Origin of the sequence: uncultured Rhodospira sp., from assembly GCF_937138205.1 — a bacterium.
GTDB lineage: Bacteria > Pseudomonadota > Alphaproteobacteria > Rhodospirillales > Rhodospirillaceae > Rhodospira.
Genome location: NZ_CAKZOT010000112.1, coordinates 112,688 through 154,267, shown reverse-complemented (window position 1 = coordinate 154,267; position 41,580 = coordinate 112,688). Strand labels below are relative to the sequence as shown.

The following is a 41,580-nucleotide window of genomic DNA, read 5'->3' as shown; positions in this document are numbered from 1 at the left end:
TCTGTTGCGACGCCCCCATCCCTGTTTAGTCGCGTCGCGGCGCCCTGTCGAGCCCTGCCGGCCGCCGTGTTACGGGGTCGAGGGGCTGGGCTGCGTCTTGTGATGCGTGACCGACGGTTCCGGGCGGTGCCCGTAGAGCTGTTCCGCCCGTTTGTCGAACGCGGCGACCATGCGGCGCACGGCCTCGTTGAACAAGCTTCCCATGATCCGTTGCAGGAAGGCCGAGCGGAACTCGAAATCGACATAGAAGTCGATGGTGCAGCCCTTTTCGGCGGGTTCGAAAATCCAGTGGTTGTTCAGATAGTGGAACGGCCCCTCGGTATAGGCGACGTCGATGCGTTCGCCGGACGTCAGGGTCACCCGAGACGTGAATCGCTCGCGGATCATCTTGAAGCCGACCACCAGGTCCGCATGAAAAACGTTCCCCTCCCGCTTCTTGATGCGCGAGGCAAGGCACCAGGGCAGGAACTGCGGGTAGCGTTCCACATCGGCCACAAGATCATACATCTCTTGCGGCGTGTACGGGACGAATCGCTTTTCGGCGTGTGTCGGCATGGGGTCAGGGTGTCCTCGACTGGTCCAGACGGGCGCGGCGCAGGGCCTCGAAATCACGGTCGGCGTGATAGGATGATCGGGTCAGCGGCGTCGCCGAGACCAGCAGGAACCCCTTGGCCCGGGCCGTGCGGGCGTGGGCCTCGAACTCCTCCGGCGTGACGTACCGGTCGACCGGGGCGTGCTTGCGGGTCGGCTGGAGATACTGGCCGATGGTCAGGAAATCCACGCCGGCGGAGCGCAGGTCGTCCATCACCTGCGCGACCTCCTCCGGGGTCTCGCCGAGCCCGAGCATGATGCCGGACTTGGTGAACAGCGTCGGCGTTCGCTCCTTGGCCCGCTGCAGCAGGCGCAAACTGGTGAAATACCGCGCGCCCGGGCGGATCGACGGATACAGGCGCGGGACCGTCTCAAGGTTGTGGTTGAACACCTCGGGCGGTGTCTCAAGAACGATCTCCAGGGCGCCTGATTTATCGCGGAAATCCGGCGTCAGGATTTCAACGGTCGTGGCCGGGGCCAGGGCGCGGATGGCGGCGGTGGTGCGTTGGAACTGGCGCGCGCCGCCGTCCGGCAGGTCGTCCCGGTCCACCGAGGTCACCACCACATGCGTCAACCCCATGGCGGCCACGGACTCGGCCAGGCGCTCGGGCTCGTCGGCATCGGGCGGCGCCGGGCGGCCGGTGCGGACGTTGCAGAAGGCGCAGGCCCGGGTGCAGGTGTCGCCCAGGATCATGAAGGACGCATGGCGGCGCTTCCAGCATTCGCCCAGGTTGGGGCAGGCGGCTTCCTCGCACACCGTCGCCAGCTTCTTGTCCCGCATCAGGCGGCGCACCTCGGCCGCCTCGCGCGAGGTCGGCGCCTTGGCGCGGATCCAGTCCGGCTTGCGGGGGGACTCCTGGTCGGGCCGATGGGCCTTTTCCGGGTGGCGCGGCCGGGGGGCGGGCGCCTCCGCGTCCGGGAGTGTCACGGTCACGTCATTCATGAAGTTAGAAATGGACGGCCCGTCCATAGGCGTCAAGGACGGACTCGTGCATCATCTCCGACAGGGTCGGATGCGGGAAGACGGTGTGCATCAGCTCGGCCTCGGTGGTTTCCAGCGTCATGGCCACCGCATACCCCTGGATCAGCTCCGTGACCTCGGCGCCGATCATGTGGGCGCCCAGCAGTTCGCCGGTGTCGGCGTCGAATACGGTCTTCACCAGGCCCTCGGAGTCGCCCAGGGCGATGGCCTTGCCGTTGCCGATGAAGGGAAAGCGGCCGACCCGCACCTCGTGGCCGGCCTCCTTGGCCTGCTCCTCGGTCAGGCCGACACTGGCGATCTGCGGGTGGCAGTAGGTGCAGGCCGGGATGCGCCGGGTGTCGAGCGGATGGACGCCCTCGACACCGGCAATGGCCTCGACGCAGGCCACGCCCTCGTGGCTGGCCTTGTGCGCCAGCCAGGGCGGCCCGGTCAGATCGCCGATGGCGTAGACGCCGGGCTCGGCCGTGCGGCACCAGTCGTCGGTCGTCACGTGGGTTCGGTCCACCTCGACCTTGGTGTTCTCCAGGCCGATGTCCTCGACGTTGCCGACGATGCCCACGGCGACGATCACCCGATCCACCGTGATCTGGCGGGTCTTGCCGTCCTTGCCCTCCAGGGTGCAGGTGACGGAGTCCTCGCCCTTCTCCAGGGCCGTGACCTGGGTGGACGTGTGCAGGGTCAGGCCCTGCTTCTCGAAGCTCTTGCGGGCGAACGTCGAGATCTCCGGGTCCTCGACCGGCAGGATCCGGTCCATCACCTCAACCACGGTGGTGTCGGCGCCCATCTCGTGGAAGAAGCTGGCGAACTCGATACCGATGGCGCCGGAGCCGATGACCAGGAGCGACTTCGGCATGGACGCGGGCACCATGGCCTCCTTGTAGGTCCAGACCAGTTTGCCGTCCGGTTCCATGCCGGGCAGGATACGGGCGCGCGCGCCGGTGGCCAGGATGATGTGTTCGGCGGTCAGGTCGGCGACCGGTTTGTCGTCCTTTGTGACCGACAGTTTTCCGCCGCCCTGCAGCCGGGCGTGGCCGTCGAAGACCGTCACCTTGTTCTTCTTCAGCAGGTGGGCGACGCCCTTGGAAAGCTGGCCAGCGACCGCGCGCGAACGCTTGACGACCTTATCGATGTCAAAGCGGACATTGTCGGCGGCCAGGCCCAAGTCGCTCGCATGGCGCATCATCCGGTAGCCGTCGGCGGTGCGCAGCAGGGCCTTGGTGGGGATGCAGCCCCAGTTGAGGCAGATTCCGCCCAGGTGCTCGCGTTCGACGACGGCGGTCTTCAGGCCGAGTTGGGCGGCGCGGATGGCGGCGACATAGCCGCCGGGGCCGCCGCCGACGACCACGATGTCAAAGGCGGTCTCGCTCAAGGGGGAGTCTCCGGGTGGGTGATGGGACGGCGGGCGACCCGCCTAACATTGTGCCGTAAGGCCCGCGCGTCCAGGGCAGGCGCCCCTGTCAGGCGCCCAAGAACCGTCCGGCGCCAAGGTCGGACACCTCGATGCCCGGCGCGCGGCCGGCGATCAGGTCGGCCGTGACCTGGGCCGAGCCGGCGGCCATGGCCCAGCCCATGGTGCCGTGCCCGGTGTTCAGCCACAAATTCTCGAAGCGGGGCGCCAGCCCCAGGATGGGCACGGAATCCGGCGTCGACGGCCGCAGCCCACACCAGGAGTTCGGGTCGTCGTAGTTGCCGCCGCGTGGAAACAGGGCCTGAGCCGTGCGCAGGGTCAGGGCAACGCGAGCCGGGTTGAGCGCCGTATTCCAGCCCTCCAGCGCCGCCGTGCCGGCACAGCGGAGCCGGTCGCCCAGGCGCGAGAACACCATGCGGTGCTCGTCATCGGTGAGGCTGACCTGCGGGGCGCGGTCGCCCTCCCGAACGTCCAGGGTGATGGAATACCCCTTGGCCGGATAGATCGGCAGGCGCAGACCAACCGTGCGGGCCAGCGGCCGCGAGAAGCTTCCCAGGGCCAGGACCACCGCGTCGGCCTCGATCGGGCCGGTGTCGGTCATGACGCCGGTCAGGCGGTGCCTGTTGACGGCACTGCGGAGCAGCCGCCGCACCCCGGTCCCGTACAGCATCCGCGCGCCGTGCCGGGCGGCGTCCTCGGCCATCAACTCGGTGAACCGCAGCGCGTCACCGCTTTCGTCGCCGGGGCTGAAGAACGCGCCGGCCAGGGAGGGGGCGGCGTCGGCCAAAGCCGGTTCGCGGTCCACGGCCTCGTCGATGCTGATGTGGTGGCGCTCCAGCCCGGCGGCGGTCATGATCTCGGCCGCCGCGCCGGCGGGGCGCAGGCTGTGCGGGTTACGGTAGACGTGCAGGATGCCGTCGGTGCGGGCGTCGTACCGGAGCCCCAGGTCGGACCGCAGCGACCGCAGGCGGTCGCGGCTGTACAGGGCGAGCCGGACCGCGCGTTCCATGTTGCGGGCATGGGCGCTGGACCGGCAGTTGAGCAGAAAGCGCGCGCCCCAGCCCCACAGGGCCGGGTCCAGCCGCAGCCAGCGGAACTGCAACGGCGCGTCGTCGCGGCCCAGCCAGCGGACGAGTTGCGGCAGCACATGCGGGCTGGCCCAGGGCTCGGCATGGCTGGCGGCGATCTGGCCGCCGTTGGCGAAACTGGTTTCGAGGCCGGGGCCGGGCTGGCGGTCGACCACCGTCACGGCGTGGCCGTCGCGCGCCAGCAGGCAGGCCGTGGTGGCGCCGATGACCCCGGCGCCGAGGACCAGCACCCTCACAAACCGTCTCCAGATCTTTTGGCAAGCGATTGAAAACAAAGGACCGGCCGTTCCGCCCCCTGCACGGGACTTTCGGGCCGGTCCAGGTGTTTGTCAAACCGCAAGGCCGGCCGCCGCTCAGTCCCGCAGCGCGGCCACGCCGGGCAGGGTCTTGCCTTCCAGCCACTCCAGGAAGGCGCCGCCGGCGGTGGAGACGTAGGAGAACTTGTCCCCGACACCGGCGTTGCTGAGCGCGGAGACGGTGTCGCCGCCGCCAGCCACGGTCAACAGCTTGCCCTCGGTGGTCAGTTTGGCGGCCTCCTGGGCGACCATGTTGGTCGCGGCGTCGAACGGCTTGATCTCGAACGCGCCCATCGGGCCGTTCCAGACCAGCGTCTTGCAGCCGGCCAGCTTGTCCACGACCATGCGGGCGGAGGCCGAGCCGACGTCCAGGATCATCTTGTCGGCCGGCACCGCCTTGATGTCGACGGTCTCGTTGGCCGCGCCTTCCTTGAACTCGCCGGCGACGACGGCGTCGACCGGCAGCACGATCTCGCAGCCCTCGGCCTTGGCCTTTTCCAGCACCGCGCGGGCGGTGTCGGCCATGTCCTTCTCGCACAGGCTGGATCCGATCTCGATGCCCTGGGCGAACAGGAACGTGTTGGCCATGCCGCCGCCGATGATCAGCATGTCGACCTTGGCCACCATGTTGCTGAGCAGGTCCAGCTTGGTCGAGACCTTGGCGCCGCCGACGATGGCGGCGACCGGCCGCGTCGGGTTTTCCAACGCCTTTCCAAGGGCCTCCAGTTCGGCCTGCATCAGGCGGCCGGCGGCCGACGGCAGAAGCTGGGCCAGGTATTCGGTCGAGGCGTGGGCGCGGTGCGCCGACGAAAAGGCGTCGTTGACGTAGATGTCGCCCAGCTCGGCCAACTGGCGGGCCAGATCCGGGTCGTTCTTTTCCTCGCCGGCGTGGAAGCGGACGTTCTCCAGCAGGGCGACATCGCCGGGTGCCAGGCCGTTGACCAGCGTTTCGGCGCCCGGGCCGATGCAGTCATCGGCGAAGGCGACCGGCACGCCGCCCAGGGCCTTGGACAGCGGCTCGACGATGGGGCGCAGCGACATCTCCGGCACGCGCTGTCCCTTGGGCCGGCCGAAGTGCGACATGACGACGACGCACGCGCCCTTGTCCATCAGGTCCTTGATGGTCTCGGCCGAGCGGTCGATGCGGGTGGTGTCGGTGACGACGCCGTCGCGGACGGGAACGTTCAGGTCGGCGCGCACCAGCACGCGCTTGCCGTTGACGTCCAGGTCGTCGATGGTCTTGAAATCGGGCATTTCGGGCATCTCCGAATCGGTGGGAGCGGGGCCGGCCGTGTCATGCTTCACACCATGGCCCACACGGGCACATCGCCACGCCGGGGGCCGGCGTGGCGACGGTGCAAGCGGTTCAGGCCGGCAACGATGGGCCGCGTCCCGGCTGGACTACAGGGTCTTGGCCATCGCGACGGCGGTGTCGAGCATCCGCGTCGAGAAGCCCCACTCGTTGTCGTACCAGCTCACCACGCGGGCGAAATTGCCGTCGATGACCTTCGTGCCCGTGGCATCGAAGACCGAACTGAAGCTGTTGTGGTTGAAGTCGCTGGAGACCAGCGGCGCCGTGTTGACGTCCAGCACACCTTTCAGCGCGCCCTTGGCGGCCTCGGTCATGGCGGCGTTGATGGCGTCGGCGTCGGTGCTCTTGCCCAGTTCGGCCTTCAGGTCCACCAGCGAGACGTTCGGGGTCGGCACGCGCAGGGCGACGCCGTCCAGCTTGCCCGACAGTTCCGGCAGCACCAAGCCCACGGCCTTGGCGGCGCCGGTGGAGGTCGGGATGATATTGTCGGCGGCGCCGCGCGCCCGGCGCAGGTCCTTGTGCAGGGTGTCGACGGTGCGCTGGTCGCCGGTGTAGCTGTGGATGGTGGTCATGAAGCCGCGCGTCAGGCCGAACGTGTCGTTCAGCACCTTGGCCACCGGGGCCAGGCAGTTGGTGGTGCACGACGCGTTGGAAACGACCATGTGCTCGCCGGACAGCTTGTCGTGGTTGACGCCGTAGACGACCGTCAGGTCGGCGCCGCCGGCCGGGGCGGAGACCAGCACGCGCTTGGCGCCGGCCGTCAGGTGCATGGCGGCCTTGTCACGGTCGGTGAAGATGCCGGTGCATTCCATGACGATGTCGATGCCGAGATCGCCCCAGGGCAGCTTCGTCGGATCGCGTTCGGACAGGACCTTGATCGGCTTGCCGCTGACGACGATCGAATCGTCGGTCGACGACACGTCCATCGGCAGGGTGCCGTGCACGGTATCGTACTTGAGCAGGTGGGCGTTGGCGGCCGGCGACCCCAGGTCGTTCACCGCCACCACCTCGACATCGGTCCGCCCGGTCTCGAGCAGCGCGCGGAGAACCAAGCGTCCAATGCGGCCGAAGCCGTTGATCGCGACACGAACAGCCATTCAGACTTCCTCCTCAGAACCAGGGACCATGAATATGGTCGTGACTTGTTGTCGATGGGAGGGAGACGCGGCGCACCCGAACCCTCGTCGGCGGTTTCGGCGCCGCCAACGGCATCGTTCTGTGCCGGGTGAGACGATCCGTCCTGCGCAGACGTACGGAATCGCTCGGGGGGGCCTGCCCTCCTGAGTGACGACACCCTAACAGACGGTCTCGCGTTTTCACACCCCCTTGGTCGGTTTCAAGGAAACCGTTCCGTCTGTGCGACGCGGCATGACAAGCCGCGTCGCCCGGCGCTAGGGTAGCAGGGCCGGCACTGGCGCCGCGGGTGGCGCGATCCAACCGGACGGGCAAGGGAGACGGGCATGTTCCGGACGGCTGAACTGGGGCGCAAGGTCAGCAAGGAGGATTTCGAGGCGCTGGAACCGGCGCTGCGCATCGAGATGCTGGAACTCCAACAGACCCTGCGGGCGGCGGACTTCCCGGTCATCCTGGTGTTCGCCGGGGTCGAGGGCGCCGGCAAGAGCGAAAGCATGAACCTGCTGAACGAGTGGTTGGACCCGCGCTGGATCGTCACGCGCGCCTACGGCCCGCCCTCGGACGAGGAACGGGAGCGTCCCGAGTACTGGCGCTTCTGGCGCGACCTGCCGCCGAAGGGACGGATCGGTCAGTTCCTGTCGTGCTGGTACTCGACTCCGTTCATGGACTTTGCCACCGGTGCCATCGACGAGGTGGTGTTCGACGAACGCATGAACCGGGTGATCGCGTTCGAAAAGACACTGGCGGACGATGGCGCGCTGATCCTCAAGTTCTGGATGCACCTGGGCAAGCAGGCACAGAAAAAGCGGCTGAAGGCGCTGGAGAAGGATCCGAACGAAAGCTGGCGGGTCACGGCCCAGGACTGGAAACACTGGGAGATGTACGATTCGTTCATTCACGCCGCCGAACGCCTGCTCGCGCGGACCTCGGTGGCCGAGGCGCGCTGGACCATCGTCGAGGGCCAGGACCACCGCTATCGCTCGCTGACGGTGCTTCAGGGGGTGCGCGACGCCCTGTCACGCCACCTAAAGGACCGAAAGGCGTTGGCGGAGGCGCGTGCACACACGGGGCCGGGGCCGGAGACCGGCCCCGATCGCGCCGCCGCCGACCCTGTCGTGACAGCCCGCTTGCCGACCGTGCTGGACACCCTGGACATGACCCAGGCGATCGCGAAGAAGGAGTACCGAACCAGCCTCGGCCGCCAGCAGGGCCGTCTGGCCATTTTGCAGCGCAAGGCGCGGGCGAAAGGCATTTCCACAGTGTTGGTGTTCGAGGGGTGGGACGCCGCCGGCAAGGGCGGCGCCATCCGCCGCCTGACCCGCGCGCTGGATGCCCGGCAGCTCCAGGTCATCCCGGTGGCCGCGCCGACGGACGAGGAAATGGCGCACCATTACCTCTGGCGGTTCTGGCGGCAACTCGGGCGGGCCGGGCGCGTGACCGTGTTTGACCGTTCCTGGTACGGCCGCGTTCTCGTGGAGCGGATCGAAGGCTTCGCCAGCGAGGAGGAATGCCGTCGCGCCTACGCCGAGATTCGCGACTTCGAGGAACAACTCGTCCAGCACGGCATGGTCCTGTGCAAATTCTGGCTGCACATCACCAAGGAGGAGCAACTGGCGCGGTTCCAGTCGCGCCAGGAAACCCCGTACAAGAGCTGGAAACTGACCGACGAAGACTGGCGCAACCGGGAAAAATGGGACGACTATGAACGGGCGGTCAACGAGATGGTCGAGCGCACCAGTACCCATATCGCCCCCTGGACCCTGGTGGAGGCCAACGACAAGCGACACGCCCGCGTCAAGGTGATCCAGACCGTGGCCGATGCCATGGAGAGGGTGGTGGGGTAGGCGTGCTGCTGGTTGGTTTCGCGACACACCGTCAGACCGATCATCGTTGATGTCATGGTGCAGTCTCTTGAAACGCTGGCAAGTTATTTGCACAGTCGAACCCATTCATGGTTGATGAAAGGGGCGGCGCCATGAGGCGGACGACGGGATTCGCGTTGCTGGGTGTTCTCTGTGTGCTGATCGGGCTAGGCGCGGCGCCTGTCCGGCCGGACTTGATCCGAGGGGCCCACGCACAAGATCTGACGGAGCACAGGCTGGTTCATGGTGGGATGGAGCGGCGCTATTTGCTGGATGTGCCTCGGAACGCCGTGCAAGGGGCGGGACGGGTGCCGCTGGTGCTGGTTCTGCACGGTGGCGGAGGAACGGCAGAGAGTGCGGCCCGCATGACCGGATTCGGTCGTCTGGCCCGTCGCGAGGGCTTCATCGTCGCCTATCCGGAGGGTACATCCCGCCGCGACCGCATGTTCACATGGAATGCCGGGCATTGCTGTGGGTACGCCATGCGACGGCGCATCGACGACATCGGGTTCCTCGGCGCGCTGATTGATCGACTGGTTCGCGACCAGGCCGTGGATCCGGATCGCGTCTATGTCACCGGCCTCTCGAACGGCGGCATGATGGCGCATTGGGCCGGCATCGGCCTGTCGGATCAAGTCGCGGCGATCGGGCCGGTCATCGCTGGTCTGTTCGGGGACGAGCCGAGGCCCTCGTCCGGCGTCTCGGCGATCATCATCAATGGCGCCCTGGACGAGTCCGTTCCGACCGAGGGTGGGCAGAGCGGTGGCCTGTTCGCCAAGGCCTGGGATGGAACACCCCTCAAGCCGGCGGCCTATCAGGGTGCATTCTGGGCCGCCGCCAATGGCTGCGATCCGGCAGCGCGGAATGAATCCGCGCCGCCCAAGGTTTCGATCTGGCGGCACGCCTGCCCGGCCGGCGTCGAGGTCGTGCGCGTCCTGGTTCTCGACAATGGCCACGCTTGGCCGGGCGGTCGACGCGGCAGCCGCGTGGGCGACGAACCCAGCCGCGCCCTGAACGCCACGGAAACGCTGTGGGCGTTCTTTAGCCGGCAGAGGCGGTGACGGGCGCGCGTGTCTCGGCTCCCTCATACGGCGGGCAGTGCCAGCCCTTCGGCGACAGCGTGAAAATCTCGCAGCCGGCCGCCGTCACGCCGATGGTGTGTTCGAACTGGGCCGACAGGGAGCGGTCCTTGGTCACGGCGGTCCAGCCGTCCGAGAGGACCTTGGTCTCGTACCGGCCGGCGTTGATCATCGGCTCGATGGTGAAAATCATGCCTTCTTGCAATTCCAGTCCTGTGCCGGGCCGGCCGAAGTGCATGACGCTGGGGGCCGTATGGAACACCCGGCCGAGACCGTGGCCGCAGAAGTCACGCACCACCGAGTACCGCTGCGCCTCGGCATAGGCTTGGATGGCGTGGCCGATGTCGCCCAGGGTGGCGCCCGGCTGGATGGCCTCGATCCCGCGCATCATGGCCTCGTAGGTCACCTCGCACAGGCGGCGGGCCTTCACGCCGACGTTGCCGACATAGAACATCCGGCTCGAATCGCCGTGCCAGCCGTTCAGGATCGGCGTGACGTCGATGTTGACGATGTCCCCGTCCTTGAGGGTCTTGGGTCCCGGAATGCCGTGACACACCACGTGATTGATCGAGGTGCAGATGCTCTTCGGGAACCCCTTGTAGTTCAGGGGGGCACTGACGGCGCCGTGGTCGGCGATGAACTCCGCGCACAGCCGGTCCAGCGACTCTGTCGTGACGCCGGGCTGGACGTAGGGCGTGATGAAATCCAGGGTTTCCGCAGCCAGGCGGCCGGCCCGTCGCATGGCGGCAAACGCCTCTGCGCCGTGCACCACGACCTGGGACTCGGAACGGGCGGCGGCTTCGATCATGACGGTGGAGGATCCAGATCAAGGGGGAGGGGGCCGGCCACAACGATCCGTTCGCATGTCACGGAGCAGGCGAGGCACACAACCTCGACCCCGAGCGACACGGCACGACCCAAAGCCTCAAAATAGGCCGGATCGATATCCCCTGCAATGCGGACGCGATCGCTATCGCCGCGCTGGACGAGAAAAACCATGACCGCCCTGTGGCCGGCGGCGGCCATGTCGATGAGTTCCTCCAGGTGCTTGGCGCCCCGGCCGGTCACGGCGTCCGGGAACTCGGCCGGTCCGGGGACGGCCGGATCCCGCTTCATGTGGACGTTCTTGACCTCGACATAGCAACTGGAACGATCGGGGGCCTGCAACAGCAGGTCGATACGGCTGTTGCGGCCGTACTTCACCTCGCGGCGCACGCTGTCATAGCCCGAGAGCGCGGGAACGGCCCCGGCCGCCACGGCCTCGGCGACGATGGCGTTCGGCCGATGCGTGTTGATCCCCACCAGGTGATCGCCGACGCGGACCAGTTCCCACGTGTACTTGAGCTTGCGGTTGGGATTGTCGGCGCGGGACAGCCAGACCTCGGCGCCGGGCGGCTGCACCGACAGCATCGACCCCGAGTTCGGACAATGGGCCGTGACCGTGGTGCCGTCGTCCAGGGTCACGTCGGCCATGAATCGCTTGTAGCGTTTGACAAGGGTGCCCCGGAGCAGCGGTGTCGGGAGATCCATCGTGGTGGCCGCGCCTCTCGTCTCGGTGTCGTGATCAATGCAGGGTGTCGGGGCCGGTCAGGGCATCGCTCAGGTTGGCGCGACCGCTGCCGGGGGGCAAAGGCTTCGGCTGGCTGGGGTCCGGTGCCCAGGCGGTCAGGGTGATGACCTCGAACGTGGCCGGAGCCCGGCCGTCGGCGCTGGCGTGCCGGTCCAGATAGAGTTCGGCCGCCCGCATCAGGACATCGCGGCGCCCCAGGCCCTTGCGGCGCATGAGCACGGCATTGCTCTCGCCCATGCCGCGCAGGTCCTGGAACAGCCGCAGCGGGCTCTCGTAGCGGACCGTGATCAAATCCGCGTCCACCGTCGGCAGGGCGAAGCCGGCCCGCGACAACAGGTTTCCCACGTCCCGAACGTCGGCCAGCGGCGAGGTGCGGGGCGACAGGCCGCCGGTGATCTCGATCTCGGCATCGGCCAGACAGGTGCGCAACTCGCTCAGGGTCGCTCCACCCAGCAGACTGGCCAGGAACAGGCCGTCCGGCCGCAGCGCCTGCCGCGCCTGGACCAAAGCGCCGGGCAGGTCGTTCACCCAGTGCAGGGACAGGTTGCTCAGGATCGCGTCCAGGGATCCCGGGGCGACGGGAAGCGCCTCTTCGTCGCAGGCCAGCACCGGGCCGCCGTGCGTGGCGGCGGCGCGTCGGACCATGGCTGGCGCCAGATCGGCCTGGATCAGGGTTTCGATTCCCCCTCGCCCGTCTAGGGCGCTGGCCACCTCGCCGCCATGGCAGCCCAGATCGAGCGCCACCGGAAACGTCCGGGCGATGTCGTCAAGACGCTCCACCAGCCGGTCGGCTGTCTCGCGGATCAGGAAGTCGAAGCCGTCCCAACCGGCGGCGGCACGCTCGCGTCGCTGTCGGACGAGGCGACGGTCGAAAACGGTCATGCTGTCAGGGGCCGAATCGCTCATGCATCTGACTATGACCCGACACGATGGCGATGTTAAGACGCCCCGCACGGCGAGACGGGCCGACAGGGTTTCCATTGCGGGCCGGACGGCCCGGACGCATCATTTGGTCATGCCGTCGCCGCACCACAGCCTCGCGCGGACCTTGGGTCGTTCTGTTATGGACCAGTTGGCCCGTCCCGCGCTCGACCTGATCCTGCCGCCGCGCTGCCTGCGCTGCGGCGAGGTCGTGGCCGGCGACGGTGCGTTGTGTGTCGCCTGTTTCCGCGAGGCGACGTTCATCACCCCGCCCCTGTGCCACCGCTGCGGCGTGCCGTTCGGCGGTGACTGGGCCGAGCCGGTGGCCGAGGAGGCCGCCGGCCTGCTGTGCGCGGCCTGTGCCCGGCGTCCGCCGCCGTGGCACCGGGCGCGGGCGGCGCTGATCTACGACGACGGCGCGCGGCCGCTGCTGCTGGCGTTCAAGCATGGTGACCGCACGGACGCCGCTGGCGCGCTGGGCGGATGGATGGCGCGGGCGGGCGCGTCGTTGCTCGAGTCGGCCGACCTGATCATACCGGTTCCCCTGCACCGGACGCGCCTGTGGCGCCGGCGCTTCAACCAGTCGGCCCTGCTGGCGGCGGCGGTGGCGCGCCGCGCCCGGCGCCCCTGGGCGGCGCGCCTCCTGATCCGGGCCAAGGCGACCCCAACCCAGGGTGGCCTTGGCGCGGCCGGGCGGGTCGAGAACGTCCGCGGGGCGTTCCGCCTGCTGCGGCCGGAGCGTGTGGCGGGGCGGCGAATCCTGCTGGTCGACGACGTGCTGACCACCGGGGCGACCCTGGCGGAGGGCGCACGCGTGTTGCGGAACGGGGGCGCGGCGGCGGTGGATGTGTTGACGTTGGCGCGCGTGATGCGGGAAAATGGCGAGTCCGTATAGCATGGATTTTTGTGCCATGCGTTTTTTGCATCGCAATAACGATTTTTGTTGCCTTTTCTGCATGGCTCCGATTAAGTGGCCCCACCACGCAAGTGGGATCAGGGAGGACCGTCCGACGGCGCGACGACAGCACAAAAAAACGCGCCGCGCGAACAGACCGCCGCGAGGGGACCCTCGCGGCGGTTTTTCGCATCAGGGACCACCCCTTTACTCAACGGATGCGTCCACCCCCAGGGTGGAAAGCTGGTCGGCCAAAGCGCGTCCCATACCCTCATCGAACGGCAGCAACGGCGGGCGCGGGCGGCGCCACGCCCCGTCCGCGCGCGCCATGGCCAGCACGGCCTTCAGCGCCGGGATGAGGGGATGGCCGGAGAACACCGCGCGGACGGCGGCGGCGCGTTGCTGCAGGGCCTCGGCGTCCGGACCTTCCCAGCCAGCCAAGAGGGCGGCAATCCCGGCCGCGTTGACGTTGGCGGTCGCCGTGATGCAGCCGGGCGCGCCGAGGCGCAAGGCGTCCAGCAGGCGCGCTTCCGATCCGGGGAAGACGCCAAATCCGGGGAAGCGCTCCAGCAGGGCGCGGGTGTTGTCCCAGGATCCGGAACTGTCCTTGAGCCCCACTGCGGTTTCCGGATACGCGGTGATCAGCCGCCCGATCACCGCCAGGGGAATCGGGATCTGACTGAGTTGCGGGAAATGATAGAGGTAGATCCGCAGCCGCGCGTCCCCCACCTGTTGAATCACGGCGTCGAACGCGGCGAACAGACCATCGTCCGAGACGCCCTTGTAGTAGAACGGCGGCAGCATCAGGACACCGCCACAACCGGCCTCGACCGCCGCCCGCGTCAGCCGGACCGTGTCCGGGATGGCGCAGGTCCCGGTACCCGGCATGAGGCGGTCGGCGGGAATGCCGGCCTCGATGAGGTGGCCGAGCAGGTCGATCTTCTCGTCCAGGCCAAGGCTGTTGGCCTCGGAGGTGGTGCCGAACACCGCCAGCCCATCGGCGCCGTGCGCCAGCAGCCACCGGCAATGGCCGATGAAGCGCGGCACGTCGACCGACAGGTCGTCGAGGAACGGGGTCAAAACGGGCACATACAGCCCACGGGCTGGGGCGGGACCGGTCATGAGGATGTCCGTGTCGACAGTGGGAATTGGGATGCGCACCCTGGAGCGCTGTGCACGCCAAGTCCAGCGCCAAGAGAAGAGGAGCGGCAAGCGATGAACGGGGTCGGGCGGATGGGCTTCGTTGGGGCAGCGATGCTTCTCGGGGCGTGCGCGCCCGCACCGCCGTACGCACATCAGCCCACGCCGGGCACCATGACGCCACCGGCCGCGCGGGTGGAGGGATCGACCGGCCGAGCCTCCGGCGCCTGCGGGCGGCTACTGGCGACGCGGGACTATCAGGCGCGGCTGCGCGATCTGATCGCGGCGATCGAGGCGGATGGCGTCACCGACGCCGAACGCACCGACCTGATGCGAGCCTACAGCCGCCTGCACGCCGCCGAGGCCGAAGCGGCCCAGGCCGGGGCGGACGTGGCATCGGCGCGCTATCGCCTGGAGGCCTTGACCGGCGGCGCGATCAAGGCCTCCGAATTGCCAGCGTGTGAGTAGGCACGAGCGTCACCCCCCGAATACCCCCGCGTGTTCCTCCCGCAACTGGGCCTTCTGCACCTTGCCCATGGTGTTGCGCGGCAGTTCGGGCACAAAGAACACCCGCTTCGGCGTCTTGTAGTTGGCGAGGTGGTCCTTGCAGTGGGCGATCACGACGGCCTCGTCGGGCGCGCCGTCGCCCGCCGGCACCACCACGGCCACCACGCCCTCGCCGAAGTCCGGATGCGGCACGCCGATCACCGCGCTCTCCACCACGCCGGGCAGGTCGTCGATCACCGATTCGACCTCTTTCGGATAGACGTTGTAGCCGCCGGAGATCACCAGATCCTTGGCGCGGCCGACGATGAACAGATAGTCCCGGTCGTCGATCCGCCCAACGTCGCCGGTGCGGAACCAGCCGTCGGCGGTGAATTCCTCTGCGGTCTTCTCCGGCAGCTTCCAGTAGCCCTTCATGATGTTGGGGCCGCGCACCTGGATGCCGCCGATCTCGTCCGTGCCCAACGGCCGGTCCTGCTCGTCGGCAATACGCACCTCGACCTGCGGGAACGGAAAGCCCACCGAGCCCGGCCGGCGCTCGCCGTCATAGGGGTTGCCGGTCAACATGCCGGTCTCGGTCATGCCGTAGCGTTCCAGGATGGCGTGCCCGGTGCGCGCCTGGAATGCCTCGTGCGTTTCCGCCAGCAGCGGCGCCGAGCCGGCCGTGAACAGCCGCATGGAGGCGCAGGCCGCGCGGTTGAAATCCGTGCCGCCCAGCAGGCGGGTGTAGAACGTCGGCACGCCCATGAAGGTCGTCGCCCGGGGTAGCAGGCTCACCACCTGCTCGCGGGTGAATCCGGGCAGCCAGATCATCGACGCGCCCGCCAGCAGCACGCAGTGGCAGGCCACGAACAACCCATGCGCGTGGAAGATGGGCAGGGCGTGCAACAGCACGTCGTCCGCCGTGAAGCGCCAGCTGTCCACCAGGTCCAGGCCGTTGGCGGCGAGGTTGCGGTGGGTGAGCATGGCGCCCTTGGGCTTGCCGGTCGTGCCGCTGGTGTAGAGCATGGCGGCCAGATCGTCGGCCGCGCAGTCCACCACCGGGAACGCCGCCGGTGCGGTCGCGGCGGCGTCGGCCAGGCTGCCCGACCCGTCCGTCCCCAGGGTCAGCACATGGGGGCTGCCGTGTTTTGCGGCGATATCGCGCACGGTGGCCTCGTCGTCCGGCCGGCAGACCACCGCCGCCGGCTCGGCGTTGCCGACCAGATAGTCCACCTCGTCCGGCCGATACGCCGTGTTCATGGGCAGGAACACGAACCCCGCCCGCAGGCAGGCCAGATACAGGATCAGGGCCTCCGGCGACTTGTCCACCTGCACCGCCACCCGATCTCCCTTGGTCACACCCCGATCCGACAGGGCCCTGGCCATGCGCGCGGCCAGGGCCTCGGCGTCGGCATAGGTGACCGTCGTGCCGTCCTCGGTCTCCAGCAGGGGCTTGGATCGGTCGGCGGGAAAGCGGGACTCGAGCAGGGCATACAGGGAGTCGGTCATGATGGGTCTCTCGGGCGGGGATCACAGGGGCGGAGCCCAGCGTTATACACAGCCCCTTTCGCCGGAGCAAAAGGGCGCATACGTTCCGGGGCATCTCTGTCCCGATCATGCGCGGGGTCCGTTTCCATGCACCTGAGCCAACCCTATCTCCTGTTCCTGGGCGACGCCCCGGATCATCTGGCCGCCAAGACGGCGCGCGGCATTCATCACTGGCGGCCGGACATCTGCGTCGGCCAGCTTCGCCTGCCGGGCTGCGAGACGACCCTGGGCCTGCCCGACATGACGGTCGAGGAGGCGGCGGCGCACGGCGCGGCGACCCTGGTGGTGGGCGTGGCCAACCGGGGTGGCGTCATCGGCGAGACGTGGCGTTCGGTGTTCCGCGAGGCGCTGGAGAACGGCCTGGACATCGCGGCTGGTCTCCACCAGCGTCTGAACGATATCCCGGAGCTTGTTGAACTGGCGCAGGATTACGGCCGTGCCCTGCATGACGTGCGGCACCCGACCGAGGCCTTCCCCGTGGCCCATGGCGTTCCCCGCCCCGGCAAGCGCGTGCTGGCAGTCGGCACCGACTGCTCCGTCGGCAAGATGTACGCCATGCTGGCCATGGAACGGACCATGAAGGCGCGCGGGCTGAAGGTCGACTTCCGCGCCACCGGCCAGACCGGCATTCTCATCGCTGGCGGCGGCGTGAGCGTGGATGCCGTGGTGGCCGATTTCATTTCCGGCGCGACCGAGGTTCTGTGCCCCGGCAACGACCATGATCACTACGACCTGGTCGAGGGGCAGGGCAGCCTGTTTCATGCGTCTTACGCGGGGGTTTCGCTGGGCCTTCTGCACGGCGCGCAGCCCCAGTATCTGGTGCTGTGCCACGAGCCGGGCCGGGCGCACATGCGCGGCCTTCCCGGGTTCCCGTTGCCCGACCTGGAGGACTGCGTGGATCTGAACCTCAGGTGCGCGCGGTTGGTGAGTCCTGACGCGCGGTTCATCGGCGCCTGCTTCAACACCTCGGCGCTGGACGACGACGCGGCCCGGCGGGTCATGCACGACGCTGGCGAGCGCCTGGGGATGCCGGTGGTCGATCCGGTACGCGGCGGGGTTGAGCCGCTGGTGGACCGGTTGCTGGCCGATGGCTGAGGTCCGGGTTGATGTCGAACGCTGGCCCATCGCCGGCGGCTTCACCATCTCGCGCGGCACGCGGACGGAGGCGGTGGTGGTGGTGGCCACCATCACCGACGCTGGCCTGTCCGGACGCGGCGAAGGCGTGCCCTACGCCCGGTACGGGGAAACGCCCGAGTCGGTGGTCCAGGCCATCCGGGACTGGACACCGGGGCTGGACCGGCAGGCGTTACGCGCGCAGATGCCGGCTGGCGCGGCCCGCAACGCACTGGACGCCGCTCTGTGGGACCTGGAAGCGAAGCGGTCCGGCCGGCGCGCCTGGGAGATCGCCGGCGTGCCCGCGCCGCCGGCCCGCATGGTCACGGCGGAGACGATTTCCATCGCCGCGCCGGACGTGATGGCCGAAAAGGCCCGTGCGCTGGCCGACCGTCCACTTCTGAAGATCAAGGTCGGGGACGACGATCCGCTGTCACGCATCGCCGCCGTGCGGTCCGGCGCGCCGGAGGCGGACTTGATCGTCGATGCCAACGAGGCGTGGTCCCTCGATCAACTCCGCGCCATCCTGCCCGACCTGGAGTCGTTGCGGGTCCGCCTGCTGGAACAGCCGCTGCCGGCTGAGCTGGACGGCGCTCTGGCAGGTTTGGAGACGCCCGTCACTCTGTGCGCCGACGAGAGCGCGCACGTGACCCCTGATGTGGCCCGGCTGGCCGAATTGTATGGCGCGGTCAACGTCAAGCTCGACAAGGCGGGGGGGCTGACCGAGGCGCTGGACATGGCGGCGGCGGCGCGAGCGCGCGGTCTGGGCCTGATGGTCGGGTGCATGGTGGGCACGTCTCTGGCCATGGCGCCAGCCGCCGTGGTCGCGGCCACGGCCGATGTGGTGGACCTGGACGGGCCGGTGCTGCTGAGCCGCGACCGCGAGCCCGGCATTGCCTACGACCACGGCCACATGGGTCCGCCGCCGGTAGGGTTGTGGGGCTGAGGCGGCGCGATGACGGCATCGAGAACCGGGATCCGCCGTCTTGATTTTTACCAACAATTAAACATATGTTTGCGTGGTTGTTGGCATAAACACGGTCGATCCCAGCCATGTTCGAGCCCGTTCCGATAGCCTTCGCAAGACACCAGGAACTCCTCCAGACCGGCGTGCAGGCGGTGGAGGGGGCGTCCGCGCGCGTGGCGCGCGAGAGGGCAACACCCACAGCAAACGAAGGCGCCAACCGGCCGGCGGCCCGGGCCGCGGCGGGGCCGAATCCGTCCGGCGTGGTGTTCATTGGCCAGGCGCCGTCGTTGTCGACCGGCGTGCTCGGGGTCCTTGGTGACCTCGACGAAACCCTTCTTGGTGGTGACACGACGATCACGAGTTTTGTCGGCTTGGCGTCCGAGGCCGAGACAGATGGTGTTGGGGCGGTCGCCGGCCCGGCGGAGGGACCCAGCACGGGCGGGGGCGGGCAGCCGACCGAATCGGATGATCTGACGCCAGAGGAATCGGCGGAGGTCCGCCGGTTGCAGGCTCTCGACAGTAGCGCCCGCCAGCAGGCGGGCCGGGCCGGCGTGGGCGAGACGGTGGTCATGCGCTATGAGATCGGGCCGGACGGCGGGCTGTATGCCGTAGAGGCTCGGGTCCAGTCCGGCCTGGAGACGGCCGGCCTGGCCGAGCAGGGGCCGCAGGGGGCGCCCGTTGAGGGCGGCGGGGCCACCGTACCGGAGGACACCAATCCCTTTGCCCTCGCCGCCGCCGCGTACAGCGCGGCCAATGGCCTGACGCAGCGATTCGGCATCCTCGCCTGAGGCCGGTCAGTCGGGTGGATCACAAAGCCTCGTCGCCCGTCCTTTACGCCGCCGTGACGCCGCACGGCTACGGCCATCTGGCCATGACCGGGGCCGTGCTGGGCGCCTTGACGGCGCGGCGCCCGGATGTGTCCGTGGTGCTGGAAACGACCCTGCCGGAACCCATCGTCCGCGCGCGGGTGCCGGGGCCGTTGACCGTGGTGGCCGAGACCGAGGATTTCGGCTTGTCGATGATCGACTCGACGCGCATCGATGTCGAGGCCAGCGCCGCGCGGTATCGCGCCCTGCATGACGACTGGGACGCGGTGGTGGCGCGCGCGGCGGCGCGGATGGCCGCGCACGCGCCCGATCTGGTGCTGTCAAATGCCGGATACATCGCCCTGGCGGCGGCGGCGCGGCTTGGGGTTCCGTCCGTCGTGCTGGCGCCGCTGACGTGGTTGCACATCTACCGGCACTACTTCGCCGACCGACCGGAGGCGCCGGGGATCCTGGCGGCCATGGAGGCGGCGTACGGGAGTGCTCGGGCCGTCCTGGTGCCGGACGCGGCCATGCCCATGGACGATCTGCCGAATCGGATCGGCATCGGTCCGGTGGGCGTGCCCGGGCGGGCGCGGCGGGAGGAGGTGTGCCGCGCGCTCGGTCTGGACGAGGGCGCGCGGTTGGCCCTGGTCACCTTCGGCGGCGTGAATTCGGGGCTGGACCTTGCGGCGTGGCCGCGTGGCACCGGCTGGCACTGGCTCACGCGCGGGGGCGTGGCGGCGGATCATCCCGACGCGATCGACATGGACCGGGTGCCGGCGTTGCCGTTTTCCGATATCCTCGCGTCGGTGGACGCCGTGGTCACCAAGCTGGGCTACGGCATGACGACGGAGTGCGGATTCGCGGGCGTGCCCACGCTCTACCTGCCGCGCGGCGACGACTGGCCCGAGGAACCGCACCTGCGCGCGTGGCTGGAAGGGTACGCCCCGTTGCGCGCCGTCGATGCGGCGCGGCTGCGCGCGGGCGACATTGTCGACGATCTGGAGGCGCTGCTGCGCCAGCCGCCACCCGGCCCACCGGCCCGGCCCACGGGGACGGAGGAGGGGGCGGCCATCGTGGCGGGGATGTTTTTTGGCCTGAAAGGGTAGGACAGGGTAGGGTGCGTTCGACCGCCTCGCAGAGGCGGGCAACGCACCGGCTGACAATTCGATGGTGCGCTGCACCTTCGATGCGAGCGCACTCTACAAGAAACGATCATCGCCTCGGCGCCAGGAACATCAGCGGCCCGGGCGTGTCGGCCTCGCCCCACAGGACTCCCAGGGATTCGCGGTCGCGCGCCCAGTCGTCGCTGGTCTGGCGCGGCACGCCGACGCCGTCCAGCCATGTCACGTCGCGCTCGCCTGTGTCCGGATCGACGGCGCCGGTGAAGAACGCGGTGCGCCGCACCGCCGGGGTGGCCTTGCGCCAAGCGATCATGTCGCGCACGAAATCGCGGAACGCCCAATCGGCGTTCTCCCAGTCCAGCCAGGTCAGCTCATTGTCCTGGCTGTAGGCATTATTGTTGCCGCGCTGGGTGTGGCCGATCTCGTCACCGGCCAGGATCATCGGCACACCCAGCGCCGTCAGCAGCGCGGTCATCAGCCCGTGCCGCCGTTCGTCACGGTTGGCGACGATGGCGGGGTCGTCGGTTTCGCCCTCGACGCCGCCGTTCCAGGACAGGTTTTGGGTCGTGCCGTCGCGGTTGTGCTCGCCGTTGGCCTCGTTGTGCTTCTCGTTGTAGGTGACGAGATCGCGCAGGGTAAACCCGTCGTGGGCGGTGATGAAGTTGACGCTGGCCTGGGGCGGACGGCCGGACGGCTCGAACAGGTGGCTGGTGCCGGCCAGGGCGCTGGCCAGGCCGCCGGGGTCGCCGGTGCCGGCGAAGAACGACCGCACGGCGTCGCGGAAGCTGTCGTTCCACTCCGCCCACGGCGCCGGGAATCGGCCGCTGTTGTGCCCGCCCTCGCCAAGGTCCCACGGCTCGGCGATCAGCTTGACCTCGGACAGCACCGGATCCTGGGCGATGGCCGCCAGGAACGGCCCGGTCGGATCAAACGGCCCATGATGGCGGGCCAGCGTCGCGGCTAGGTCAAAGCGGAAGCCGTCCACGCCCATGTCCGTCACCCAATGGCGCAGGCTGTCCATCACCAGCCGCAGGCACAACGGGTCCTCCAGGCGCAGGGTGTTGCCGCAGCCACCATCGTTGACATAGCGCCGGCCGCCGTCGCGGGTGCGGTAGAAGGTCCGGTTGCCCAGCCCGCGCAGGCTCAGCGTCTGGCCCAACTCGTCGCTTTCAGCCGAGTGGTTGTAGACCACGTCCAGGATCACCTCGATCCCGGCGTCATGCAGGGCGGCGACCATGGCGCGGAAGTCGTCCGGCGTGCCGTAGCGCGGGTCGGGGGCCAGGAAGGCATATGGGTTGTAGCCCCAGGAGTTGGACAGGCCCAGCGGCGGCAGATGGCGCTCGTCCGAGAACGCGAACACGGGCAGCAGTTCCAGCGCCGTGATGCCCAAATCCGTCAAGTGGCCGATGATGGCCGGATGCGCCACACCCCGGAACGTGCCGCGATCCGCCTCGGGGACCTCCGGGTGGCGCATGGTCAGGCCCTTGACGTGCGCCTCGTACAGGATGGTGTCGGCCCAGGGGGTGCGGGGTCCCGGCGGCGGCGGCTTGGCCGGCTTGCGGGCCACCGCCCGGGGCATGAACGGCGCGCTGTCGCGGTCATCGAAGGTCAGGTCGGCGTCCGGCCCGCCGCGCGTGAAACCGAACGTGGCGTCGTCCGGGCTCACCCGCCCGACGATCTCCCGCGCCCAGGGGTCCACCAACAGCTTGTGCGGATTGTGGCGGTGGCCGTGGGCAGGGTCGTAGGGGCCATGCACGCGCAGCCCGTACACCTGCCCCTCCTTCAGGCCGCGCAACAGGCCATGCCAGATGCCGCGCGGGTCGCGGGCGGGCAGGGAAACCCGGGCCGTTTCCGGCCCATCCGGTCCATCGAACAGGCACACCTCGACGGCGGTCGCGTCGGGCGCCGGAACGGCGACATTGAGCCCGCCTCTCAAAACGGTCACACCCAGCGGATCGGGCCGCCCCGCTTCGACCTTCGTCCGGCGCGCCATCCGGCTCTCCTATGCCGCGTCGTCGGGACGCAGCACGATCGTCGCCAGCGGCGGCAGCGTCAGCAGCAGGCTCTGCGGGTGACCGTGGCTTTCCTGCGGCAGCGTCACCACGCGGTCGTTGCCAACGCCGGAGCCGCCGAAGGCCTCGCTGTCGGTGTTCAGGATCTCGGAATACCAACCGGCGCGCGGGGCGCCGATGCGATAGTCTTCCCGCACGATCGGGGTCAGGTTGCAGACCACCAACACGAACGGGGCGTCGGCCGCGGTGCTTTCGCGCCGCACGTAGGCGATGATGCTGTTCTGGTAGTCCGTGCAGTCGATCCAGGCGAACCCGTCACTCTCGCAGTCGTGCACGTGCAGCGCCGGCAGGTCCCGGTACAGCCGGTTCAGTTCGGTCACCAGGGTATGCATCCGCGCGTGCCAGTCGATGTCCATCAGGTGCCAGTCGAGACTGGTCTGATAGTTCCACTCCCGGCCCTGGGCGAACTCGGTGCCCATGAACAACAGCTTCTTGCCTGGGTGGGTCCACATATACGCCAGATAGGCGCGCATGTTGGCGAACTGCTGCCAGCAATCGCCGGGCATCCGGCCCAGGATCGAGCGCTTGCCGTGCACCACCTCGTCGTGGGACAGCGGCAGGACGAAGTTCTCGTTGAAGGCGTAGATCAGGCTGAACGTCAGGTCGTTGTGGTGATAACAGCGATGGATCGGGTCCTCGCCGATGTAGCGCAGGGTGTCGTTCATCCACCCCATGTTCCACTTGTAGCCGAAGCCCAGCCCGCCCAGGTAGGTCGGCCGTGAGACCATCGGCCAAGCCGTGCTTTCCTCGGCCAGCGTGATGGCGCCGGGGAAGTGGCCGTAGACCAGTTCGTTCATGCGGCGCAGGAAGTCGATGGCCTCCAGGTTCTCGCGGCCGCCGTACTTGTTGGGGATCCAGTCGTCGCCCTCGCGGCTGTAGTCCAGGTAAAGCATGGAGGCGACGGCATCGACGCGCAGCCCGTCGATGTGGAACTTGTCGAGCCAGAACAGGGCGTTGGCCAGCAGGAAGTTGCGCACCTCGGTGCGACCGTAGTTGTAGATCAGGGTGCCCCAGTCCATGTGCCGGCCCTGGCGGGGGTCGGCGTGCTCGTACAGGTGCGTGCCGTCGAACCAGACCAGGCCGTGCGCGTCTTCCGGGAAGTGGCCGGCCACCCAGTCGATGATGATGCCCAGGCCGGCGGCGTGGCAGCGGTCGACGAAATAGCGGAAGTCGTCGGGCGTGCCGAACCGGCTGGTCGGCGCGAACAGGCCAATGGGCTGATACCCCCAGGAGCCGTCGAACGGATGCTCGTTGACCGGCAGCAGTTCGATGTGCGTGAAGCCCAGCTCGCTGACATAGGCCGGCAATTCCTCGGCCAGTTCGCGGTAGGTCATGGGGCGCGTTTCGCCGGTCTCGGCGTCCACCACCCGCTTCCACGAGCCGAGGTGGATTTCGTAGATGGACATGGGGGCCGAACGGTCGACGGTGGTCGCGCGCCGCTCCATCCAGTCCTGATCGGTCCAATCGTAGTCGCCCAGGTCGTAGACGACCGAGGCCGTGGCCGGCGGCACCTCGCAATAAAAGGCGTACGGGTCGGACTTCAGCGGCATCAGGTTGCCGTCGGCGCCGAGGATTTCGTACTTGTAGCGCGTGCCCTCCGGTACCTCGGGCAGGAAGATCTCCCAGACGCCGCAGTTGAGGTGTTTGCGCATGGGATGCTGGCGCCCGTCCCAGCCGTTGAAGTCCCCGACCACGCTGACCCGCTGGGCGTTCGGCGCCCACACCGTGAAGGCGGCGCCGCGCACGCCGGCCAGGGTCGCCATGTGGGCGCCCATCTTTTCGTAAAGCTTGAGGTGCGTGCCCTCGCCGATGAAGTAGGTGTCCAGTTCCCCCAGCACCGGCGGGAAGCTGTACGGGTCCCACATGTCAAAGGTCAATTCCGGGCTCGTGACCCTCAGCTTGTAGGCGAAGGTCTCCGTCGCGTCCGGAAGATCGGCGCCGAACAGGCCGGTTTCGTCGAGGCGTTCTGCGTCCGCCAGCACCGTCGATCCCTCAGGGTCGATCACCTGGACGGACACGGCCCAGGGCAGGAAGGCGCGCACGCACCGCCCCGTGGCAACCGTGCCATCGGCGCTGCCCGTGTGTTGTCCGAGGAACGCGAAGGGATCACCATGCCGCGCCTCGACGATGGCACGAACGGCGTCGGCGATGGGGCTCATCAGCATCGGGAATCGGTCTCCGGTTTGGTTTTTGTCGGGCTTTGCGAGGGCGCACCCGCGCGCCTGGGAGGAGCCACTCGGTACCCTCTGGCTCGGCCGCGCGGCCCGTATGGCGGTCGCGCCAAATCCCACACCGCACCAACAGGGTGGGGCGCGGTGCCTCATCCGTCAAGGGAAGGAAATGGGGCGGCGGGTCGCGCCGCCTCCCGGAGGATCAAGCGTCGTCCGTCTTCTTCCGGCGCGTGGCCCGCTTTTTCGGGGCGGCGTCGGCGTCGCCCTCCGCCGCCGTCTCGGCCTTCGCGGTGCGTTTGCGGGTGGCCTTGCGCGGGGTCGCCTCGGCCTCGTCCGACGGCGCGTCCTCGGTCTTTTTCGTGCGGCGCGTGGTGCGTTTGGGCTTGGGCGCCGCCTCGGCTTCGACCTCGGCCATGACTTCGGCGGTGGCCCGCGCCCAGTGTTCTTCCGACCGGCCGTCGGGGTGGCCTTCCTCTTCCCAGATCTGGTGGGCGCGCTGCCGGATACGCTCCTCGACGTCTTGCTGCATGGCCTTCCTCTTGATTGACGGACAGAGTGGGGTAAGTGGGGTCGTGGTGGTGTGGGCACGCCCCCACCCGGAGACCACGGTCACGGATGCTTGACCCGCTTTATCCTTGGGCCGCACGCGCTTTGCAACGGGTTATCGGCGCGCGCCTTGCCCGAAGCCGAGAGTCCCACTCCGGCATTGCAGTTTGGTCACACTCTAGCGGCCGATGGCCAACCGAACAGGAATCGTCGGGCAGGGCGTTTGAGTACCTTGAAAACCCGGCGCCGGGTGATTATCCAATTGAGACTGATTTGGTCCATATTGGGCTGGGCGGTCAGCCGGGTCGGTGATGGCGCGACGGATGGGGTGCGCAAGATGTTCAGAATTAACAAGTTGACGGACTATGCGGTCGTCCTGCTGGTGGACATGGCGCGGTCCGGGCGGGTGCGGGCGGCGCAACAACTGGCGGCCGAGACGGGCGTGCCGCTTCCCACCGTGGCCAAGGTGATGAAGGCGCTGGTGCGGGCCGGTCTGGTGCGCTCGGCGCGCGGCGCGAGCGGAGGTTATGTCCTGGCGCGGCCGGCCGACCGCATCGCCGTGGCCGACATGATCCAGGCGCTCGAAGGGCCGATCGCCATGACGGCGTGCGTCGAGACGGCGGAAGACGGCTGCGAGCGAGAAGGATTCTGCGCCATGGCCGGTCACTGGAACCGGGTCAACACGGCGGTCCGCAAGGCGCTGGAGGGCATCACGCTGGCGGACATGACGACCCATGCGGCGCTGCCGACCTGGGCCATGGCCAGCATGGCGTCGTCCGGTACCGGAGACGGACGGCAGAGCGTATCCATGGCGTCATCGTAAGGTGCGGGAGTTTTCGGGCGTCGCCCGTTTTTTGAATGGAGTTGAGCAGCATGGCGGCCACACAGGACACCATGGACCGGATCGCCGAGGTCTCGGGGGCCTATAAGTACGGGTTTGTCACGGACATCGACTCCGACAAGGCGCCCAAGGGCCTGAACGAGGACATCATCCGGTTCATCTCGGCCAAGAAGGCGGAGCCGGCGTGGATGCTGGAATGGCGCCTGAAGGCTTACCGCCATTGGCTGACCATGACCGAGCCGTCTTGGCAGAAGGTGGACTATCCGCCCATCGACTACCAGGACGCCTATTACTACGCCGCGCCGAAGGGCAAGGACGATGCTCCCAAGAGCCTCGACGAGGTCGATCCGGAGTTGCTGCGCACCTATGAAAAACTCGGCATCCCGTTGAAGGAGCAGGAGATGCTGGCCGGCGTGGCGGTGGACGCGGTGTTCGACAGCGTCTCGGTGGCGACTACCTACAAGAAGAAGCTGGAGGAGATGGGCGTCATCTTCTGTCCGATCTCAGAGGCGGTGCATCGCTTCCCCGAACTGGTGCAGAAGTATCTCGGCTCGGTGGTGCCGTACTCGGACAACTTCTTTGCCACGCTGAACTCGGCCGTATTCACCGACGGTTCGTTCGTCTATGTGCCCAAGGGGCTGCGCTGCCCCATGGAGCTGTCCACCTACTTCCGCATCAACGAGCGCAACACCGGCCAGTTCGAGCGCACCCTGATCGTCGCCGACGAGGGCAGCTACGTCAGCTACCTGGAGGGCTGCACGGCGCCGCAACGCGACGAGAACCAGTTGCACGCCGCTGTGGTCGAACTGGTGACCCTGGACGACGCGGAGATCAAGTACTCCACCGTGCAGAACTGGTACCCGGGGGACGAGACCGGCAAGGGCGGCATCTACAATTTCGTCACCAAGCGGGGCGCCTGCCGGGGCCGCAACTCCAAGATCATGTGGACGCAGGTGGAGACGGGCTCGGCCATCACCTGGAAGTATCCGTCCTGCATCCTGCAGGGCGACAATTCCTCGGGTGAGTTCTACTCGGTGGCCATCACGAACGGTGCCCAGCAGGCCGACACCGGCACCAAGATGATCCACATTGGCAAGAACACCCGCTCGCGCATTATTTCCAAAGGGATTTCCGCCGGCCGCGCCGACCAGACCTACCGGGGCTTGGTGCGCATGATGCCGAAGGCGGAAGGGGCGCGGAACTTCACCCAGTGCGACAGTCTGCTGATCGGCGACCGGTGCGGCGCGCACACGGTGCCCTACATCGAGAACCGCAACCCGTCGGCCCAGGTGGAGCATGAGGCGACCACCAGCCGCATCAGCGACGAGCAGCTGTTCTATTGCCTGCAGCGGGGCATCTCTGAAGAGGACGCCGTGGCCCTGATCGTCAACGGCTTCTGCAAGGAGGTGCTGCAGACGCTGCCAATGGAATTCGCCGTCGAGGCGCAGAAACTGGTGGGCATCAGCCTGGAAGGCAGCGTCGGCTGACCGGCCGCGCGCTCCCATCAAACGTGACCAAGGACGAGGACCGAACCGAGATGGCCCTGCTTGAAATCAAAGATCTGCACGCCAGCCTGGAGGACGACACGTCCAAGGCCATCCTCAAGGGCATCAACCTGACCATCAATCCCGGCGAGGTCCATGCCATCATGGGACCGAACGGCGCCGGCAAAAGCACACTGTCGAGCGTGATCGCGGGTCGGCCCGGCTATGTCGCCACCAGCGGCTCGATCCTCTACGACGGCGCGGACCTGATGGACATGGAACCCGACGAACGGGCGCGCGCCGGCGTGTTCCTGGCCTTCCAGTACCCGGTCGAGATTCCGGGCGTGGCCATGGCGACGTTCCTCAAGACGGCCCTCAACGCCCGCCGCAAGGCGCGCGGCGAACCTGACATTGAGGCTTTGGACTTCCTGAAGGCGATGAAGGCGAACGCCAAACGCCTGGGCGTGGCCGAGGACATGTTGAAGCGCCCGGTCAACGTCGGTTTTTCCGGCGGCGAGAAAAAGCGCGTGGAAATCCTGCAGATGGCCATGATGGAGCCGCGGATGTGCGTGCTCGACGAGACCGATTCCGGCCTCGATATCGATGCGCTGAAGATCGTCGCCGACGGCGTCAACGCCCTGCGCTCGCCCGAGCGCGGGATGCTGATCATCACCCACTATCAGCGCCTGCTGAACTACATCGTGCCCGACGTGGTGCATGTCCTGGCCGGTGGTCGCATCGTCAAGACCGGCGACAAGACCCTGGCCGAGACGCTGGAGGCGGAGGGCTACGCCGCCTTCACCGACGCCGCGGCCGCGTGACGGGACGAAAAGGGCTGAGTGCCATCATGACGGAAACCACCGATCTTATTCCCCGGACTCTGGATGCCGCCGCCCTGGGCGCGGACGAGCCGGCTTGGCTGGCCGACCTGCGCCGGGCCGGCCTGTCGGTCTACCGCGAACGTGGGCTTCCCACGGTGAAGGTGGAGGCCTGGAAGTACACCAACCTGTCGGGCCTGACGAAGATCCCGTTCACCCAGGATGACGGCGCCCTGGGTCCGTCGGACGGGGCCGGACGCGGCGCGCTCGACCTGCCGGACGTCCACCAAGTGATGCTGGTGAACGGCCGGGCCGTGTCGCTGCCGGGGGACCTGCCGGCCGGCGTGCGCATGGTGCGTCTGTCCCATCTGCTGGCCACGGAGCCGGAGACGGTGCGCCCGCACCTGGGCCAGATCGCCGACCTGTCGGACGCGCCGATGGGGTCGCTGAACGCGGCGCTGATGGGCGATGGCCTGGTGATCCTGGTGGCGCCCGGCGTGGCGTTGGACAAACCCATCCATGTCGTCTCGGTGACCGACGCCCCGGACGGTGCCCGGCACGTCCATCCGCGTCATCTCGTGGTGATGGGCGAGGGGGCCGACGCCACGCTCGTCGAAAGCCGTGTGACGGCGCCCGGGGCGGCCGAGAGCCTGTCCAACGCGGTGACCGAAATCCGCCTGGAGGCGCGCGCCCGGCTGCGGCACCTGCGGCTGGTCAACGTGGCCAGCGAGGCGGTGGATCTGGACCTGACGGAAACGACCCTGGACGCGGACGCCGCCTATGATGCGTTCACGCTGACCCTGGGCGGACGCCTGGTGCGCAACGAGGGCCGGGTGCGGCTGCGCGGCACCGGGGCCGAGGCGAGGCTGCACGGTGCCTATGGGGCGGCCGAGGGGCACCACATCGACACCACGCTGGTGGTTGACCACGCCGTGGCGGATGCCATCTCCGACCAGCACTTCAAGGGCGTGGTCGATGCCGGCGGCCGAGGCGTGTTCCAGGGCAAGGTGATCGTGCGCCGCGATGCCCAGCGCACCGACGGCAACCAGTTGCACCAGGCCCTGCTGTTGGCGCGTGGCGCCGAGGTCGATACCAAGCCGGAGCTGGAAATCTACGCCGACGACGTCAAGTGCAGTCACGGCGCCACCATCGGGGAACTGGACCCTGACCATGTGTTCTACCTGATGGCGCGCGGCATTCCCGAATCGGAAGCCCGGGCCCTGCTGGTCGAGGCGTTTCTCGACGATGTGGTGGAGGCCGTGCCGGAAGGTCCCCTGCGCGAGGCCTTTCTGGGCGCCGTGCGAGTCTGGCAGGCGCGCCGCCACGCCGCCACGTGGGAGGCCTGACGCCGATGGACGTTGCCACCAAGACCGCCGCCGTGCCCGCGTACGACCCGGAAGTCGCCCGCGACGACTTCCCCATCCTTGGCCGTCAGGTGCACGGCAAGCCCCTGGTCTACCTCGACACCGGGGCCTCGGCGCAGAAGCCGCGGCAGGTGCTGGAGGCCATGACCCGGGCGCACACCGAGTGCTACGCAAACGTCCACCGGGGGGCCTACTGGCTGTCGGAGACGGCGACCGGCCGCTACGAGGCGGCGCGCGAGACCGTACGCGCGTTCCTCAACGCGGCCGACGAGCGCGAGATCGTGTTCACCGCCAACGCCACCGATTCCATCAATCTGGTGGCCCACACCTGGGCGCGGTCGACCCTTGGTCCCGGGGACGCCATCCTGATCACCGAACTGGAACATCACGCCAACATCGTGCCGTGGCAGATGGTTCGGGAGGCAACCGGGTGCGACCTGCGCGTGGCGCCCATCACCGACGACGGTGCGCTGGACATGGCCGCGTTCGACCGCCTGCTGGACGAGCGGGTCAAGCTGGTCGCCGTGGCCCACTGCTCGAACGTTTTGGGGACCATCCTGCCCGTCGCCGACATCACCGCGCGCGCCCATGCCGTCGGCGCCCGTGTCCTGCTGGACGGCAGCCAGGCGGTCGTTCACGGGCCGGTCGATGTGCGGGCCATCGGCTGCGACTTCTACGCCTTCACCGGCCACAAGCTGTACGGTCCCACGGGCATCGGCGTGCTGTACGGCACGCTCGACCTGCTGGAGGCCATGCCGCCATGGAAGGGCGGCGGCGACATGATCGACTCCGTGACGTTCGAGAAAACCACGTATGCCCCGCCGCCGGCCCGGTTCGAGGCCGGCACGCCGCCCATCGTCGAGGCGATTGGCCTCGCCGCCGCGATCGACTATGTGCAGGCCATCGGCCGCGAGACGATCGCCGCGCACGAGGCCGACCTGCTGCGCTACGCCATGCAGCGGCTGGCCTCCATTGAGGGGGTGACCGTGCACGGCACCGCCGCGCACAAGGCGGCGGTGGTGTCGTTCAGCCTCGCCGGGGCGCATCCGCAGGACCTGGCCCTGCTGCTGGACCGTTCCGGCCTGTGCCTGCGCGCCGGGCATCACTGCGCCGAACCGCTGATGGCGCGCCTGGGCGTCAGTGGCACGATCCGCGCGTCCTTCGGCCTGTACAACACCCGCGCCGACATCGATGCGTTGATCGAGGCGCTGGATCGCGCGCGCGCGATCCTGATGTGAGTGAATGAAGGACCAAGACCCGCACACCGCAATGTCTTTGAGGGAAACCGCCGCCATGATGCCCCCTTACGCCATGCCCGCATCGACGGAGCCACCGCCGGAGGAAGGCTTCTCCGCCACCGCCGGAACACCGCTGACCGAGGGTGCCGAACCGGCGGGGGAGGAGGCCGTCGTGGATGCCCTGCGCTCGGTCCATGATCCGGAGATCCCGGTCAACATCTACGACCTGGGCCTGATCTACGAGATCGAGCCGAAGGGCCGGGGCGACTGGGACGTCGTCATGACCCTGACCGCGCCGGCGTGCCCGGTGGCCGGCGAGTTGCCGGGGCAGGTGGCCGAGGCGGTGGCCGCGACGCCGGGCGTCGGCATGGTGACGGTGACGCTGACCTGGGATCCGCCGTGGACGCCGGCCAACATGTCAGAGATCGCCAAGGTCGAGCTGGATATGTACTAAGTCGGGCCGGCCGGCAGCTTGTTGTGTCTGTTTTTGTATGGAAGGGCGTTTGATGACGACCACCACCTCCGACCGTCCCACCGACACCGCCCCGCCGGCCCGTCCGGCGCCCCTGACGCTGACCGCCGCCGCCGCCGCGCGCGTGCGCGACCTGATGGCCCGGGCCGGCAAGCCGGTGCAGGGCGTTCGCGTGGGCATCAAGAAGGCGGGATGCTCCGGCCTGCGCTATCAGGTGGAGTATGCCGAGGAGGCTGGCGCCTTCGAGGACGTGGTCGAGCGCGACGGTGCTCGCGTGTTCATCGATCCGATGGCCGTCATGTATCTGCTCGGGGCCGAGATGGACTACGAGGACACGAAAATGCAAAGCGGCTTCGTGTTCCGCAATCCGAACGCCACCAGTCAGTGCGGCTGCGGTGAAAGCTTCGCTGTCTGATCGGATCACGCCCCGGCCGGTTCGCGCGCGTCGGCCTGGGGTGGGGTCATGGACTCCGGCATCCGCACCGCCACCACGCGGCCCCGGGCGCACACGACGCCTTCGGCGGAGACCGTGATGGCGATAGAGGCCTTGCGCGGGCCGAGGGTCTCCACGTGACCGCGCAGCTCCAGCGGCCCGCCCAACGGCGTGGGGCGCAGGAAGTCCACATGCAACGACGCGGTCACGAAGCGCAATGCCGGCTCGCTGCCCATGACGCGCCCTTCCGCCCGGTACGAGGCGGCGGCGGCCGTGGCCGTGCCGTGGCAATCCACCAAGGAAGCGATCAGCCCCCCGTACACGAACCCGGGAATGGCGGTGTGATAGGGCAACGGCTCGAACTGGGCCACGGTTTCCTCACCGTCCCAGTAGCTTTTCAACTGGTGCCCATGCTCATTGAGACGGCCGCAGCCGTAGCAATGGCTCACGTCATCCGGGTACGATTCCTGAAACGCCCTGTCGCTCATGCCTGACCGTCCCTTGGTGTCCACATCTGGACCACCCCGTCCATCGAGATCGAGGGGGTGTCCTCAATGGTCACTCGAACTTCAGGAAGGCGTCGACGTCCATGACAACCATCAACTCCCCTTCCAGGCGCACCACGCCCAGGGAAACGGCTCGCCAGCGCGGGTCAAGCGTCGACGGGTTCGGTTCGATGGAGTCCAGCGACAGGCTGTGCACGTTGCCGACGGAGTCGACCATCATGCTGTAGAGTTCGTTGCCCTGCTCGATGGTCACGCACATGACATTCTTTTTCGGGTCCTTCGGCTTGGGCAGGCCGAGGCGCTTGCGGACCTCAATGACGGTCACGATGCGGCCACGCAGGTTGATCGCCCCGGCCACCTCGTTCGGCGCCAGGGGAATGCGGGCGATCTTTTCGGGGATCAGGATATCCTGCACGCGCTCCACGGGAATGCCGAAGAGTTGGCCGTGCACGTAGATGGTGACGAAGACCTGCTCCGCCGACACCTTGGCAACAGCGCTGCCCGTTCCGGCGGCGGCGCGATCCTGCGACGACTTGGCAACTTGAGTCATGGCTGCAACATCCGTTCTGGAGAGCCACGCGGGCGCGTGACAGAAAGCCCACGAAACTTTGCGCGTGCGGACCACCGTGTGTCAAGGCAAGGTCGCTGGTCGTGTCCAACGACGCCGCCACAACAGCCATAATTCAGGCGGAACACAGCGGGCGAGCGGCACCGAAGACTTCTGTGAAGGTTGCCCGCAATAGGGCGTCAACCTCGACCATGGTAACCTTTCGTCCCAGATCGAACAGGCTCGTCACGCCATGCTCGCGGATCCCGCACGGCACAATGCCGGCGAAGTGGCCGAGGTCCGGGTTGACGTTGAGGGCGACGCCGTGGAACGTCACCCACCGCCGCACACGCACACCGACGGCGGCGATCTTGTCCTCGCGTCCTGTGCCGCGTGGCACCCACAGGCCCACGCGGTCCGCGCGGCGCTCGGCGACGACATCGAGCTGGGCCAGGGCGCGGATCAGCCATTCTTCCAGGCGGTGGACGTGGCACCGGACGTCGCGATCACGCCGGCCCAGGTCCAGCAGGACATAGGCGACCCGCTGGCCGGGGCCGTGATAGGTGTACTGACCACCGCGCCCGGTGCGGTAGACCGGGAAACGATCGGCGATCACCAGATCCTCGGGGCGGGCGGAGGTTCCGGCCGTGTACACCGGCGGGTGCTCCAGCAGCCAGACCAGTTCCGGCGCCGTGCCGGCGCGGATGGCGGCGACGCGGGTTTCCATTTCGGCCACGGCGTCGGGGTAGGGGACCGGCTCCCGGCTCACCCGCCACTCCGGCTCGGACGTCTGGTACGATGGCTTTTTCGTCTGCCTCATGCGATGTGTGATCCCGGTTCCTTGACAGAAAAGGCGCCCGACCATGGCCGGTTCCGATGAGTCTCTCGATCCCTTGGCCGATGACCTGCTGGCGTTCTGGTTTGGAACACCGGACGATCCAGAGTATGGCGGGTTTCGCGACGTCTGGTTCGAGAAATCCGAGGCCTTCGACGCGGAGGTGGGCGCGCGGTTCGCCGAGGCCCATGCCCGCGCGGCGCGCGGGGAACTCGACGGCTGGGCGGTAACGCCAAAGGGGGCCTTGGCGCTGATCCTTCTGCTCGATCAGGTTCCGCGCAACATCCACCGGGGCACACCCCGGGCGTTCGCAACCGATGGCAAGGCCCTGGACGCCGCCAAGCAGGCGCTTCGTGACGGCCACGATACGGCTCTGACCCCGGTCGAGCGGCTGTTCCTGTATATGCCGTTCCAGCACGCCGAGGATCTCGTCGAACAGGAACGGTCCCTGACCCTGTACGACCGTCTGGGCATCGAGGGCGCGCAGAAGTCGGCCCACCGCCACCACGAGATCATCGCCCTGTTCGGGCGCTTTCCGCACCGAAACGCGATCCTGGGCCGCGACTCCACGCCCGAGGAATTGGCGTTCCTGGAGGAGCCGAACTCCTCGTTCTAATGCCCGTTTCGCCCGCCGACGCATGCGATCAGAGAATCCCGAATCGGGTGAGGGCCAGCGCCAGGTCGTCGCCGAATCGCGGCCCCTTCTTCAGCAGCGCCGCCCGTGGCGGCAGGTCCTTCAGTGCCGCGTGCCCCCACTCGTAGCTGGACAGAAGGGCGAACGGAATATCGCGCGTATGCGGCATGGCCGTGAAGGCGCAGGCCAAATCCACGCCCGTCATCTCGCCGATCTCCTGGCCGGCGATGATCAGGTCGGGGCGGGCGCGGAACGCCTGTTCGAACGCATCGAAGGGGATGCGGACGTTCGTGCTGCGCAGGCCGCAGGCAGCCAGTTCCCGCTCGACCAGGTGGGCGCCGGCGCGGTCCGGCAGGACCAGCAGCACCTCGACCGGGCGCGGGATGACGACCTCGAAGTCGATATCGAACGTGCGCTTGAGGGGCAGTTCACGCACCACGCGCGCGGTGGCCTCGGTGCCCTCCAACCGGCCCTCGAGCGCATCCTCCAGCCGGTCGGCGAAGAACCTGACGTCATCCAGGTGAACCGGCGTCAGATCGTCGAGCGGTCCGAGGTATTCATCCATGCGCCGAAGGAGCAGACGTGCGCTGGGCAGCACGCCGGACGGCGCCTGGGCGGTCAACGAGCGGATGATCTTACGCAAGGCGCCGGCGGCGGCTGGTCCGCTCGTCGCCCCGGAGCGCGCGTTCTCGATCTCCACCTCGACGCGGTTGAGGGCCTGACGGGCGTCGTCGCGGAACTCGGCCTCGATCTCACGTTCGATGTCTTCGGTGCTCGGGACGTGCATGGGGGCTGGCATGACGCACTTCCATTTCTTCGCGGTGCGGGAACCATGGTGCGCGTCACCATACCGCCCTGGAGGAGTGCCGCAAAGGCCCGAAAGCCGCTCCGAGCGCCAGGGCCGGACATCGGTACGCGGGTGTGCGGTGACAAGTCCGGCACCGGCGGTGTAAGAACGGCGCTCGGTGACCGCGCCTATCCTTCGCGGTCGCGATCGGCCCGCATTCGGAACCTTCGGCGTGCACCCAACTCTGACGACCTACATCGCGCGGCATTTCCTGATTGCCCTGGGACTCACCGTCCTGGTGGTGTCCGGCGTCATCCTGTTGTTTGATATCATTGAGTTGTTGCGGCGGACCGCCAAGGTGCCAGAGGCAACCCTGGGCTTGGTGGCGACGTTGGGCCTGCTTCGCCTGCCGCTGGTCGTGCAGACGGCACTGCCGTTCGTCTTTCTGGCGGCGGCCTTGATCTCGTTCTGGCGGCTGGCGCGGTCGAGCGAGCTGGTTGTGGTTCGGGCGGCCGGTGTGTCCGTGTGGCAGGTGCTGCTGCCCATGTTCGCCCTGGTGCTGGTCCTGGGGGTGATCAATGTGGGCGTGCTCAACCCGATCGCCGCCGCGCTGTACACCCAGTTCGAACGGGTCGGGAAGACGGTGGGTCTGGGCGCCGACAGCCCGTTCTCCCTGTCGCGCGGTGGGTTATGGCTGCGCGAGGCACGAGACGACGGGTACGTCGTGATCCACGCCCGCGAGGCCCGCAACGAGGACTCCGTCCTGCTGCTGAACGAGGTCATGGTCCTGAGTATCGGTCCCGACGACGTGCCGGACCGGCGCATCGACGCGCGATCGGGCCGGCTTGCGGACCAGGAAATCGTCCTCGATCAGGCGCTGATCTCGGTGCCGGGTCAGGCGCCCGAGCACCGGGACACCCTGGCCGTGCCCACCGAGTTGTCCGTGCCGGCCATTCAGGAGAAGTTCGCGGCGCCGGAATCCATTTCGTTCTGGGATTTGCCGGCGTTCATCGCCTTCTTTGAATCGGCCGGATTCTCGGCCGACGAGCACCGGATGCATTGGTACGCCCTGTTGGCCTCGCCGGCGATGCTGTGTGCCATGGTCCTGCTGGCCGCCGTGTTCGGGTTCAACTCAAGCCAACGGCGCGGCGGCTGGTTGTTCCGCGTGATCGGCTGCACGGTGACCGGATTCCTCGTCTACTTTTTTTCCCAGGTCACTTATACCCTGGGCCAGTCTCAGACGCTGCCGGTCGGTCTGGCGGCCTGGTCGCCAACCCTGGTCGCCGGCCTGCTGGGGCTGGCCGTGCTGTTCCATCTCGAGGACGGCTGAACGAAACGGTCCGCAGTGGCGAAAGCGAAGGTCGGATGCATTATTCCTCAGGCGACGCGCGACCCTCGGTCATTGACCGGGCCTTCCATCTGCTGTGCACGCCCGGGGCGGTCGCCCTGACGGTCCTGGCCATCACCGGCGCGCGGCTGTGGCTGTTGACGGCCGACGCGGCACCGCCGGTGACCCCCGGCGAGGCCGAAGTGTGGCTGATGGGACTCGATCCCAGGCCGGCATGGCCGGACTCGGGGCCGCTGCTTCCGTGGCTGGTGCGCCTGGTGAGCACGTGGTGTGGGACAGAGGCCGAATGCCTACGGCTGTTGGCGCCCGTGGCTCAGGGAATGGCCACATGGTGCCTCTACCATATCGGCGCCGCGCTGTTCGATCGCCGCACTGGATTCTGGTGTATGGTCGTGCACGCGACCCTACCAATTGTCTTCTGGGACAGTCTGTTCATTGGTCCAGTGGCCGTGCTGGCGTCGCCCTGGGCGCTGGCCTTGCTGGCGCTGGGCCGGACCATGACCGTGGACCAACGGCTTACGGACTGGGTTGGCCTGGGTGTGGGGATCGGCGTCGGTGTCTTGATCCATCCACTGATGCTGCTGTTCGTGCCGCTGGCGCTTGTCTTCCTTTTGTTGTCCGGAACAGTCACCCGCCTGCCGTGGCGGCCCGGCCCCTATGTCGCCGTTCTGACCGCGCTGGCGTGCGCGTGGCCCGACATCATGTGGAACGCGGCGCATGACTGGCAGGGGTACCGGGCGTCGCTCGTCGCCCTGGACGATGCCATGACCCGCCTGCCGGAGACATTGGACTCTCTGGCCATGGATCTGGGCGCATTGCTGCTGTTGCTTGGGCCGGTCATGGTCGCGATGGTGGCGCTGCTGACTGTGCGGCTCCCGCTGGAGATCATGCGCGGCGCCCTGCGGGACTTCCGCGCGCGCCTGTTGATGCTGTTCAGCGTCCCCGTTCTACTAGCGGCGCTGGCTTTTGGCGGGCTTGCTGAGGGGTCCGCGACTCTGTTCGGCCCGGCCGTGCCGGCGACCGTCGTTCTTGTCACCGCGTGGCTTGTCGTGCGGGATCGGGTGGGGTGGGTGCGGCTTATCGCGATCACCAATATCCTGCTGATCGGGCTCGTGTGGCGGGGTCCCGAAGTGGCCACCCGCGCGGGGTGGGTGGTCCCGGCCGGCTTCGGCACCATGGCCGAGGGCGTTGGCTGGGCTTCGGCCGGCCCATGGCTTGAGGGCCTGGCGGAGGCCTACGAGGGTCAGGGCCTGGGGGTGGCGGGCGACGACGCGGCCATCCTGGCCTACCAGGCGGCGCGGCGCGGTCTCGAGATGCGGGTGATCGGAACCGGTCTGGACACGGTCGATGCCTTCAACGGGATTCTGGTGATGCCGGCCGCGCTGGCGGATGCCGGCGGCGACATCCGTGGCCGGCTCACCATCACCCTGCCCGACGGGCGGCGCCGGGAGTGGGCGGCCGTCCGGGTGGAGGAGTGAGTGCCGCCATGACGATGCAAAGCTGGGATGCCTCGCCGAGAGGGGGCTGGTGGTGCCCGGGTTTCCTCGCGCTGGTGATGGTGTTCGTGGCGTTTCCGCACGTGGATTTGGCGGTCAGCGCCCTGTTCTACGATCCCGCGACGCAGCGGTTCGTCACCGAAGGCCCCCTACTGAACCTGATCCGCAAGGGTGTGCCGCCGATCCTGTACGCGGTGCTGGTGTTTCTTGCCCTGGTGTGGGCCGGTGATCGCCTGATCCCCGGGCCTCGGGCGACGTGGCCGACGGGCCGACAGCTCGCCTTTCTCGTGCTGAGTCTGGCCCTGGGGCCGGGGCTCATCGTCAACGGGCTCTTCAAGGAATTCTGGGGCCGGGCGCGCCCCAACGACATCACGCTTTTCGGGGGCGAGGCCGACTTCACACCCGCCTGGATGATCGCGGACCACTGCGCGACGAACTGCTCGTTCGTCTCCGGCCATGGCGCCATGGGGTTCTGGGTCATCGCCTTTGCCCTGCTGGTGCCGACGCGGTGGCGGCGGCGCGCCGTGGTGGCGGCGCTCCTGTTCGGGGCCGTGGTCGGTGGCGCGCGCATCGTCGTCGGCGGCCACTTCCTGTCGGACATCGTTTTCGCCGCAGTGATCGTCATTGCCCTGACGGTCTGGCTCCACCGCCAGTTTTTTTGGGACCACTGATCGGCCTCGTCCCCTATCGTCCGTCCCCGTCCGGATCGGGAAGCGAGACGGGCGGCGTCTCGGGATGGCTGCCTTTGTCCAGCCGCATGGTGGCTTGATCCGGAGTCATGACGTCCGGGCCGTCCACGGCGGAGCGGCCCATGGCCGCCAGGCGATCCACATGCAGGTGCGCGGGCGGCGCGTTGCCGTCCTTGTCGACCCCGAAATAGAGCGTCGTGTGCGGGAACGGGATTTCGATTCCAAGCTCGTCGAAGCGCATCTTCATACGGCGGTTGAACTCGCGGCCAACCCACCACTGCATGATCGGCTTGGTCTTGATGCGGGCCTTGATGATCACGGCCGAGTCCGCGAAGCCGTCGACGCCCAGCACCTCCAGCGGCTCAAGGATCGAGGGACCGTAGTCGGCGTCGTCCTGCATCCCGGCCCCGATCTCTTTCAGCACCTGGGTGACGTGATCGGTGTTCTCGCGGTACGCCACGCCCACGTTCATCAGGTAGTACGAGAAGTCCTTGGTCATGTTGGTGACCGTGTCCACGTTGCTGAACGGGACAGTGTGCAGGTTGCCCGACAGGTCGCGCAGCCGCAGCGAGCGGATCGACATCGCCTCGACCACACCGGCCAAACCCGCAACCTGAACCACGTCGCCGACAGAGACTGTGTCCTCCAGGAGGTTGAACACACCGCTGATCACGTCCTGCACCAGCTTCTGCGAGCCGAAGCCGATGGCCAGGCCCACCACGCCGGCGCCGGCCAGCAGCGGAGCGATGTCGATGCCCAGCTCCGACAACAGGATGAGGGCCACGACCACCACAAGGAACACGGTCAGGACGTTGCGCAACAACGGCAGCAGGGTCCGTTCCCGCTGGCCGCGCTCGACCAGATTGCCTTGGGTGTCTGTCGACGACAGGTATCGCTGGATGGCGTAGTTGACGCCTTCCCACAAGGCGATCGAGATCATGAACACGATGCCGATGTTGAAGGCCATGCTCACCAGCCGCAACCCGAAGCCCTCGCTCAGCCAGGCCACGATGCCGATGTGCCAGGACTCCAGCACCAGCAGCAGGGCGCCGACCAGCAGAACAAGGCGCAGCGCGGACGTGAGGATGCCCACATACCGACGCGCCCTTTGGCGGGCCGCGCGGTCGAACCGATTGGTGGTGTGAAGCTGCATCATGGCGCGGTCGCGCAGCCTCTGCACCCATCCGAACACGATCACGGTCAGGAGGCAGACAAGGGCCGTCTTGACCGTGGCCCACCCGGCCAGCGCGAACCACTGTTCGGAATCCACGACCCAGACGAAGAAGATCCCGGCGGCGTAGGCGGCCGCGAGCACGTGCCAGATGTCCGCCAGAATCCGCAGCAGGCCGCCAACCCAGAAGGTTGAGGCCGGTCCCGCCACCGCGACACGGCGGATCACCCGCTTACCGGCGTGGCGCAGGCTGAACAGGGTGATGACGGTGAAAACCAGGACGATGAACCCGATGACATGCACGAACAGGTCCCGGCCGCCCGGCGGCATCCCGAACAACCGGGCCACCTCGACCGCGAGATAGCCGAACACCATGGTTCCGGCGATGCGCTGCAGGCCGCGAAACAGCACGTAAGCCGCGTCGTCCGATACCGGCACAAGGCGGGCCGCCGTGTCCTTGGGCGAGAACAGGCTGCGCAGAATGAGCGTCACCGCCCGCTTCAGGACCACGGTGGTAATGACGGCAGCAGCCACGAGTTCGGTGCGCAGGTCCGCGTCGATCAACGGCATGGAGGCCTGGGCGGCGACGGCGAAGATCAGGATGGGCAGCAGGCTGAGCAGCAGGCGCGTCACCAGGATGGCCACCCGCCGCCCACCGGTCGCTTCGGTCGCCTTCCCTTTCAGGTTGCGGACCGCACCGCGTAGCGCGAAACGCGCGAGGAGGGCCGCCACAACGCCGGCGAGCACCACCAAGCCGATCTGCCAGGCGAGACTGATCCAGGTCCCACGGATGTCGTCGTCGAATTGCAGCACCAGCCAGTCGAGCACCTGGGGCGCCTGATTGGCGATATCGCTGGCCCAGACGGCGTTCTCGTAGAGATCGTGCACCAGGTCCGTCAGAACCGAGATTTCCGGCGCCAAGATAGGCAAGGGCGCGGTCGTTTCCTTGCTTTCGCCGGACGACGAGTCCTGTGTCGTGCCGCCGTCACCCTCTGAGCCCTCCGACGGAGAGGTCCCGTTTCCGCCGGACACGGCCCCGAGCGTGGCGGCGGCCAGCCCGGCCAAGCCTGGCATCACCGGTTTTTGCGGTTTGTCGGCCGTTTGCTCGGTATTGGCCGATGGCTCGGCAGGGGCCTCTGCTGGGTCGGCGGCCCGCAGGACCTCGATCAGGGCCTGCCGAAGCTCGGGGTCGCGCAAGACGGTGGCAAGGGCCTCGACATCGGATTGCGAAGAGCCGGCGGGGGGCGCGGCCCCGGACTCTGGCGTCTCTGGGGCGGGGGCGGCGCCGTTTGCCGCCTCTTTCGAGGCCTCGTCCGTCGCCTCGGCCGGCGTGCCCCCGGGAACGCTGGCGCCCGCGCCCGCCGGGGCCTCGGCGGCGGTCTCGACCTCGGCCGTGCGGGCATCGATGATGTCCTGTAGCACCTGTTGCTGTTCGGGACCCAACTGGGCCTGGCCGCCGGCGGGGATACTCGCGATCAGCACAGCGGAAAGAACGAGCACCATCGTCATCACGACGGATCGGACGGCCCGATCGGAGACCCTGCGAGACAAGAACACGGTACAGTTCCTCAAGGACGAGTTGACCGGATGCGGAGCCGGCCCAGGGGTACAAAAGGGGATGGCGGGCGCGCGGCGCTCCAAGCGGGCAACCACCTGGGCTCAGCATCGGCGATACGGCGACGCCATTTCAACCGGTCACAACGCTCGCAACGGCCGGGGGCGCCAGCCCGGTCCCCCCATCATGGCTTGCGCGGCGGTGACCTGGGCCAGCAGGCGGTCCCGGTCCTTCGGCAACGTACCGGCCAG

At 68.1% G+C, this 41,580-nt stretch carries 39 protein-coding genes (1 of these 39 running past the window's edge); 19 read left to right on the top strand and 20 right to left on the bottom strand.

Annotated elements, in window-relative coordinates:
- Positions 1 to 69: 69 nt before the first annotated feature.
- The 6 genes from Q0309_RS16610 to gap form a co-directional block, all read right to left on the bottom strand.
- Complete coding sequence (locus Q0309_RS16610) at positions 70 to 555, bottom strand: type II toxin-antitoxin system RatA family toxin (protein WP_299443806.1); 486 nt, start codon at positions 553 to 555, stop codon at positions 70 to 72.
- Between the two features lie 4 nt (positions 556 to 559).
- A complete protein-coding gene (gene lipA, locus Q0309_RS16605) occupies positions 560 to 1,525 on the bottom strand; it encodes a lipoyl synthase (protein WP_299443803.1) in 966 nt (321 codons plus the stop codon).
- A gap of 13 nt (positions 1,526 to 1,538) precedes the next feature.
- Positions 1,539 to 2,942: a dihydrolipoyl dehydrogenase gene (gene lpdA / locus Q0309_RS16600; protein WP_299443800.1), complete on the bottom strand. Its 1,404-nt coding sequence runs from the start codon at positions 2,940 to 2,942 to the stop codon at positions 1,539 to 1,541.
- A gap of 88 nt (positions 2,943 to 3,030) precedes the next feature.
- A complete protein-coding gene (locus tag Q0309_RS16595; RefSeq protein ID WP_299443797.1) occupies positions 3,031 to 4,305 on the bottom strand; it encodes a D-amino acid dehydrogenase in 1,275 nt (424 codons plus the stop codon).
- 117 nt (positions 4,306 to 4,422) lie between these two features.
- Complete coding sequence (locus Q0309_RS16590) at positions 4,423 to 5,619, bottom strand: phosphoglycerate kinase (RefSeq protein ID WP_299443794.1); 1,197 nt, start codon at positions 5,617 to 5,619, stop codon at positions 4,423 to 4,425.
- 147 nt (positions 5,620 to 5,766) lie between these two features.
- A complete protein-coding gene (gap, locus tag Q0309_RS16585) occupies positions 5,767 to 6,774 on the bottom strand; it encodes a type I glyceraldehyde-3-phosphate dehydrogenase (protein WP_299443791.1) in 1,008 nt (335 codons plus the stop codon).
- A gap of 363 nt (positions 6,775 to 7,137) precedes the next feature.
- On the opposite strand from gap, the gene pap reads away from it, so the two are divergent.
- A complete protein-coding gene (gene pap, locus Q0309_RS16580; RefSeq protein WP_299443788.1) occupies positions 7,138 to 8,655 on the top strand; it encodes a polyphosphate:AMP phosphotransferase in 1,518 nt (505 codons plus the stop codon).
- Positions 8,656 to 8,762: 107 nt separating this feature from the next.
- Complete coding sequence (locus Q0309_RS16575) at positions 8,763 to 9,734, top strand: PHB depolymerase family esterase (RefSeq protein ID WP_366940649.1); 972 nt, start codon at positions 8,763 to 8,765, stop codon at positions 9,732 to 9,734.
- On the opposite strand, the gene map is transcribed toward Q0309_RS16575, so the two are convergent.
- The 3 genes from map to Q0309_RS16560 are packed head-to-tail and all read right to left on the bottom strand — an operon-like array spanning position 9,715 to position 12,204.
- Positions 9,715 to 10,560: a type I methionyl aminopeptidase gene (gene map / locus Q0309_RS16570; protein WP_299443782.1), complete on the bottom strand. Its 846-nt coding sequence runs from the start codon at positions 10,558 to 10,560 to the stop codon at positions 9,715 to 9,717. The genes Q0309_RS16575 and map overlap by 20 nt on opposite strands.
- Entirely contained in the window at positions 10,557 to 11,282 is a 726-nt protein-coding gene (sfsA, locus tag Q0309_RS16565) for a DNA/RNA nuclease SfsA (RefSeq protein WP_299443779.1), read from the bottom strand. The genes map and sfsA overlap by 4 nt, the downstream gene beginning before the upstream one ends.
- A gap of 34 nt (positions 11,283 to 11,316) precedes the next feature.
- Entirely contained in the window at positions 11,317 to 12,204 is an 888-nt protein-coding gene (locus Q0309_RS16560; RefSeq protein ID WP_299443776.1) for a methyltransferase domain-containing protein, read from the bottom strand.
- A gap of 181 nt (positions 12,205 to 12,385) precedes the next feature.
- On the opposite strand from Q0309_RS16560, the gene Q0309_RS16555 reads away from it, so the two are divergent.
- Positions 12,386 to 13,138: a ComF family protein gene (locus Q0309_RS16555; RefSeq protein WP_299443772.1), complete on the top strand. Its 753-nt coding sequence runs from the start codon at positions 12,386 to 12,388 to the stop codon at positions 13,136 to 13,138.
- Between the two features lie 207 nt (positions 13,139 to 13,345).
- Here the strand turns inward: Q0309_RS16555 and Q0309_RS16550 are convergent, their stop codons facing one another.
- Positions 13,346 to 14,260, bottom strand: a complete 915-nt coding sequence (locus Q0309_RS16550; RefSeq protein WP_299443769.1) for a dihydrodipicolinate synthase family protein — start codon at positions 14,258 to 14,260, stop codon at positions 13,346 to 13,348.
- Between the two features lie 192 nt (positions 14,261 to 14,452).
- On the opposite strand from Q0309_RS16550, the gene Q0309_RS16545 reads away from it, so the two are divergent.
- Entirely contained in the window at positions 14,453 to 14,746 is a 294-nt protein-coding gene (locus Q0309_RS16545; protein WP_299443766.1) for a hypothetical protein, read from the top strand.
- Between the two features lie 9 nt (positions 14,747 to 14,755).
- On the opposite strand, the gene Q0309_RS16540 is transcribed toward Q0309_RS16545, so the two are convergent.
- Complete coding sequence (locus tag Q0309_RS16540; protein ID WP_299443763.1) at positions 14,756 to 16,273, bottom strand: malonyl-CoA synthase; 1,518 nt, start codon at positions 16,271 to 16,273, stop codon at positions 14,756 to 14,758.
- A 126-nt stretch (positions 16,274 to 16,399) separates the two neighbouring features.
- Between Q0309_RS16540 and dgcN the strand changes: the two genes are divergently transcribed.
- From dgcN to Q0309_RS16520, 4 genes are all read left to right on the top strand, one after another.
- Positions 16,400 to 17,407 carry an N-acetyltransferase DgcN gene (gene dgcN / locus Q0309_RS16535; protein ID WP_299443760.1) on the top strand — a complete coding sequence of 336 codons (1,008 nt, stop codon included), beginning with the start codon at positions 16,400 to 16,402 and terminating at the stop codon, positions 17,405 to 17,407.
- The gene (gene dgcA, locus Q0309_RS16530) at positions 17,400 to 18,371 is read left to right on the top strand and encodes an N-acetyl-D-Glu racemase DgcA (protein ID WP_299443757.1); all 972 of its coding nucleotides are present in this window, start codon (positions 17,400 to 17,402) and stop codon (positions 18,369 to 18,371) included. Before dgcN ends, dgcA begins: the two co-directional genes overlap by 8 nt.
- A 107-nt stretch (positions 18,372 to 18,478) precedes the next feature.
- Positions 18,479 to 19,180: a hypothetical protein gene (locus Q0309_RS16525; protein ID WP_299443754.1), complete on the top strand. Its 702-nt coding sequence runs from the start codon at positions 18,479 to 18,481 to the stop codon at positions 19,178 to 19,180.
- A gap of 14 nt (positions 19,181 to 19,194) precedes the next feature.
- On the top strand, positions 19,195 to 20,307 hold the full coding sequence (locus Q0309_RS16520) for a hypothetical protein (RefSeq protein ID WP_299443751.1): 1,113 nt from the start codon (positions 19,195 to 19,197) through the stop codon (positions 20,305 to 20,307).
- A 106-nt stretch (positions 20,308 to 20,413) separates the two neighbouring features.
- Here the strand turns inward: Q0309_RS16520 and glgX are convergent, their stop codons facing one another.
- From glgX to Q0309_RS16505, 3 genes are all read right to left on the bottom strand, one after another.
- Complete coding sequence (gene glgX / locus Q0309_RS16515; protein WP_299443748.1) at positions 20,414 to 22,315, bottom strand: glycogen debranching protein GlgX; 1,902 nt, start codon at positions 22,313 to 22,315, stop codon at positions 20,414 to 20,416.
- A 9-nt stretch (positions 22,316 to 22,324) separates the two neighbouring features.
- On the bottom strand, positions 22,325 to 24,553 hold the full coding sequence (glgB, locus tag Q0309_RS16510) for a 1,4-alpha-glucan branching protein GlgB (protein WP_299443824.1): 2,229 nt from the start codon (positions 24,551 to 24,553) through the stop codon (positions 22,325 to 22,327).
- Positions 24,554 to 24,767: 214 nt separating this feature from the next.
- Positions 24,768 to 25,094, bottom strand: a complete 327-nt coding sequence (locus Q0309_RS16505) for a DUF2934 domain-containing protein (protein ID WP_299443745.1) — start codon at positions 25,092 to 25,094, stop codon at positions 24,768 to 24,770.
- A 354-nt stretch (positions 25,095 to 25,448) separates the two neighbouring features.
- Between Q0309_RS16505 and Q0309_RS16500 the strand changes: the two genes are divergently transcribed.
- Genes Q0309_RS16500 through Q0309_RS16470 form a run of 7 tightly spaced genes read left to right on the top strand, consistent with a single transcriptional unit; the run spans position 25,449 to position 31,743 of the window.
- The gene (locus Q0309_RS16500) at positions 25,449 to 25,934 is read left to right on the top strand and encodes an SUF system Fe-S cluster assembly regulator (protein WP_299443742.1); all 486 of its coding nucleotides are present in this window, start codon (positions 25,449 to 25,451) and stop codon (positions 25,932 to 25,934) included.
- Between the two features lie 50 nt (positions 25,935 to 25,984).
- Positions 25,985 to 27,439, top strand: a complete 1,455-nt coding sequence (sufB, locus tag Q0309_RS16495; RefSeq protein WP_299443739.1) for a Fe-S cluster assembly protein SufB — start codon at positions 25,985 to 25,987, stop codon at positions 27,437 to 27,439.
- A gap of 56 nt (positions 27,440 to 27,495) precedes the next feature.
- Entirely contained in the window at positions 27,496 to 28,257 is a 762-nt protein-coding gene (sufC, locus tag Q0309_RS16490; RefSeq protein WP_366940650.1) for a Fe-S cluster assembly ATPase SufC, read from the top strand.
- Positions 28,258 to 28,283: 26 nt separating this feature from the next.
- Positions 28,284 to 29,600 (top strand): Fe-S cluster assembly protein SufD, encoded by a 1,317-nt coding sequence (sufD, locus tag Q0309_RS16485; RefSeq protein WP_299443733.1) that lies wholly within the window; start codon positions 28,284 to 28,286, stop codon positions 29,598 to 29,600.
- Between the two features lie 5 nt (positions 29,601 to 29,605).
- Positions 29,606 to 30,856: a cysteine desulfurase gene (locus Q0309_RS16480; RefSeq protein WP_299443730.1), complete on the top strand. Its 1,251-nt coding sequence runs from the start codon at positions 29,606 to 29,608 to the stop codon at positions 30,854 to 30,856.
- Between the two features lie 55 nt (positions 30,857 to 30,911).
- Positions 30,912 to 31,310, top strand: coding sequence for an iron-sulfur cluster assembly protein (locus Q0309_RS16475; protein WP_299443727.1), 399 nt, complete (start codon positions 30,912 to 30,914; stop codon positions 31,308 to 31,310).
- Between the two features lie 52 nt (positions 31,311 to 31,362).
- The gene (locus tag Q0309_RS16470) at positions 31,363 to 31,743 is read left to right on the top strand and encodes an iron-sulfur cluster assembly accessory protein (RefSeq protein WP_299443724.1); all 381 of its coding nucleotides are present in this window, start codon (positions 31,363 to 31,365) and stop codon (positions 31,741 to 31,743) included.
- Between the two features lie 5 nt (positions 31,744 to 31,748).
- On the opposite strand, the gene Q0309_RS16465 is transcribed toward Q0309_RS16470, so the two are convergent.
- The 3 genes from Q0309_RS16465 to lipB form a co-directional block, all read right to left on the bottom strand.
- A complete protein-coding gene (locus Q0309_RS16465; protein ID WP_299443721.1) occupies positions 31,749 to 32,249 on the bottom strand; it encodes a PaaI family thioesterase in 501 nt (166 codons plus the stop codon).
- Positions 32,250 to 32,319: 70 nt separating this feature from the next.
- Positions 32,320 to 32,817, bottom strand: a complete 498-nt coding sequence (locus Q0309_RS16460) for a chemotaxis protein CheW (RefSeq protein WP_299443718.1) — start codon at positions 32,815 to 32,817, stop codon at positions 32,320 to 32,322.
- Between the two features lie 133 nt (positions 32,818 to 32,950).
- Positions 32,951 to 33,634, bottom strand: coding sequence for a lipoyl(octanoyl) transferase LipB (gene lipB / locus Q0309_RS16455; protein WP_299443714.1), 684 nt, complete (start codon positions 33,632 to 33,634; stop codon positions 32,951 to 32,953).
- Between the two features lie 43 nt (positions 33,635 to 33,677).
- On the opposite strand from lipB, the gene Q0309_RS16450 reads away from it, so the two are divergent.
- On the top strand, positions 33,678 to 34,265 hold the full coding sequence (locus Q0309_RS16450; RefSeq protein WP_299443711.1) for a DUF924 family protein: 588 nt from the start codon (positions 33,678 to 33,680) through the stop codon (positions 34,263 to 34,265).
- A 28-nt stretch (positions 34,266 to 34,293) separates the two neighbouring features.
- On the opposite strand, the gene Q0309_RS16445 is transcribed toward Q0309_RS16450, so the two are convergent.
- Positions 34,294 to 35,082 carry a DNA-binding response regulator gene (locus Q0309_RS16445; protein ID WP_299443708.1) on the bottom strand — a complete coding sequence of 263 codons (789 nt, stop codon included), beginning with the start codon at positions 35,080 to 35,082 and terminating at the stop codon, positions 34,294 to 34,296.
- A 220-nt stretch (positions 35,083 to 35,302) separates the two neighbouring features.
- On the opposite strand from Q0309_RS16445, the gene lptG reads away from it, so the two are divergent.
- Genes lptG through Q0309_RS16430 form a run of 3 tightly spaced genes read left to right on the top strand, consistent with a single transcriptional unit; the run spans position 35,303 to position 38,585 of the window.
- Positions 35,303 to 36,400, top strand: coding sequence for an LPS export ABC transporter permease LptG (gene lptG, locus Q0309_RS16440; RefSeq protein ID WP_299443705.1), 1,098 nt, complete (start codon positions 35,303 to 35,305; stop codon positions 36,398 to 36,400).
- A 35-nt stretch (positions 36,401 to 36,435) separates the two neighbouring features.
- Complete coding sequence (locus Q0309_RS16435; RefSeq protein WP_299443702.1) at positions 36,436 to 37,896, top strand: glycosyltransferase family 39 protein; 1,461 nt, start codon at positions 36,436 to 36,438, stop codon at positions 37,894 to 37,896.
- A gap of 8 nt (positions 37,897 to 37,904) precedes the next feature.
- Complete coding sequence (locus Q0309_RS16430; protein ID WP_299443699.1) at positions 37,905 to 38,585, top strand: phosphatase PAP2 family protein; 681 nt, start codon at positions 37,905 to 37,907, stop codon at positions 38,583 to 38,585.
- A 13-nt stretch (positions 38,586 to 38,598) separates the two neighbouring features.
- Here the strand turns inward: Q0309_RS16430 and Q0309_RS16425 are convergent, their stop codons facing one another.
- Both Q0309_RS16425 and Q0309_RS16420 read right to left on the bottom strand, forming a co-directional pair.
- Positions 38,599 to 41,283, bottom strand: coding sequence for a mechanosensitive ion channel domain-containing protein (locus Q0309_RS16425; protein ID WP_299443696.1), 2,685 nt, complete (start codon positions 41,281 to 41,283; stop codon positions 38,599 to 38,601).
- 186 nt (positions 41,284 to 41,469) lie between these two features.
- Positions 41,470 to 41,580 carry the end of a radical SAM protein gene (locus Q0309_RS16420; protein ID WP_299443693.1) on the bottom strand. The gene runs 783 nt beyond the window's last position, so 111 of the gene's 894 nt are visible here — the last part of the coding sequence; its start codon lies beyond the right edge, outside the window; the stop codon is at positions 41,470 to 41,472.

Excerpts from the sequence above, each read along its gene's own strand:
- glgX (WP_299443748.1), bottom strand. The coding sequence starts at position 22,315 with ATGGCGCGCCGGACGAAGGTCGAAGCGGGGCGGCCCGATCCGCTGGGT.
- Q0309_RS16465 (WP_299443721.1), bottom strand. The coding sequence starts at position 32,249 with ATGAGCGACAGGGCGTTTCAGGAATCGTACCCGGATGACGTGAGCCAT.
- Q0309_RS16505 (WP_299443745.1), bottom strand. The coding sequence starts at position 25,094 with ATGCAGCAAGACGTCGAGGAGCGTATCCGGCAGCGCGCCCACCAGATC.
- lipB (WP_299443714.1), bottom strand. The coding sequence starts at position 33,634 with ATGAGGCAGACGAAAAAGCCATCGTACCAGACGTCCGAGCCGGAGTGG.
- Q0309_RS16450 (WP_299443711.1), top strand. The coding sequence starts at position 33,678 with ATGGCCGGTTCCGATGAGTCTCTCGATCCCTTGGCCGATGACCTGCTG.
- Q0309_RS16545 (WP_299443766.1), top strand. The coding sequence starts at position 14,453 with ATGACGCCACCGGCCGCGCGGGTGGAGGGATCGACCGGCCGAGCCTCC.
- Q0309_RS16610 (WP_299443806.1), bottom strand. The coding sequence starts at position 555 with ATGCCGACACACGCCGAAAAGCGATTCGTCCCGTACACGCCGCAAGAG.
- Q0309_RS16500 (WP_299443742.1), top strand. The coding sequence starts at position 25,449 with ATGTTCAGAATTAACAAGTTGACGGACTATGCGGTCGTCCTGCTGGTG.
- Q0309_RS16525 (WP_299443754.1), top strand. The coding sequence starts at position 18,479 with ATGTTCGAGCCCGTTCCGATAGCCTTCGCAAGACACCAGGAACTCCTC.
- gap (WP_299443791.1), bottom strand. The coding sequence starts at position 6,774 with ATGGCTGTTCGTGTCGCGATCAACGGCTTCGGCCGCATTGGACGCTTG.
- dgcA (WP_299443757.1), top strand. The coding sequence starts at position 17,400 with ATGGCTGAGGTCCGGGTTGATGTCGAACGCTGGCCCATCGCCGGCGGC.
- Q0309_RS16475 (WP_299443727.1), top strand. The coding sequence starts at position 30,912 with ATGATGCCCCCTTACGCCATGCCCGCATCGACGGAGCCACCGCCGGAG.
- Q0309_RS16575 (WP_366940649.1), top strand. The coding sequence starts at position 8,763 with ATGGTTGATGAAAGGGGCGGCGCCATGAGGCGGACGACGGGATTCGCG.
- Q0309_RS16540 (WP_299443763.1), bottom strand. The coding sequence starts at position 16,273 with ATGACCGACTCCCTGTATGCCCTGCTCGAGTCCCGCTTTCCCGCCGAC.
- Q0309_RS16435 (WP_299443702.1), top strand. The coding sequence starts at position 36,436 with ATGCATTATTCCTCAGGCGACGCGCGACCCTCGGTCATTGACCGGGCC.
- map (WP_299443782.1), bottom strand. The coding sequence starts at position 10,560 with ATGATCGAAGCCGCCGCCCGTTCCGAGTCCCAGGTCGTGGTGCACGGC.
- pap (WP_299443788.1), top strand. The coding sequence starts at position 7,138 with ATGTTCCGGACGGCTGAACTGGGGCGCAAGGTCAGCAAGGAGGATTTC.
- Q0309_RS16430 (WP_299443699.1), top strand. The coding sequence starts at position 37,905 with ATGACGATGCAAAGCTGGGATGCCTCGCCGAGAGGGGGCTGGTGGTGC.
- Q0309_RS16550 (WP_299443769.1), bottom strand. The coding sequence starts at position 14,260 with ATGACCGGTCCCGCCCCAGCCCGTGGGCTGTATGTGCCCGTTTTGACC.
- Q0309_RS16590 (WP_299443794.1), bottom strand. The coding sequence starts at position 5,619 with ATGCCCGATTTCAAGACCATCGACGACCTGGACGTCAACGGCAAGCGC.
- dgcN (WP_299443760.1), top strand. The coding sequence starts at position 16,400 with ATGCACCTGAGCCAACCCTATCTCCTGTTCCTGGGCGACGCCCCGGAT.
- sufB (WP_299443739.1), top strand. The coding sequence starts at position 25,985 with ATGGCGGCCACACAGGACACCATGGACCGGATCGCCGAGGTCTCGGGG.
- glgB (WP_299443824.1), bottom strand. The coding sequence starts at position 24,553 with ATGAGCCCCATCGCCGACGCCGTTCGTGCCATCGTCGAGGCGCGGCAT.
- Q0309_RS16425 (WP_299443696.1), bottom strand. The coding sequence starts at position 41,283 with ATGACGATGGTGCTCGTTCTTTCCGCTGTGCTGATCGCGAGTATCCCC.
- Q0309_RS16470 (WP_299443724.1), top strand. The coding sequence starts at position 31,363 with ATGACGACCACCACCTCCGACCGTCCCACCGACACCGCCCCGCCGGCC.
- sufD (WP_299443733.1), top strand. The coding sequence starts at position 28,284 with ATGACGGAAACCACCGATCTTATTCCCCGGACTCTGGATGCCGCCGCC.
- Q0309_RS16480 (WP_299443730.1), top strand. The coding sequence starts at position 29,606 with ATGGACGTTGCCACCAAGACCGCCGCCGTGCCCGCGTACGACCCGGAA.
- sfsA (WP_299443779.1), bottom strand. The coding sequence starts at position 11,282 with ATGGATCTCCCGACACCGCTGCTCCGGGGCACCCTTGTCAAACGCTAC.
- Q0309_RS16555 (WP_299443772.1), top strand. The coding sequence starts at position 12,386 with ATGGACCAGTTGGCCCGTCCCGCGCTCGACCTGATCCTGCCGCCGCGC.
- Q0309_RS16445 (WP_299443708.1), bottom strand. The coding sequence starts at position 35,082 with ATGCCAGCCCCCATGCACGTCCCGAGCACCGAAGACATCGAACGTGAG.
- Q0309_RS16560 (WP_299443776.1), bottom strand. The coding sequence starts at position 12,204 with ATGACCGTTTTCGACCGTCGCCTCGTCCGACAGCGACGCGAGCGTGCC.
- Q0309_RS16460 (WP_299443718.1), bottom strand. The coding sequence starts at position 32,817 with ATGACTCAAGTTGCCAAGTCGTCGCAGGATCGCGCCGCCGCCGGAACG.